We start from the raw sequence: 56042 nt of genomic DNA on the forward strand, positions 1-56042 counted from the left end.
AGACGCCGCAGGCCGTTGACGAGGACCTCCTGGGCACCACGCCAGCCGACATATCCCACGATCCCGCACACGGACCTCAGGGTAACGACGCGCGATCGGCGCCCTCCCGGCCCGCCATCGAGGGGCGGGTCACGACAGGCCCCGGCCGGTCACCTCCGCTAGGTTCCCGGGCCATGGCGAGCGTGATCGGCGGGAAGGCCCTCGCACCCAAGGCGATGGTCGGCGAGCTGTCGCGGCCCGGGCCCCACCCGGTGCTGCGCGGCGAGCTCGCGCTCGTGGGGCTGCCGGGGGTCGTGTTCACGCCCGCGTCGGGCACCGCGCTGCCCGCCGTCGCCTTCGGGCACGACTGGCTGCAGCCCGCCGCCCGCTACCTCGGCCTGCTGCGCCACCTCGCGTCGTGGGGGATCGTCGCCGCGGCGCCGGACACGCAGCGCGGCCCGGTCGGCTCGCACCGCGGCCTCGCCCAGGACCTGCGGACCGCCCTCGGCGTCGTCTCCGGCGTGCGTCTGGGCGGCACGGCCCGCGGCGCCGCGGTGAGCGTGGACCCGCACAAGCTCGGCGTCGCCGGCCACGGCATGGGCGCGGGCTCGGCCGTGCTGGCCGCCGCCGTCCCGGCCGCCGACACCCGCGTCCAGGAGGTCGGCGAGCCGTACTGGGAGGTCGGGCACGGCGTGGCCGTCCAGGCGGTCGCCACGATCGCGATCACCGACACCCGTCCCTCGGCCGTCGAGGCCGCCCGCGCCGTGCACCTGCCCGGCATGCACCTGGGGTTCGGCAAGGACCTCGTCTCGCCGCCCGCGGCCGGCGCGGAGCTGCTCGACGGGGCGTGGGCCGGCGAGTCCTCCCTGCGCACGGTGAAGAAGGCGACGCACCTCGGCCTGCTCGAGGGCCGGCACTGGAGCGACGTCCTGCTCGACGGCAAGGGCGAGCCCGCGACCCGCACCCTCGTGCGGGCGCTGCTGACGGGCTTCCTGCTGCACCGCCTCGGCGGCGACGAGCGCTACGCCGCGGCGTTCGACGCGGTGGTCAAGGGGACGGAGGCCGGCTCGGGCTGAGCGGGTCGCCCCCGCCCGCCGCGATCCGCTCGCGCACCCGGGCCCCCGCCTCGCGCCCGACCGCCCGGCTGCGCGCCGCCGCGGCGAGGAAGAGCCGCGTCCGCTCCTCGAGGTCGGCCGCCCACGCCCGCAGCGGCCCCTCGACCGCGGGGTCGCCGCGGACACCGGCGAGCAGCGCGTCGACCTGCGGGGGCAGCAGCCCGCCGACCGGGTCCGCCGGGCGAACCGCGGCCGCGCCGGCCGCCAGGTCGCGCACGGCGGCCGCGACGCGGGACGCGGCGACCTCGAAGACGTCGGCGGTGTCGCCGAGCTCGGTGACCAGGCCGTGGGCCGAGCGGGCGAGCGCCGAGACCCGCCTCTGCACCGCGTCGGCCGACGGTCCGGCCCAGGTGTCCCACAACGGCCCGAGGTCCTCGGCGGTGTCGACGTGCTGGCGGCGGACGAGCGTCGCCGCCTCCCGCAGCGCGTCGGCCTGCGCGGCGAGCGCGCCCGGGTCGGGCAGCTCGCGGGCCTCCGCGCCGGCCCGGCGGACGGTCGCGGGGTCGGTGTCGGGGCCCGCCGGGACGCCGCGCCAGCGCGGGGGCAGCGACGACCACCGCGCGAGGTGCGTGGTCAGCACGCCGACCGCGGCGTCGACGGCGACGAGCAGGGCGGCGCGTCCCGGACCGGAGAGGTCGACCGGGCCGGGCGCGGGCGCCAGCCGCAGCGGGCGGTCGGGGCGGTCCACCCGGGCGCTCAGCCGACGTGGCGCGGCCCGCCCCGCGACCCGTGCGCACGCGACCCGCCGGCGCCGTCGGGCGCGGGGTCGGCGTCGTCGGGTCGGGTGGCGTCCGCGCCGGTGGTGGCCGGGGCGGCGGGCGTCCCGGGATCGGCGGGGGCGGCTGCGGCGGGGTCGGCGGTGCCGTGCTCCCCGCCCGCGGCCTGGAGGTGCTCGGCGAGATCGCCGACGGCGCCCGCGTGGGCGCGGAGCAGGGCGACCGCGGACAGGGTCTCGTCGCCCTCGTCGACGCTGAGACGGTCGGCGAGGCGGTGCAGGTCGCGGGCGCGGCCGGAGACGGCCTCGACCACCTCGGGGAGGTCGGCCGCGGGCTCCTCGTCGTCGGTGGGCACGCCGGGCTCGTCGAGCGCTCCGTCGCCGAGACCGGCGAGGACCTGGTCGAGCGCATCGGGATGGTCGAGCGGGCGGGCCGGGCCGTGGGCGGGCGGGACCGAGTCCATCCGCGTCCTCCGCGTCCGGCCCGCGTCGCGCGCGGGGCTGTGCCGTCGTCCGCGTCCCGCACTCCCGGCCGCGGGACCACCGTCAGGTTAACGCCTGGGGACGCGGCGAGGGGCGGGAACCCGGTACCGCCACGACCGCGTACGTGCCCGCGTCGGTGTCCACGTCGGCGCTGCGCACCGCCCGTGTGCGCCCGGTCGCAGAGCGCAGCCGCGGGTGGCTACCGGACGGTGGAGACGAGCCCCGCGAGCCGGTCGGCGACCTCGCCGGCGACGACCTGCGTGGGCGCCTCGACCATCACGCGCACGAGCTGCTCGGTGCCCGACGGGCGCAGCAGCACCCGGCCCCGGCCCCCGAGCTCCGCCTCGGCGGCCGCCACGGCGTCGGCGACCTCGGGGGACGAGCCCACCGCCGACTTGTCCGCGACCGGGACGTTGACGAGCACCTGGGGCAGCCGGGTCATCACCGCGGCCAGGTCGGCCAGCGTGCGCCCGCTCTGCGCCATCCGCGCCATCAGCCGCAGCGCCGTGAGCAGCCCGTCGCCGGTGGTGGCGTGCGTCGGCAGCACCACGTGCCCCGACTGCTCGCCACCGAGGGAGAACCCGCCGGCCCGCAGCTCCTCGAGCACGTACCGGTCGCCCACCGCCGTGGTGCGCAGCGCGACACCGGCGTCGGCCATCGCGAGGTGCAGGCCGAGGTTGCTCATCACGGTCACGACCAGCGTCGCGTCGACGAGCTCCCCGCGCTCGAGCAGGTCGAGGGCGAGGACCGCGAGGATCTGGTCGCCGTCGACGACGCTGCCGTCGGCGGCCACCGCGAGGCAGCGGTCGGCGTCGCCGTCGTGCGCGATGCCCAGGTCGGCGCCCTCGGCCACGACCGCGCGGGCGAGCGCGTCGATGTGGGTCGAGCCCACGCCCTCGTTGATGTTCCAGCCGTCGGGCTCGGCGTGCAGGGCGGTCACCCGGGCGCCGGCCGCGGCGTAGGCGCGGGGGGCGGCGCCCGACGCGGCACCGTGGGCGCAGTCGACGACGACGTGCAGGCCGCCCAGCGGCGTCGGGGTGGCCGAGGCCAGGTGCGCGACGTAGCGGTCGAGCGCGTTCTCGAGGTCGCCGACCCGGCCGATGTCACGGCCCGTGGGACGCGACGCCGTCTCGCCGGCGCCCACCCGCGCCTCGATCTCGTCCTCGAGCGCGTCGGGGAGCTTGTGCCCGCCCGCGGCGAAGAGCTTGATGCCGTTGTCGGGCATCGGGTTGTGCGACGCCGAGATCATCACGCCGAGGTCGGCGTCCAGCTCGGCGGTCAGGTGCGCGACCGCCGGCGTCGGCAGCACGCCGACGCGCAGCACGTCCGCACCGGCGGCGGCGAGGCCCGCGGTGACCGCGGCCTCCAGCATCTCGCCGCTGGCCCGCGGGTCGCGGCCGACGACCGCGACCGGGCGGGTGGCCGTACCCCGCCGACCCCCGGCCCGGGCGTGCTCGGAGAGCACGCCCACGGCCGCCGCGGAGACCGCGGTCGCCAGCTCGGGCGAGAGGTCGGCGTTGGCCAGCCCTCGGACACCATCGGTGCCGAAGAGCCGCCCCATCAGCGCTTCGAGTACTGCGGAGCCTTCCGGGCCTTCTTGAGGCCGTACTTCTTGCGCTCCGTGGCCCGCGGGTCGCGGGTGAGGAAGCCGGCCTTCTTGAGGCCCGGACGGTCGTCGGGGTCGACCTCGGTGAGCGCACGGGCGAGGCCGAGGCGCAGGGCGCCCGCCTGGCCCGACGTGCCGCCGCCGTGCAGGGTGGCGTAGACGTCGAACTGCTCGGTGCGCTCGGTGACGACCAGGGGCTCGCGGATGAGCTGCTGGTGCACCTTGTTCGGGAAGTACTCCTCGAACGCCTTGCCGTTGCAGATGATGCGCCCGGTGCCGGAGACGAGGCGCACCCGGACGATGGCCTCCTTGCGGCGGCCGACCGTCTGCACGGGGCGGTCGATCCCGGCGAACACCGGAGCGGCGGTCTCGCCGAAGACGTCGGCCTCGTCGGCCACGTCCTGGTCGGTGTCCTCGTCGGCGTCGGAGCTCACGACGTCGGCGACGACCTCGTCGTCGGCGGGCTCGTCGGTCGCGGGCTCGTCGGTGGCGTCGACGGGCGTCCCGCCGACGGCGCCCTCGGGCAGGTCCGCCGCCTCGGCGAGCGTCTGCGCCGCGTCGTTGTCGGCGACCTCGGGCAGGTCGGTCGCGTCGTCAGGGGTGGTCACTGGCTCACCTGTCGGATCTCGTACGGCACCGGCTTCTGCGCGGCGTGGGGGTGCTCGGGGCCCGCGTAGACCTTGAGCTTGCTGCCCATCGCCCGGCCCAGCCGGTTCTTCGGGAGCATGCCCTTGATGGCCTTCTCGACCAGCCGCGCCGGGAAGCGCTCGAGCTCCTCGCCGACCGTGCGGGCCTTGAGCCCGCCCGGGTAGCCACTGTGGTGGTAGACGAAGCGGTCGTCGCGCTTGCCACCCGTGAGGGCGATCTTCTCCGCGTTCACGATGATCACGAAGTCACCGGTGTCGACGTGCGGCGCGTACGTGGGCTTGTGCTTGCCCCGCAGCAGCGTCGCGCTCTGGCTGGCCAGGCGGCCGAGCACGATGTCGGACGCGTCGATGACGTGCCAGGCGCGATCGATGTCGCCGGGCTTCGGACTGAACGTGCGCACGGAAGCTACCTCGTCACGGACGGCTGGGCGGGTCGGCACGGAGGCCGATGTGTGGTCGAGCGGGCGCGGGACGTACACCGCGCAACGATCCTCCAGAGTACGCGTCGCCTCGCGGCCGACACCGACCACCCCCTCGGTGCTCCGCCGGTCAGGCGCGGAACATCGCCCCGACGCCGGACTCGGTGTCGATGTACTGCTGGGTGGCCTGGTCGGTGCGCGCGCGGATCTGCGCGAGCAGCTCCTTCAGGTCGTTCCACGCGGCGTCGATCTGCTGCTGCTGCGCGCGGTAGAAGTCGGACGACGCGCCGTCCCACACGCCGAGCTGCCCGACCGCGGTGCGGACGTCCTGGAGCTGCTGCTCGATGCCGGCGTGGGCGCTGTTGATGTCCTGGCTGGCCTGCTGCAGGGCGCCGAAGCGGACCTTGATGTTGGGGCTGGTCATGGTGTCCTCGTCTCTGTTCCGGGGTTCTGTCCGTCGGTGCGCCGGTCAGCCGAGCGCGTTCGTGATGGCGCCACCGCCCGCCCCGGCCCCGCCGGCACCGCCCGTCGCCCCGCCGGCGTCGCCCAGGACGTTCAGCAGCCCGGCCGCGTCGGCCTCGCTCGCGTCGTAGCGGCCGGCACCGGCACGCACCCGCTCGGCGATGCCGAGCAGCGCGTCGTTGATGCGCTTGGCGTCGGTCTGCCAGCGGACCATCGTCCCCTGGAAGGCGTTGGAACCCTGGCCCTGCCAGTCGGCGACCAGGGGCTCGAGGCGGCCCTGCAGCGACCGGAGCTGCCCCTGCAGATCCCCGTTGATGGTCTCCAGCCGGTTGGCCACGTCGACCATGACGCCGGTCTGGGTGCCGAATCCCTGTGACACGACGTCCCTCCTCTCCTCGCGGGGCCGGGCCCCGGGTGCTCTCGACGGATCGAGCATGACGACCACGCGCGGGGCGTGGTGGCCGTTCGGGAGAAGTCGTGCGAACTCGTGCGCCGTGGGCTCCGGGGTGGGCGCACAGTGGGCTCGGCGCCCGGGTCAGCCCGCGGGCTCGAGGGTCTCGACGACCTGCGCGCAGGCGGCGAGCACGCGGCGCGCGTCGGCGTCGTCGGTGCCGTGGCGGCACCCGACGCTCACCATCGAGGGACCGGACAGGGCGACGAACCAGTCGACGCGGGCGCCCGGGGCGGGGTCCTGCCGGTAGCGGGCCACCTCACGCCCCCCGAAGTCGGCCCGCGCCTCGTAGCCCGACACCGGGTCCCCGGCCGCGCGGGCGGTCTCGTACTGGGCGGCGAGCTGGGCGCGGGCGCGTTCCGGGTCGGCGGCGGCGACGGGATCGAGCGGGTTCTCCTGGACGGCGACGAGGTCCGCGCCGCGCGGCGCGCCCGCGGGCCGCAGCAGCAGCCGCCGCGCCCCCGCGTCGCCGCCCGCGACGACCCAGCCGATCGGGGCGACGAAGGCCTGCCCGCCCACGACCGTCGGCGTGCCCGAGGGGCCCTGCAGCGCACGGACACCGAGCACGACCCCGGTGACCACCGCGACCACGGCCAGCAGGGCGACGATCACCGCCCCGACGCCGACCCGGCCGCGGGGCGGGGCCTGCGGTCGCGGCCGGCGGGCCGGCAGGCGGCCGGAGGCGCGCGCGGTGTCGCCGTCCTCCACGGCGTCGGTGACGTCGGTGACCTCGGCGTCGGTGACGTCGGTGGCGCCGCCGCCCCGGGTCGTGGCGACGACCGGCTCCGCGGGCGCGGTCGCGTCGTCCGGATCCACGCGCCGGACGGGCAGGAGCGTGTCCGACCGGCCAGGGGCGGTCGGGGTGAGCCACGCCGGGTCCTCGACCGGCTCCCCGAGGTCCTCGGTCGGCTCCGCCGTGTCTTCCGCCCGGGACGTCGGGGTGTCCCCGACCGGCGGGAGCGGAGCCGTGGGCGGGTCGAGCAGCGGGCCGTGCGCGCCGGACGCGCTCGGCGGCTCGTCGCGGGGCCACCCGGCCACCCCGGCCACCTCTGCCACTCCGGCCACCCCGGCCACCCCGGCCACCCCGGCCACCCCGGCCACCCCGGCGGCGCTCCCACCCCCGCGCCGCGGCGCGTCCTCCTCGCGCGCCACCACCAGCGCCCCGTGCGCCACGACCGTCCGCGGCTCGGTCGCGACGGTGGCCGGCACCCCCAGCTCGCGGTGCACGAGACCGGCGAGCAGCGGGATGCGCGCGCCGCCGCCCGTGAGCCACACCCCGTCGAGGTGCTCCGGACCGGTGCCGGCGTCGGCGAGCGTGTCGGCGAGCAGGTCGACGACGCCGCGCAGCGCCGGGCGCAGGACCTCGGTGAGCTCGCCGCGCGACAGCCAGGCGGCCGTCACCCGTCCCGGCAGCGGCACCGCGGCCTGCTCGGCGTCGGAGAGCTCCTCCTTCGCCGCGCGCACGTCGTCGAGCAGCACCTGGCGGTGCCGGCGGTCGGCCAGCGTCGTGCCGGCGACGACCTCCCGCACCCGGTCGGCCTCCGCACGCGCGTCCGGGTCGTCGACCGCCGGGTCGTCGTGCAGCGCGCCGAGCAGGTGACCGAGCAGCAGCTCGTCGGCGTCGTCGCCGCCGAACCCGGCGTCCTCGCGGTGCGCGAGCAGGCGCGCGCCGCCGCAGCGGCCGGGCACCGGCGCCAGCACGGCAGCACTCGCGCCGCGGGCCCCGAGGTCGAGGACGGCGAGCGGACGGGCGCGCGCCGCATCCCGCGGGCGCATCCACGCCGCGTGCGCGGCCGCGGCCACCGGCTCCTCGACGAGCGTGAGCGCCTCGGCGAGCCCCGACCCGGCGCGGCGCAGCACCTCGCGGCGCCCGGCGTCCCACCCCGCGGGGTGGGTGAGCACGAGGTGGCGGGGACGGCCGCCGCGCAGCAGCGGGCCCGCGCGGTCGAGCACGCCGGCGAGCACCGCGCCCCACGCCTCGGAGACCCCGACGACGCGGGTGCCGAGCAGCAGGTCGGGCTCGTCGACCCGCAGCCGCGGGGTCGGGTCGTAGCGCGACGGGTCGGTGGGCGCGAGGCGGCGGGCCGCGGCACCGACGGCCAGCGCGGTGCCGTCGGCGGGCGCGAACACCGCCGCGAGGTCGAGGGGGACGTCGGTGGGCTCGACGGACTCGACGGCGCCCGCCCCCGGCCCGGCGTCCACCGCCGCCGCGACCGTCGTCACCCCCAGGTCGATCGCGACCGCGGGCCCGTCGCTCACGCGTCCCCCGCGGGGTCCGGCAGGGCCGTGATCGGCGGGTCCGGTGCGCGCCAGCCCACCTGCACGAGGCGCTCGCCGTGGCGGCGGGACACGAGCCAGCCGCGGCCCGGGGGCTGCGGGCCCGGCCGCACGGTGCCGAGCAGCACGCCCTCGTCGCGGCTCCCGCTCATGACGATGCCCGGCGACGAGAGCTCGCGCAGGCGGGCGAGCACCGGCTCGTAGAGCGCCCGGGACGCACCGCCCGTGCGCCGAGCGACGACGAGGTGCAGCCCGACGTCGCGGGCCTGGGGCAGCAGGTCGAGCAGCGCGGCCAGCGGGTTGGTGGCCGACGAGGCGACGAGGTCGTAGTCGTCGACGAGGACGAACACGTCCGGCCCCGTCCACCAGGACCGGGCCCGCAGCTGCTCGGGGGTGACGTCGGGACCGGGCAGGCGGCGCTGCAGCGACCCGAGCAGCTCGGTCATCGCGTCGGTCAGCGCCGGCGCGGACGAGGTGTAGGAGATGAGGTGGTCGCTCGCCACCGCGCCCAGCAGCGAGCGCCGGTAGTCGACGATCATGAGCCGGGCCTGGTCGGGCCGGTAGCGGGTGACGATCTGGTGGGCCAGGCCGCGGAGCAGCGCCGTCTTCCCCGACTCCGCGTCGGCGTAGCAGACGAAGTGCGGGTCGGCGGCGACGTCGAGCACCACCGGCGCGAGGCGCTCCTCCTCGAGACCGAGCGGCAGCAGGTGCGGACGACCCTCGTCCGGGCCCGGCAGCGACTCGACGCCGACGCGTTCGGGCAGCAACCGGACCCGGGGGGCGCCCGCGCCGCCCCACGCGGCGACGACGCGGGCGACGAGCTCCCCGGTGGCGCGTCCGAGGTCCTCGGTGTCGGCGACGCCGTCGAGGCGCGGCAGCGCGGTGAGGACGTGCAGCTTCTCCCGGGACAGGCCGCGCCCGGGTCGTCCGGCGGGCACGACCGCCGCGACGCGGCGGTCGACCTCGGACTCCGAGGGGTCGCCCAGACGGAGCTCGAACCGGGTGCCGAGCAGGTCCTTGAGCGCCGGCCGCAGCTCGGCCCACCGGCTCGCCGTGATCACGACGTGCACGCCGTACGACAGCCCGGCGGTGGCCAGCGAGATCACCGTCTGCTCGAGCTGCTCGTGCTCGCTGCGGAACGCGTGCCACCCGTCGACGACGAGGAAGACGTCGCCGAGCATGTCGCTGCCGCCCGTCCCGGGGGCGAGCTCGCCGCGGCGGCGCCGGGCGCGCAGGTCGGCCATCGACTCGACCCCGGCCTCCCGGAACCAGCGCTCCCGCCCCGCGAGCAGCGCGGCGACCTCGGCGACGGTGCGCCGCACGAGGTCGGGCTCGCCACGGCCCGCGACGGTGCCGACGTGCGGCAGCCCGGCGAGTCCGGCGAGCGTGCCGCCGCCGAGATCGACCGCGTAGAACTGCACCTCGGCCGGGGTGTGGGTGAGCGCGGCGCCGGCGACGAGGGTCCGCAGCAGCGTCGACTTCCCCGACTGCGGCCCGCCGGCCACGACGACGTGCCCCGCGGCGCCGGCGAGCTCGGCCCACAGCACGTCGCGGCGCTGGTCGTAGGGACGGTCGACGATCCCGACGGGCACCGCGAGCGCGCCGTTGGCGGGGAACCCGGGCGCGGTCAGCCCGCGGTCCGCGGTCTCGGACAGGGGCGGGAGCAGCGCGTCGAGCGTCGCCGGGTCGGCCAGCGGCGGCAGCCACACCTCGTGGGCGGGCGGGCCCTGCCCGCGCAGGCGCTCGACGACGACGTCGAGCACCGACGGCGTCCCGCCGGGACCGGACGGCACCGACGGCCCGTGCGGGCCGATGACCGCGGGCGGCCCGGCCGCGCCGGCGTGCCCGTTGCCGTTGCCGTTGCTCCCCGGCGTGCTCTCCAGCACCGTCGGCGCGGCGGGCTCGACCCACTGCGACGAGAACGGGCGCGGGCGCATCTCGCGGGGCAGCGGCGACGCCTCGGGCACGACACGCTCCGCCGCGCGGTACGGCGCCGACACGTAGCCCGCCTTGAAGCGCGTCATCGTCGACGACTCGACCTTGAGGTAGCCGGACCCGGGCACCGCCGGCAGCTCCGCCGCGTCCGGGACCCCGAGGACGGCCCGGGAGTCCGACGCCGAGAACGTCTTGAGCCCGATCCGGTAGGACAGGTGCGAGTCGAGCCCGCGCAGGCGCCCCTCCTCGAGACGCTGCGAGGCGAGCAGCAGGTGCATCTGCAGCGAGCGACCCAGGCGCCCGATGGCGACGAACAGCTCGGCGAAGTCCGGCTTCTGGCTCAGCAGCTCGGAGAACTCGTCGACGACGACGAACAGCGTCGGCAACGGCTGGAGCGGGGCGCCGTTCTCCCGCGCGCGCTCGTACTCGGTGACGTTCGCCAGGTTGCCCGCCGCGCGCAGCAGCTCCTGGCGGCGCTGCATCTCGCCGGCGAGGGCGTCCTGCATGCGGTCGACGAGACTCAGGTCGTCGGCGAGGTTGGTGATCACCGCGGCGACGTGCGGCGCGGGCGCGAGCCCGGCGAACGTCGCGCCGCCCTTGAAGTCGACGAGCACGAGGTTGAGCGCCTCGGACGAGTGCGTCGTGATCAGCCCGAGGACCAGGGTGCGGAGCAGCTCCGACTTGCCGGAGCCGGTGGCGCCGACGCACAGCCCGTGGGGGCCCATGCCCTCCTGGGCCGCCTCCTTGATGTCGAGGTCGACCGGCTCGCCGTCGGAGGACACCCCGAACGGCACGCGCAGGCGGTCGCGCAGGGGGCGGGGACGCCAGGCGGCGGCGACGTCGAAGGTGTCCGGTTCGCCGTCGACCCCGAGCAGCTCGAGGATCCCGGGGCTCGTGAGCAGCGGCTCCTCCTCACCGCCCCCGACCACCGGCGGCCGGCACGGGGCGAGGCGGCGGGCGAGCGCCTCGGCCTCCGCGGCACCGAGGGCGTCGGGCCGGCCGAACCACTCCACGCCCTGACGCCCGACGGCACCGATGCGTCCCTCACCACCATCCTCGGCCTCCCCGGCCTCGAGGACGAGCCCGAGCCCGCGCCTGGAGGTGAGCGTGCCGAGCGAGTCGGAGAGGTCGATGAGCGTGACCGCGCCGAGGCCCTCCTCCAGCAGTATCTGCTCGGTGCCGAGGACCTCGGCGTCCTCGAGCACGACGACGACGTGCGCCGTGTCGGCCGCGGGCGCCGCACCGCGGGTGAACCGCCCCCGCCCCGCGAGCTCCGGCGCGAGCCACGACTCCACCGCGGCCAGCGACGTCGTCACCATCCGCGCCGGGCCCGCCCCGTCGGCCAGCCGCGGGTGCGCGACGTGGGGCAGCCACTTCACCCACTCCCAGGCCGCGCGCGCCGGACCCGTCGCGGCCACGGCGACGACGAGGTCGTCGGGGCTGTGGAACGTCACGAGCTGCGCGACGATCGCGCGCACGAGACCCCGCCGGGCCTCCGCGTCGGCGCCGGTGACCGCCACCGAGGCGAAGGCGCGCAGCGACACCGCCGTCGGCAGGTCCGGGACGATGGAGTGGGTGCGCACGAACCGGCGCAGCGCCACCGTCGACACCGGCTCGAGGTCGTCGACGGGGCCCGTCTGCGGCGGGACCAGCGCGGTCGCGAGCCGCTGGCTGCCACGGCCGACCCGGACGTGCGCGAAGTCGGGGTCCGACGGGCGGCGCTCCCACATGCGCGGGCCGCGCGCGAGCCCCACCAGCGACGACGGGTCGGGGTGCGTCCACTCGAGGCCCCGGCGCTGGTCGGCCGCGGTGTCGCGGGCCCGGCGGCGCATCTGCGCGAGGTAGCGCAGGTAGTCCTTGCGGTCCTCGTCGGCCTCGGCCCGCCGCTGCGCGCCGCCCCGCGTCGCGCCGCCCGCCACCATCCCCAGCGTCGAGAGCGCGAACATCCCGCCGAAGAGCCAGGACGTCGGGTTGTCGACGCCGATGACGACGATGAACCCGAGCGAGCCGACCACCATGAGCAGCGGCAACAGGCGCATCAACGGCGAGGTCGGCACCGCGCGGGGGATCTCCGGAGGGGCCTCGAGGTGGATCTCCCCCGACGGCACCTCGGGCGGCGCCAGGCGCGCGGCGCGTCGGAAGACCCGAGTGCCCACCGCGTCCCCCGTTCCTCCGATCGCACCACCCGCCCCCGTCGGTCCGGCCATACTAGGGAGCCGCGGGCCGCGCCGGGCCCGTCTCGGGAGAACGCAGGCCGACGCGGACGGAGACCGATGACTGGCACCGCCCGCACCGGTCGGGGCACGGCGCTGCCCGGCACGCGCAGCGACCAGGTCTCGCTGCCCGCGGGGTCGGGGGCGGTCGCCGCGGCCAGCCGGGTGTCGGTGCTCGCGCCGCGCACCCGCGTCGACGTCGCCCTCCCGCCCGACGTGCCGCTCGCCGACCTGTTGCCGGTGCTGCTGGACATGACCGGGGAGTCCGTCCGCGGCTCGGGGGCCGGGTGGACGCTGGCGCCGCTGGGCCAGGGCCCGGTCGACCCGTCGCGCACCCTCGCCTCGCTGGGCGTGCTCGACGGCGACCAGCTCGTGCTGCGCCGCCGCGCCGACGCCGCCCCGCCGCCGCTGTTCGACGACGTCGTCGACGCCGTCGCCGAGGCGACGCCCCGCAGCTACCGCGCGTGGGGCCCCGGCCCCGCCCGGGTCCTCGGGCTCTGCGGCCTCGCGCTCGGGCTGGCGGGCGCGGTCCTCGCGCTGGTCGTGGTCGGACGGGCGCCCGGCACGGCGGGCGGGCTCGGCACGGCGGTGGTCGCCGGCGTCGCCGCCCTCGTCACGCTGGCGCTGGCCGCGGTGTGCACGCGGGTGCTCGACGAGACCGGCGCCGGCTCCGTGCTCGCGGCCGGGGCGGTCGGCCTCGCCGCGGTGGCGGGTGTCGCGGCGGTGCCGTGGAGCGGGCCGGGCGCGCTGACCGTCACGGCGGGCGCCCCGCAGCTGCTGCTCGGCGCGGCCCTCGCCGCCGCCGTGGCCGCCGCGTGCCTGCTGACGCTGGGCAGCGCGGGGCGCACCGCGGTCGCCGCCCTGCTCGCGGCGCTCACGGCGGCGGTCCTGGTGGTGGTCGCCGCGGGCGTCGCCACCGTCGTCGACGCGGGCGACGCCGCCGGCATCGCGGCGGGTGCGGGCGCGCTGGCGCTCGTCGCCTCGGCGCTGCTCCCCCGCACCGGCATCGCGCTCGCCCGCCTGCCCCTGCCCCGCGTGCCCGGCTCGGCCGAGGAGCTCGCCGACGACCCCGGGGTCGCCGAGCACGCCGACATCGAGCGTCGCGCCGACCGCGCCCACGCCGCCCTCTCCGGGCTGGTCGTCGGGTGCGGCGTGGTGACGGCCGGGGCGGTGAGCGTGATGGCGCTCGCGCCCGCGACGGGCTGGCGCGGCGTCGCGGGGTGGGTTCTCGCCGGGCTGCTCACCGCCCTGCTCGCCCTGCGCTCGCGCACCTACGCCAACGGTGTGCAGGCCGTCGCGCTGCTCGTGTGCGCGCTGCTCGCCGGGACGGGCCTGCTCATCGGCTGGCTGCTCGTCGCCCCGCCCCTGGTCGCGCTGCTCGCCGTGCCGGCGGTGTCGCTCGCCGCCGGGGCCGCGGCGCTCGTGCTGGGCGTGGTCGTCCCGCGGCGCCGGTTCTCGCCGGTGGCGCGCCGGGCCGTCGACGTCGCCGAGGCGATCGGGATCGCGGCGGTGCTGCCCCTCGCGCTGGCGGTCATGGACCTCTACACGGCGATGCGGCTGCTGTGAGCCCGCGTGCCGGCGCTGCACTGCTGATGGCCGCCCTCACCGTGCTGCCCGCGGCGGCCGCACCGCCGGGCGGCCCGACCGTGCCCGCTCCCCCGGCCCCCGACGCGGCGGCGCTCGCCGCCCTCGACCCCGAGCCGGACGGCGTGCCCGGCGCCCGGCGGCTCGCCCCCTGCCCCGCGCCCGTCGCCCCGGCCGCGGCGGGCCTCGGCGTCGGCGACCTCCCGCCCGGCCCGGACCCCGCGGCCGCCTGGGTCGACGGCCGCGGCGAGGGCCAGACCGTCGCGGTGATCGACACCGGCGTCGCGCCGCACCCGCGTCTGCGCGGCCGGGTCGTCGACGGCGGTGACTTCGTGGCGGGCACCGGGGGCACCGACGACTGCGACGGGCACGGCACCGCGGTCGCCGGGGTGCTCGCCGCCGACGCCGCCCCCGCCGACCTCCTCGTCGGCGTCGCCCCCGCCGTCCGCGTCCTCGCCGTCCGGCAGACCAGCGCCTTCTACGGCGCCGACGGCCGGACGGGGGTCGGCGACGTCGCCACGCTGGCGCGGGCGGTGCGCCACGCCGCCGACACACCGGGCGTCGGGGTGCTCTCGCTGGCGCTGACCGCGTGCCGCACCCCGGAGCAGGTCGCCGACCCCGCGGACGCCCCGGCGCTCGGTGCGCTGCGCGCGGCGGTGCGCGACGCCGTCGACCGTGGCGTGGTCGTCGTCGCCGCGGCCGGCAACACGGGTCCCGGGTGCGCGTCCAACACCGCGGCCGGGGTCCGGAGCGTCCCGGTGCCCGCCTGGTTCGGCGACGACGTGCTCAGCGTCGGCGCGGTCGACGACGCCGGCGCGCCCGACCCGTCGTCGCTGGCCGGGCCGTGGGTCGACCTCGCCGCGCCGGGCCGCGCCCCCTCGTCGCTCGCCGCGCGGGGCGACGGGCTCACCACCGGGCTCACCGCCCCCGACGGCGCGACCGGCCCGCTGGTCGGCACGAGCTTCGCGGCCGCCCGGGTCGCCGGCGCCGCCGCCCTGCTCCGGGCACGCGCACCCGAGACGCCCGCACGCGAGATCGCGGCCGCGCTCGTCCGCAGCGCCGCGCCGACACCGGGGCTCGTGCCCGGGACACGCGACGACGCCGTCGGCTACGGCGTGCTCGACGTCGCCGCGGCCGTGCGCGGGGGCCCGCCGCGCACGGGGCCGGAGGTGCGGGCCGAGACCCCCGCGACCGCGCCCCGGGACGCCGCCCCGACGGGGTGGCTCGTGGCCGGCGGGGCGGTGGCGCTCGCCCTCGCGGGGGTGCTGGTGGCCCGGCGCAGGAGGGCGGCCCGGTGAGCGCCGAGCAGCTCACCTTCTCGCGCCGGCCGTCGGGCCCGTCGCTGGGGCCGGTCCCGCTCGCCGCGATCGTCGTTCTGGAGGTCGGCCTGGCGCTCGCCGTCGCGCTCGTCGCCGTCGACCGCCGGTTCCTGCCGCTGGCCGGGGTCGTCCTGTCGGCCGGCCTGCTCGTCGGCCTGCTGCGGGTGCGGCGGCGCTGGCTCGTGCAGTGGATCGGTCTGGCCCTGCGCTTCCGTGTCCGGGTCCGGGAGCGCGACGCGGAGCCGGGCGCCGACGACGTCGACCCGCGCCTGCGGACGCTGCGGCTGCTCACCGGCGACCTGACCGTCGCCCGCACCCGCGACCACGACGGCCGCGAGGTGGGCCTCCTCGGCCATGGCGGCGGCTGGAGCGCGGTGCTCGCGCTCGACCCGGCCGGCACCGACGTCGGCGCCGCACTCGTCCCGGGCGACGCGGAGGCCGGCGCCGCATCGTTCCCCCTGGCGGCGCTCGCGGGCTGCCTGGCCGACCGGGGCGTGGTGCTCGACGCGGTGAGCGCGGTGTGGCACTGCCGGCCCGTCGCCGACGACACCCCGGCGGGCGAGGCCTACCGCGAGGTCCTCGGGTCGCTGCCGGCACTGGCGCGGCGCGAGGCGTGGCTCGTCGTGCGCCTCGACCCGGCCCGCTGCCCGGACGCCGTCGCGGAGCGCGGCGGGGGCGTGATCGGCGCCCAGCGGGCCGTGGTGGGCGCCCTCGCCCGGATCGGGCGCGTGCTCGCCGACCACGGCACGCCGGTGCGGCCGCTCGCCGCCGACGAGGTGCTCGACGCGGCGGTCGAGGCCGCCGACGCGGAGGACGGCGTCGACACCGGGCGCCTCGTCGAGCACTGGCGCGCGGTGGTCGTCGGCGAGGTCGGGCACGCCGCCTACGCCGTGACGAGCTGGCCCACCGGGGGCGCACCGGAGCGCCTCACGGGTCTCACCGCCCTCCCGGCGCGCACGTGCACGCTGGCGCTGACCCTCGAGCCCGACGCCCGGTCGGGTCGCGACGCGGTCGGGCTGCGGGGCACCGTGCGCCTGACCGCCGACACCCCCGACGCGCTCGAGGAGTACGGCAGCGAGCTCGTGGCGCGCGGGCACGCGCTCGGGGTGGCGCTCGACGCGCTCGACGGCCAGCACGCCGCCGGGCTCGCGAGCACACTCCCGCTGGGGGCGCAGCCGTGACGCGCCCGGACACCTCGCCACCCGGCCCGGCGGGGCGCACCGCCCCCACCCGCGCGGACCCCGAGCTCGCGCCCACGTTCTCCGTCCCGCCGTCGCTCGTCGACGGGCTCGGTCCGCCGGTCCGGCCGGCCGGGGTGGTGCTCGGCGCCGACCCGGACGGCGAGCCGGTGGCGGTCAGCCTCGTGCGCGCGGCGCCGACGCGCGTCGTGCTGCTGGGCGGGCTCTACCTGGCCCGCCAGGTGACGCTGCGTGCGGTCGGTGCGGGCACCGGCGCGGTGGTCGTGACCGGGCGCCCCCCGGTGTGGGAGTCGGTGCGGGACGCGGGCGAGCCGTCGGTGCGTCTCGTGGGCGAGCCGCCGGCCGACCTCTCCGTGCCCGACGGGCCTCCCCTGCTCGTGGTGTACGACCGCGGGGCCACCGCGCGGAGTCCGGCGCCCGCCCGGCGGCCGCGGCAGACGACGCTCGTGGTGCTCCCGTCCCTCGTCCCGGCGGTCTCCGACCTCGCCGACGACGCCGACCTCGTCCTCATCCAGCGCCTGCCGCCCCACGAGGCGGAGCTCGCGGGCCGGCTGTGGCGCCTGTCGCCCGCGATGACCGAGACCCTGCGCACGCTGCCCGATCGCGGCGTCGTCCTGCTCGGGCGCAATCTGTGGCGGCGGGTCGACCTCGTCACCGGCCCGCGGGAGACCGCGATCCTGGGGCCGGTCCGGCGCGGCGACTAGCGCGCCCTTCCGCCCGCTTGACCTCGACCTTGCTCGAGGTCGGACCCTCGGACCCATGAGCATCGAGCTGAACCACACCATCGTCGAGTCGCCCGACCCGGACGCCGGCGCGGCGTTCCTCGCCGAGGTCCTCGGGCTGCCGGCGCCGTACCACTTCGGACCCTTCACGGTCGTGGAGGTCGCCCACGGCACGAGCCTCGACTTCATGACGGTCGCCGACCCGCACTCCCAGCACTACGCGTTCCTCGTGCCGGACGACGAGTTCGGGGTGATCGCGGACCGGTTACGGGAGCGCGGGGTCCCGACCTTCGCCGATCCGGGGCACCGCCGGCCGGGGCGCAACACCAACGACGGCGGTCAGGGCGCCTACTTCGACTCGCCCGAGGGCCACAACCTGGAGATCCTCACCCGGCCCTACGGCAGCGGCAGCTGAAGCGAGCGTGTGGCGATACGGACACCCAGTGTCTGCTGTGACCCACCGCTGACACGAGGGCTACGGCGTGTCTCGGCGCTGGCGTGTCGCGGCGGCCCGGGCGGCGAGGCCCGCGTCGTCGGGATAGTCCACGCCCGTGAGGCGCAGGCCCCGCGCCGCGGCGACGGTGACCTCGCTCGACCGCTCGCCGGCCGCGAGCAGCGCGGCGGGCCACTCCACCGAGCGGCGCCCCTCGCCGACGGCCAGCAGCGCGCCGACCACCGACCGGACCATCGAGTGGCAGAACGCGTCGGCCGACAGGCGGGCGACGAGCACGTCGGGCTCGCCGGGCTCGCGGGTCCACTCCAGGCGCTGGAGCTCGCGGATCGTCGTGGCGCCGGGGCGCGGGCGGCAGTAGGCGGCGAAGTCGTGCTCGCCGAGCAGACCGCGGCCGGCCTCGTTCATCGCGTCGAGGTCGAGGGGGCGTGGCCAGCGCAGGGTGTCGCGGGCCCGCAGCGGCTCCGGGCCCCACGGGGCGGTGCTGACCCGGTAGAGGTAGTGGCGGCGGAACGCCGAGAAGCGTGCGTCGAACCCCTCGGGCGCCGGCGCGACCGCCCGCACCCGGACGTCGGGCGGCAGCATCCGGGCGAGGCGGCCGACGAGCCCCGGGTGGATCGCGACGGAGTCGGGCAGGTCGACGTGGCAGACCTGCGCGTCGGCGTGGACTCCGGCGTCGGTGCGCCCGGCGACGGTCAGCGCGACCGGTACCCGCCAGATCGTCGCGAGGGTGTCCTCGAGGACCCCTTGCACCGTGCGCAGCCCGGGCTGACGGGCCCAGCCGGAGAAGTCGGTGCCGTCGTAGGCCAGGTCGACCCGGTACCGGGCCGGAGACACCGCGAGCCCGCCCCCGGTGTCGGGGGCGGGCTCGCGGGGTGACTGGTCGGTCAGGACTTCTTCTCGTCCGACTCGTCGTCGTCGGTCGAGTCCGAGGTGTCGAGACCGGCGGCGGCCGCCGAGTTCTCGGCCATCTCCTCGGGCACGGTGTCCTCATCCGAGCCGTCCGAGCCGTCCGAGGCGTCCGAGCTGTCCTCCGTGACCGTGTCCGCGGCGTCGGTCGGCTCAGCCGGCTCCGGCGAGGCGTCCTCCTCCGCGGCCGCGATCGTGGCCGCCGTGGCGGCCGCGCCGGTGGCGGTGCCACCGACCTCGGCGCCCGGCCCCGAGGAGGTCTGCGGTGCCGCGGCGGTGCGGGTGGCCTGCGAGGCCTCCGCCGACGCGGTCCGCTCGTTCACCAGCTCGATGACGGCCATCGGCGCGTTGTCGCCCTTGCGCGGCAGCGTCTTGATGATGCGCGTGTAGCCGCCGGGACGGTCGGCGAAGAACGGGCCGATCTCGGCGAGCAGGCGGTGGACGACGTCCTTGTCCCGGATCTGCTGCTGGATGAGGCGCCGACCGTGCAGGTCGCCCTTCTTCGCCTTCGTGATCAGCCGCTCCGCGTACGGGCGCAGGCGCTCGGCCTTGGCCCGCGTGGTGTGGATGCGGCCGTGCGTGAAGAGCGACGTGGCCAGGTTGGCCAGCATCAGCTTCTGGTGGTCCGGGGAACCCCCGAGCCGCGGGCCCTTGGTGGGCTGGGGCATGTCACTGCTCCTGTCTCGTGACGCCTTTCCTCCCCGGCCCGTGCACCGGGCCGGGGAGGGGGCAGCACGTCAGAGTTGCTGAAGAAACTGCTTAGAGCTGCTCGGTCTCGGCGTAGTCCTGGCCGTCGTCGTCCGAGACCCCGTAGCCGCCGAAGCCGCCGTCGGAGCCGTAGGACTCGAAGCCCTCCGACGGATAGTCGGCCGCCGCGGCGGACGGGTCGAACCCGGGCGGGCTGTCCTTGAGCGCGAGGCCCAGGCCGGCCAGCTTCATCTTGACCTCGTCGATGGACTTCGCACCGAAGTTGCGGATGTCCAGCAGGTCGGCCTCCGACCGGCCGACGAGCTCGCCGACCGTGTGGATGCCCTCCCGCTTGAGGCAGTTGTAGGACCGGACCGTGAGGTCGAGGTCCTCGATGGGCATCGCGAACGCGGCGATCGAGTCGGCCTCGGCGGGCGAGGGGCCGATCTCGATGCCCTCGGCGTCGACGTTGAGCTCCCGGGCCAGCCCGAAGAGCTCGACGAGCGTCCGACCGGCGGACGCGATCGCGTCGCGCGGGGTCATCGACGGCTTGGTCTCGACGTCGAGGATCAGCTTGTCGAAGTCGGTGCGCTGCTCGACGCGGGTCGCCTCGACCTTGTAGCTGACCTTGAGCACCGGCGAGTAGATCGAGTCGACCGGGATGCGGCCGATCTCGGCGCCGGAGGCCTTGTTCTGCGCGGCCGGGACGTACCCGCGGCCACGCTCGACGACCAGCTCGACCTCCAGGCGGCCCTGGTCGTTCAGGGTCGCGATGTGCAGGTCGGGGTTGTGCACGGTCACGCCGGCCGGCGGGACGATGTCACCCGCCGTCACCGTGCCCGGGCCCTGCTTGCGCAGGTACATCGTGGCCGGCTCGTCCTCCTCGGAGCTCACGACGAGCTCCTTGAGGTTCAGGATGATGTCGGTGACGTCCTCCTTCACCCCGGGAACGGTGGTGAACTCGTGGAGGACCCCGTCGACACGGATGCTGGTCACGGCCGCGCCCGGGATGGACGACAGGAGGGTGCGACGCAGCGAGTTGCCGAGGGTGTAGCCGAAGCCCGGCTCCAGCGGCTCGATGACGAACCGGGAACGGGTGTCGTCGATGGCGTCCTCGGAGAGAGCAGGACGCTGGGAGATCAGCACGTACGGTTTTCCTTCCGATGCGGCGTCCGCTATTTGACGCCGAACCCGACCCCGACCCCAGGGGACCCGGGGCCGGGGGGTTCACGGGGGGCGGAGCCCCCCGTGGGTGTTACTTCGAGTAGAACTCGACGATCAGCTGCTCCTGGACCGGCGTGTCGATCTGGGCCCGCTCCGGGAGGGAGTGGACGAAGATGCGCAGCGAGTCCGGGACCACCTGCAGCCACCCCGGGACGGGGCGGTCACCGAAGTTCTCCTTGGCCACCACGAGGGGCAGCATGTTTCGGGACTTCTCCCGGACGTCGATGATGTCGTACTGCGTCACCCGGTAGCTGGGGACGTCGACCTTCTGGCCGTTGACCAGGAAGTGGCCGTGCCCGACGAGCTGGCGGGCCTGACGACGGGTCTGCGCGAGCCCGGCGCGGTAGACGACCGAGTCGAGCCGCGACTCGAGGAGGCGGAGGAACTCGTCGCCGGTCTTGCCCTCGCGACGGTTCGCCTCCTCGTAGTAGGCGCGCATCTGCTTCTCGAGCAGGCCGTAGGTGAAGCGGGCCTTCTGCTTCTCCTGCAGCTGCAGCAGGTACTCGGACTCCTTGATGCGGATCCGGCCGTGCTGCCCCGGCGGGTACGGACGACGCTCGAACGACTTGTCGCCGCCGATCAGGTCGACCTTCAGACGGCGGGACTTGCGGGTGGCGGGGCCTGTGTAGCGAGCCATCTCGTTGTCTCCTCTCCGCCTAGACCCGGCGACGCTTCGGCGGGCGGCAGCCGTTGTGCGGCTGCGGCGTGACGTCGGCGATGGTGCCGACCTCGAGGCCCGCGGCCTGCAGCGAACGGATGGCGGTCTCACGGCCGGAGCCGGGGCCCTTGACGAAGACGTCGACCTTCTTCATCCCGTGCTCCGCGGCCTTGCGGGCGCAGTTCTCGGCAGCCATCTGCGCGGCGAACGGCGTCGACTTGCGCGAGCCCTTGAAGCCCACGTGGCCGGCCGAGGCCCAGCTGATGACGTTGCCGGTCGGGTCGGTGATGGAGACGATCGTGTTGTTGAACGTGCTCTTGATGTGCGCGTGGCCGTGGGAGACGTTCTTCTTCTCCCGGCGGCGGACCTTCTTGGCCCCGGCCGCGCCCTGGCGAGTCCTGGGTGGCATCTCTTCTCTTCCGTTCGGGGGTGGGGGGCGCGACTACTTGCGCGCGGCCTTCTTCTTGCCGGCAACCGTCTTCTTGGGGCCCTTGCGCGAGCGGGCGTTGGTCTTCGTCCGCTGCCCGTGCACCGGCAGGTTGCGGCGGTGCCGCAGCCCCTGGTAGCTGCCGATCTCGACCTTGCGCCGGATGTCCGCCTGGACCTCCCGGCGCAGGTCGCCCTCGACCCGGAAGTGGTTCTCGATGTACGCGCGCAGCGTGGCGGCGTCCGAGTCCGACAGGTCCTTCGACCGCAGGTCGAAGTCGATGCCGGTCTCGGTGAGGATCTCGCGGGCTCGGCTGCGGCCGATCCCGAAGATGTAGGTCAGCGCGATCTCCATCCGCTTCTCGCGGGGGAGATCGACGCCGGCGAGTCGTGCCATGGGGCGACGTGCTCCTCGTGTCGTCCGGGAGGTCTGGCTCCCCGCCCGTCCCGGAGCGCTCGCGCTCCGGGCTCCGGCCTCCCGTGCCGGGGGTGCTCCGCCGGGGCATCGATCGCTCGAGCCGGCGTAGGTGCGGGGAGGTATCTGGTGTGCGGCGCGGTGGCCGCGTCGGGCGCGTCGGCCCGGTGTGCCCGGTCGGGGCGCGTCAGCCCTGGCGCTGCTTGTGGCGCAGGTTGTCGCAGATGACCATGACCCGCCCGTGACGGCGGACCACCTGGCACTTCGCGCAGATGCGCTTGACGCTCGGCTGGACCTTCACGTCCTCTTCCTCGCTGCTGTCGGACTACTTGTAGCGGTAGACGATCCGGCCGCGCGACAGGTCGTACGGCGACAGCTCCACGACGACCTTGTCCTCGGGGAGGATCCGGATGTAGTGCTGACGCATCTTGCCGCTGATGTGCGCCAGGACCTTGTGCCCGTTCTCGAGCTCCACCCGGAACATCGCATTGGGCAGGGGCTCGATGACCCGGCCCTCGACCTCGATGGCGCCGTCCTTCTTCGCCATGTCCTCCGCATTCTTCTCGACGTACGCTGTCGTCCCGTGACCGCCGCCCGCGAGGGCGACCGATCAGTGGGACCGGGCCCGTGCCGATCTCCGGCCGCCCACCACGCCACTGCGCGCGGACACCGGCACGACACGCGCACCAGCCGTCAAGTGTACGCGCGGCGTGTCGAGAGCCTCGTCACCGGGGGGTTCACCGGCAACACCGACGTGACGTCAACGTCGTGCCGACACGCACCCGAACGGCATCGGCGGCGTCGGCAGCCCCACCCGGGCGGCGAGGGCGTGCATCGCGAGCACCGCGCCCCAGGGTCCGGCCACCCAGATCCACCACGGCGCCACGGGGTCGCCGGTGCCGACCGACACGGCCACCCAGATCACGAGGTTGATGACGGACACGGCGGCCCAGACGGCGACCGCGATCCGCAGCGGCGACGGACGGCGGGGGGTCGCCGGGCGGACCCCGGCCGGCGAGGGCGCGGGCGCGGGCTCCGTCGGCAGGTCGGCGGTCAGCGGGGTCAGGTCGGCGTGCACCACCGCGCCGTGCGCCGCACGGACCCGCTCGTCGTACTCGGCGAGGGTGAGGCGCCCGTCGCCGTGCGCCCGCCCGAGGACCGCCGCGACCCGCTCGCGCTCGGCGTCCGCCACCCGCATCTGATCCTGCTCGACCATGACGGCCACCCCGTTCCTCGACTGGGACCGAGCGTAGCGCAGGACGGATAGTCACGCTATCCGAAAGTTTGGAGTCGCTACCCTGCGGGCGCCGTGAGGACCCGGGGCCCGTCGTCGGTCACGGCCACCGAGTGCTCCCAGTGCACCGCGCGGCTGCCGTCGGCGGTGACCACCGTCCAGCCGTCCTCGAGCTCCTCGGTCTCGTCGGTGCCCGCGGTGAGCATCGGCTCGATGGCCAGCACCATGCCGGCGCGCAGGCGCATCCCCGTGCCGGGCCTGCCGAGGTTCGGGACGAACGGCTCCATGTGCATCGACGTTCCGATGCCGTGCCCGCCGTAGTCGGCGACGATCCCGTACTCGCGCCCGTCGGCGGCGGCGCACCGTCGCGCCTCCTCCTCGACGGCGTGCCCGACGTCGCCGAGCCGCCCCCCGGGGACGAGCCGGGCGATGCCGGCCTCCATCGCCGACCGGCAGGCCGCCGACAGGGCCTCGTCACCGGGCCGGGGCGTGCCGAGCAGCAGCGTGACGGCGGCGTCGCCGTGCCACCCGTCGAGGATCGCCCCGCAGTCGATCGAGACGAGGTCGCCGTCGCCCAGCACCTGCCCGGGCGACGGGATGCCGTGGACGACCTGCTCGTTGACCGACGAGCAGATCGACGCCGGGAACCCCTGGTAGCCGAGGAAGGACGGGACGGCGCCCGCCTCGCGGATGGTCGTCTCGGCGACCTCGTCGAGGTCCGCGGTGCTGGCGCCCGGCCGCGCGGCCTCGGTGACCGCGGCGAGCGCCAAGGCCACCACCAGGCCGGCCGCGCGCATCGCGTCGATCTGCCCGGGTGTCTTCATCTCCACGAGGCGCCCCCGCACGCGGTCGGCGAGTCCGCCGACCCCGGCGGAGACCGCCTCGGTGAGACCCGTCAGGCGGCGGCTCGGGTTGCCCACTCAGTCGTCGGGCTCGTCGGCGAGCGCGTCCATGGCGCGGTCGGTGATCTCGTCGACCGAGCCGACGGCGTCCACCCGGACCGCGATGTCCTGGTAGTGCGCGATCAGCGGCTCGGTCTCCGAGCGGTAGACCTCCTGGCGGTGCCGGATGGTCTCCTCGGTGTCGTCCGAGCGCCCGCGGGACATGAGGCGCTTGATGAGCTCCTCGTCGTCCACCTCGAAGACGAGCACCGCGTCGAGGCGCTGGCCGAGGTCGCCGAGGACCTTCTGGAGCTCGTCGGCCTGCGCCGTGTTGCGCGGGAACCCGTCGAGCAGGAAGCCCTCCTGCGCGTCGGGCTGCGCGAGACGGTCCTTGACCATCTTGACGGTGACCTCGTCGGGCACCAGGTCGCCGGCGTCGACGTAGCGCTGGGCCTCCTTGCCGAGCTCCGTCTCGTTCTTCATGTTCTCGCGGAAGATGTCGCCGGTGGAGATGTGGGGCGCGTCGAGGCGCTCGGCCAGGCGCGCCGCCTGGGTTCCCTTGCCCGCACCCGGCGGGCCCACCAGCACGATCCTCACGACAACACTCCCTCGCCTGACATCCCTGTGTACACCAGCACCCGCCGCCGACCGTCCCCGATCAGCGCAGGAAACCCTCGTAGTTGCGCTGCATCAGCTGGCTCTCGATCTGCTTCACCGTGTCCAGCCCGACGCCCACCATGATCAGAACAGCCGTGCCCCCGAAGGGGAAGTTCTGGTTCTGCCCTTGACCGGTCAGGCCCAGGAAGAAGTTCGGCAGGACGGCGATGATGCCGAGGTAGATGGATCCCGGCAATGTGATCCGCGACAGCACGTAGCTGAGGTACTCGGCCGTGGGACGGCCCGGCCGGATCCCGGGGATGAACCCCCCGAACTTCTTCATCTCGTCGGCACGTTCCTCGGTGTTGAACGTGATCGAGACGTAGAAGTACGTGAAGAAGATGATCAGCGCGAAGTACAGCAGGATGTGCAGCCAGTTCGACTGGTTGGCCAGGTAGGTCTGCACGAACCGGGAGAAGCCCGAGTTCTGGTTGCCCGTGATCCGCGAGAGCAGGTCGGGCAGGTACAGCAGCGACGACCCGAAGATCACCGGGATGACACCGGCCTGGTTGACCTTCAGCGGTAGGTAGGTCGACGTCCCGCCGTACATGCGGCGTCCGACCATGCGCTTGGCGTACTGCACGGGGATGCGCCGCTGGCCCTGCTCGACGAACACGACGCTCGCGATGATGACCAGGCCGAACGCGCAGACCACCGTGAACGCCAGCGGGCCGGCGTTCTGCAGGATCGTGTTGCCCTCGGCCGGGATGCGGGCGGCGATCGAGGTGAAGATCAGCAGCGACATGCCGTTGCCGACGCCGCGCTCGGTGACGAGCTCGCCGAACCACATGATCACCGCGGTGCCCGCCGTCATGACGATGACGATGACCGCGAGGTCGAAGATGTCGGCGTTGGGCAGGATCGGGAACTGCGAGGGGTCGCAGTCCTGGAAGAGCTGGTTGCGGTCGGCCAGGGCGACGATGCCGGTCGACTGCAGGACCGCGAGGGCGATGGTCAGGTAGCGCGTGTACTGCGTGAGCTTGCCCTGACCGCTCTGCCCCTCCTTCTTCAGCTGCTCGAAGCGGGGGATGACGACCGTCAGCAGCTGGACGATGATGCTCGCCGTGATGTACGGCATGATGCCGAGCGCGAAGATCGACAGCTGGAGCAGCGCTCCGCCGGAGAAGAGATTGATCAGCGAGTAGACGCTCGCGGCGTCACTGCCCTGGACCTGGCGCAGGCACTCCTGGACGTTCACGTAGGAGACGCCGGGCGCCGGGAGCGTCGCCCCGAGGCGGTACACGGCGACGATGCCCAGCGTGAACAGGATCTTCTTGCGCAGGTCCGGTGTGGTCAGGGCTGACCGCACGGCGCCGAGCACTCGGACCTCCAGATGTCGTTCGGCCGCACCGCGGGCTCGTCGGGGTATCGGAGCCGCTCGGGCCGGTGGTCGCCGACCGCGCACCGCACGAGCGGTGCGTCGAGGGTCGGGCCGGACCGGTCGAGCCGGCCCGGGGCGAGACTACACGGCGACACACCACCGGCCCCGGCCCGCTCCTCCGCACGAGCGGAGGGCGGTCACCGGGGCCGGTGGACGTGTCACGGACAGGCGGACTACTCGACGACGGTGGCGCTGCCGCCCGCGGCCGAGAGCTTCTCGCTCGCCGAGCCGGAGAACGCGTGCGCGCTCACGCGCAGCGCCACCGAGCCGACCTCGCCGGTCCCGAGCACCTTGATCGGGTGCCCGGCACGCACGGCGCCGGCGCCGACGAGCTCGGCCGGGCCGACCTCCCCGCCGTCGGGGAACAGGCGGGCCAGGTCGCCGACGTTGACGACCTGCGACACCACCTTGTTGCGGTTGCGGAAGCCCTTGAGCTTCGGCAGGCGCATCTGCAGGGGCATCTGGCCGCCCTCGAACGTCGCGGGGACGTTCTTGCGGGCGCCCGTGCCCTTGGTGCCGCGGCCTGCGGTCTTGCCCTTGGAGGCCTCACCGCGACCGACACGGGTCTTCGCGGTCCTGGCCCCGGGCGCCGGCCGCAGGTGGTGCAGCTTGATGGGGGACTCACCCATCGGTCACACCTCCTCGACCGTCACGAGGTGACGGACGGTGTTGATCAGGCCCCGGTTCTGGGGCGTGTCGGGACGGACGACCGTCGCGCCGATGCGCCGCAGGCCCAGCGTCCGCAGGGACTCGCGCTGGTTGCGCTTGCCGCCGATCTCGGAGCGGGTCTGGGTGACCTTGAGCTCGGCCATGTCAGGCCCCCTGCCCGGCGCGGGCGCGGAGCATCCGCGCCGGCGCCACGTCCTCGAGGGGCAGCCCGCGGCGGGCGGCGACGGCCTCGGGGACCTGCAGGCCCTTCAGCGCCGCCACCGTGGCGTGCACGATGTTGATCGCGTTCTGGCTGCCCAGGGACTTGGACAGCACGTCCGCGATCCCCGCGCACTCCAGCACCGCGCGCACCGGGCCACCGGCGATGACACCGGTACCGGGGCTGGCCGGGCGCAGCAGGACCACGCCCGCCGCCTCCTCGCCCTGCACGGGGTGGGTGATGGTGCCGCCGACCCGGGGGACGCGGAAGAAGTTCTTCTTCGCCTCCTCCACGCCCTTGGCGATCGCGGCCGGCACCTCCTTGGCCTTGCCGTAGCCGACACCGACCATGCCGTCGCCGTCGCCGACGACGACCAGGGCGGTGAAGCTGAAGCGGCGGCCGCCCTTGACGACCTTGGCCACGCGGTTGATGGCCACGACCCGCTCGAGGTGCGGGGTGCGGTCCTGCTGGCGGTCGCGGCCGCCCTGCTGGCGGTCGCGACCGGCGCTGCCGCCCTGACGCTCGCCGCCCTGCTGCCCGGAGCCGGCCGGGCCCTGCTGGCCGTCGCGCCGTGCACGTCCCGGCATCAGGAGTTCCTTCCGTTCGTGTTCGTCTCGGAGGTCCGCATCAGAACTGCAGACCCCCCTCGCGGGCCGCATCCGCGAGCTGCGCGATGCGGCCGTGGTAGCGGCGCCCGCCGCGGTCGAAGACGACCGCGTCGATGCCCTGCTCCTTGGCGCGGGAGGCGACGAGCTCCCCGACCTTGGCGGCCTGGGCCTTCTTGTCGCCCTCCAGCCCGCGCACGTCGGCCTCCAGGGTGGAGGCGTGGGCGAGCGTGTGGCCGGCGATGTCGTCGACCACCTGCGCCGTGATGTGCCGCGTGGAGCGGGTGACGACCAGGCGCGGGCGCGACGGCGTGCCGGCGATCTTCTTGCGCAGCCGGACGTGGCGCCGCACGCGACCCGTGCGCCGGGTCTCCGACACGTTGGTGCCCAGGTGGCCCCGGGCCTTGGTGGTGGTTCCGGTGGACTCAGCCATCACTTGCCCGTCTTCCCGACCTTGCGGCGGATCTGCTCGCCGGCGTAGCGGACGCCCTTGCCCTTGTAGGGGTCGGGACGGCGCAGCCACCGGATGTTGGCGGCCACCTGGCCGACCAGCTGCTTGTCGATGCCCTGGACCGAGAACCGGGTCGGGCTCTCGACCGCGAACGTGATGCCGTCCGGCGGGGTGATCTTCACCGGGTGGCTGAAGCCGAGCGCGAACTCGAGGTCCGAGCCGCGCAGCTGCACGCGGTAGCCGACGCCGTGGATCTCGAGCTTGCGCTCGTAGCCCTGCGAGACGCCCTGCACCAGGTTGTTGAGCAGCGAGCGGGACAGCCCGTGCAGCGCACGGCTCTCGCGCTCGTCGTCGGGCCGCTGCACCGAGAGCACACCGTCGTCGAGCGAGACCGTGATGGGCTCGTCGACCTGGTGGCTGAGGGTGCCCTTCGGACCCTTCACGGTGACGTTCCGGCCCTCGACGGTGACGTCGACGCCCGACGGCACGGTGATCGGGGCCTTGCCGATGCGTGACATGGTTCGGTTCCCCTTCCCGCTACCAGACGAAGGCGAGGACTTCCCCGCCCATCCGTCGCTGGTGGGCCTGCCGGTCGGTCAGGAGCCCGGAGGACGTCGAGATGATCGCGACGCCGAGCCCGCCGAGCACCCGGGGGAGCTCGTTGGACTTCGCGTAGATGCGCAGGCCGGGCTTCGAGACCCGCTTGATGCCGGCGATGCTGCGCTCGCGGTTCGGCCCGTACTTGAGATCGACCACGAGGGACTGGCCCACGGTCGCGGCCTCGGTGCGGTAGCCGGCGATGTAGCCCTGGTCCAGCAGGACCTGCGCGACGTGCGCCTTGAGCTTGCTGTGCGGCATGGTCGCGCTCTCGTGGAACGCCGAGTTGGCGTTGCGGATGCGCGTGAGCATGTCCGCGATCGGGTCGGTCATCGTCATGACCAGGTCACCTTCCTCGCCGTGGTTCCCCGGGTGGCGCGCGTGCGCGCGCTCCCGATGGCGGGCCTGCGGCGTGTGGAGCTGTCAGCGGTGGTACGGACGCGCGACTGCCCACGGCTCTGGGCCGTGCCGTCGAGCAGGTGCTCGCGGTGGGCGACGCGCTGGATGAGACGCAGGAGCTCGGGGGCGATGGCCCCGTCGACCGGCGCCTCGGGGGCCACGGGGCCCTCGGTGATGTCGGAGGTGTTCGTCGGGCTCACCAGGACGCCTTGCTCACGCCCGGGAGCTCGCCCCGGTGGGCCATCTCGCGCAGGCAGACCCGGCAGAGCCCGAACTTCCGCAGCACCGCACGGGCACGCCCGCAGCGGTTGCAGCGCGTGTAACCGCGCACCTTGAACTTCGGCGTCTTCGCGGCCTTGTTGACCAGTGCCTTCTTCGCCATCTCAGTTCTCCCTGAACGGGAAGCCGAGCTGACGGAGCAGCGCCCGGCCCTCCTCGTCGGTCGTCGCGGAGGTGACCACGGTGATGTCCATCCCCCGCGGCCGGTCGATCGAGTCCTGGTCGATCTCGTGGAACATCGTCTGGTCCGAGAGACCGAACGTGTAGTTGCCGGACCCGTCGAACTGCTTGGGCGACAGGCCGCGGAAGTCACGGATGCGCGGCAGACCGATGGTCAGCAGCCGGTCCAGGAACTCCCACATGCGCGCGCCACGCAGGGTGGCGCGGGCGCCGATCGGCATGCCCTCACGCAGCTTGAACTGCGCGATCGACTTGCGGGCCTTGCGGATCTCCGGCTTCTGGCCGGCGATGAGGGTGAGGTCGCGGACCGCGCCCTCCATCAGCTTCGAGTCGCGCGCGGCCTCGCCGACACCCATGTTGACGACGACCTTGACGACGCCGGGGACGAGCATCGGGTTCGCGTACCCGAACTGCTCCGTCAGCGCCGGCTTGATCGCGTCGTGGTAGCGCTGCTGCAGCCGGGGACGGGTCGTCTCGGGAGCTTCGGTACTGGTCACGAGAGGTCCTTCCCGCTGCGCCGCGAGATGCGCACGCGCTTCGGCTCGCCCTCGCCACCCTCACGGGTGCCGACGCGGGTCGGCTTGCCGTCGGCGTCGACGACCATCACGTTCGAGGCGTGGATGGGCGCCTCCTGCGTGACGATCCCGCCGCTCTGGGCACCGCGCTGGTTGGCGGACTGGGCGGTGTGCTTCTTGATCCGGTTGACGCCCTCGACGAGCACGCGCTCGCGGTCGGGGAAGGCCTTGATGACCTTGCCCTTGGCGCCCTTGTCCTTGCCGGCGATGACGACGACCGTGTCGCCCTTCTTGACCTTCATCTGCTACAGCACCTCCGGCGCGAGCGAGATGATCCGCATGAACCTCTTGTCGCGCAGCTCGCGGCCCACCGGGCCGAAGATGCGGGTCCCGCGGGGCTCACGGTCGTTCTTGATGATGACGGCGGCGTTCTCGTCGAACTTGATGTACGAGCCGTCCGGGCGGCGCTTCTCCTTGCGGGTGCGCACGACGACGGCCTTCACGACGTCACCGCGCTTGACCCCGGAGGCCGGGATGGCCTCCTTGACGGTCGCCACGATGACGTCGCCGATGCCCGCGTAGCGGCGTGAGGAACCACCGAGCACGCGGATGCACAGGATCTCCCTGGCTCCGGTGTTGTCGGCGACACGCAGCCGCGACTCCTGCTGGATCACTGCTTCTTCTCCTGACCTGCCCGCACGAGCGGACGGTTTCTAGGGCTCACTTGGCCTTCTCGAGGATCTCGACGAGGCGCCACCGCTTCGTGGCCGACAGCGGCCGCGTCTCCATGAGGAGCACGCGGTCACCCGGGCCGGCGGTGTTGTTCTCGTCGTGGGCCTTGACCTTCTTCGTGCGCCGGATGACCTTCGAGTAGCGCGGGTGCTTCACCCGGTCCTCGAGGCTGACGACGATGGTCTTGGCCATCTTGTCCGAGACGACCAGGCCCTCGCGGGTCTTGCGCAGGCCGCGGTCGTCGTTCCGGTCTCCCGGCTTCTGCTCGGCGGGGGCGTCGGCCTTGACCTCGGACGCCACCTGCTCGCTGTCGGCGGCGCTGGTCATGCCGCTCCCTCCTCATCCGGGGCCACGGACAGGCCCAGCTCGCGCTCGCGCATCACGGTGTAGATCCGCGCGATGTCGTGCCGGACGGTCCGCAGCCGGCGGTTGTTGTCCAGCTGTCCGGTCGCCATCTGGAAGCGCAGGTTGAACAGCTCGGCCTTGGCCTCGCGGGCGCGGGCCACGAGCTCCTCGCCCGTGAGCTCACGCAGTTCCGCGGCGGGGGTTCCGGCGGCCATCAGAAGGTCTCCTCACGGCTCACGATGCGGCAGCGCATCGGCAGCTTGTGCTGAGCGCGGCGCAGGGCCTCGCGGGCCGTGGCCTCGTTCGGGTAGCTCATCTCGAACATGACCCGGCCCGGCTTCACGTTCGCCACCCACTTCTCGGGCGAGCCCTTGCCGGAACCCATGCGGGTCTCGGCGGGCTTCTTGGTCAGCGGGCGGTCCGGGAAGATGTTGATCCACACCTTGCCGCCACGACGGATGTGCCGCGTGATGGCGATACGGGCGGACTCGATCTGCCGGTTGGTGACGTAGGCGTGCTCCAGGGCCTGGATGCCGTAGTCACCGAAGGACATCTGGGTGCCGCCCTTGGCGGCGCCCGTCCGGTCCGGACGGTGCTGCTTGCGGTACTTGACCTTGCGGGGGATCAGCATGGCTCAGGACTCCGTCTGCGTGGTCGCCTCGGGGGCCGCACCGGCCGGCGCGCCACCCGTGCTGGCACCGGCGGCCGCCTGCTCCGCCGCGGCACGCCCGGCCTCGGTGCTGGTGCCGGTGGTGCCCGAGGAGCCGGAACGACGGCCGCGCGGACGGTCGTTGCCACCGCCGCGGCCGCGGCCGCCACGGGGGTCACGGGTCGCGGCGTCGAGCGCGGCCTGGCGCTCCGACTCGCGCTTCCCGCCGACGACGTCGCCCTTGTAGATCCAGACCTTCACGCCGATGCGGCCGAAGTTGGTCCGGGCCTCGAACAGGCCGTAGTCGATCTCGGCGCGCAGCGTGTGCAGCGGCACGCGCCCCTCGCGGTAGAACTCCGAGCGCGACATCTCGGCACCGCCGAGCCGGCCGGAGCACTGGACCCGGATGCCCTTGACGCCCGGCGAGCGCATGGCCGACTGCATGGCCTTGCGCATCGCGCGGCGGAACGACACGCGGTTGGACAGCTGCTCGGCCACGCCCTGCGCGACGAGCTGCGCGTCCGCCTCGGCGCCCTTGACCTCGAGGATGTTGAGCTGGACCTGCTTGCCGGTCAGCTTCTCGAGGTTGCCGCGCAGGCGGTCGGCCTCGGCGCCGCGGCGGCCGATGACGATGCCGGGGCGGGCGGTGTGGATGTCGACGCGGACGCGGTCGCGGGTGCGCTCGATCTCCACCTTCGAGATCCCGGCGCGCTCCATGCCCTTGGAGAGCATGCGACGGATCTTGACGTCCTCGGCGACGTAGTCCGCGTACTGCTTGTCGGCGTACCAGCGCGACTTCCAGTCGGTGGTGATGCCGAGGCGGAAGCCGTGCGGGTTGATCTTCTGGCCCATCAGCGGCCACTCCTCTTCGCGCGCGGACGGCCGCCCTGCGCCTGGGCCACCTCGGTGACCTCGACGTAGATGTGGCTGGTCCGCTTCCGGATGCGGTACGCCCGGCCCTGCGCGCGGGGCTGGAACCGCTTCATGGTCGGACCCTCGTCGACCGTGATCGTGGAGATCACGAGGTTCGACGGGTCCAGGTCGACGTTGTTCTCGGCGTTGGCCACCGCGCTCGCGACGACCTTGGCCACGGGGCCGGCCGCCTTCTGCTGGGCGAACTCCAGCACCGAGGCGGCCTGGCCGACCGGCATGCCGCGGACCAGGTCGACCACGCGGCGGACCTTCATCGGCGACATGCGCACGTACCGCGCCCGCGCCACGGCGCCACGAGGGGCCGTGTCGGCTGGTGCAGACATCTCTGACGTTCCTTCCTGATTCCGGGCCATGGGGGTCCCGCGCTCCGGCGTCGCCTAGCGGCGACGGGAGCGGCGGTCCTCCTTGACGTGCCCGCGGAACGTGCGGGTCGGGGCGAACTCGCCGAGCTTGTGCCCGACCATGGACTCCGAGACGAACACCGGGACGTGCTTGCGCCCGTCGTGGACGGCCAGCGTGTGGCCGATCATGTCCGGGATGATCGTCGACCGCCGGGACCAGGTCCGGATGACGGTCTTGCGGTTGGCCTCGTTGAGCGCGTCCACCTTCTTGAGCAGGTGGTCGTCGACGAACGGGCCCTTCTTGAGACTGCGTGGCATCGCTTCGCTCCCTCCTGCTCCGTCAGCGCTTCTTCTTGCCCTTGCCGGTGCGGCGGCGACGCACGATCATGCGGTCGCTCTCCTTCCGGCCTCGGGTGCGGCCCTCCGGCGTACCGGCGGGGTTGACCGGGTGGCGCCCACCCGAGGTCTTGCCCTCGCCACCGCCGTGCGGGTGGTCGACCGGGTTCATGACGACACCGCGGACGGTGGGGCGCTTGCCTCGCCAGCGGTTGCGGCCCGCCTTGCCCCAGTTGATGTTCGAGTGCTCGGCGTTGCCGACCTCGCCGATGGTGGCGCGGCAGCGGACGTCGACGTTGCGGATCTCGCCCGAGGGCATCCGCAGCTGGGCGTACGGCCCGTCCTTGGCGACCAGCTGGACGCGGGCGCCGGCCGAGCGGGCGATCTTCGCGCCGCCGCCGGGGCGGAGCTCGATCGCGTGGATCACCGTGCCGGTGGGGATGTTGCGCATCGGCAGGTTGTTGCCCGGCTTGATGTCGGCCTTCGGGCCGTTCTCCACCGTGGCGCCCTGCACCAGACGCTCCGGCGCGATGATGTAGCGCTTCTCGCCGTCGGCGTAGTGCAGCAGGGCGATGCGGGCGCTGCGGTTCGGGTCGTACTCGATGTGCGCGACCTTGGCCGGCACGCCGTCCTTGTCGTGGCGACGGAAGTCGATGAGCCGGTACGCCCGCTTGTGGCCGCCGCCCTGGTGCCGGGTGGTGATGCGCCCGGTGACGTTGCGGCCGCCCTTGTTGTGCAGCGGACGGACCAGCGACTTCTCCGGGTGGTCGCGCGTGATCTCGGCGAAGTCCGAGACGCTCGCGCCGCGCCGCCCGGAGGTCGTCGGCTTGTACCTACGGATTCCCATTGGTCAGCTCCCTGCCCCGGGCGCGCCGAACACGTCGATGGTCCGGCTCTCGGGCGTCACCGTCACGACCGCGCGCTTGGTGTCCTTGCGCTTGCCGAAGCCGCGGCGGGAGCGCTTGCGCTTGCCCTCGCGGTTCAGCGTGTTCACGCTGGCGACCTGCACGTCGAAGATCTCCTGGACGGCGATCTTGATCTGCGTCTTGTTCGCGTCCGGGCGCACCAGGAACGTGTACTGGCGCTCCTCGAGGAGCCCGTAGCTCTTCTCGGAGATGACCGGCGCGATGATCACGTCTCGCGGGTCGGCGATCACTTCTCGACCTCCTGTCCACCCGCGGTGCGGGCGGCCACGAACGCCTCGAGCGCGGCGGTCGTGAAGACCACGTCGTCGGCCCGCAGGACGTCGTAGGTGTTCAGCTGGTCCTGCGTGAGCAGGTGGACCGACGGCAGGTTGGCCAGGCTGCGGCGGGCCGTCTCGTCGTCGCGGGCGATGACCGCGAGGACGTGGCGGTGCTCGCGGCCCGGCGTCACGACGCCCTCGAGCGCGGTGCGCGCGCCCTTGGTCGACGGGGTGTCGCCGTCGACCAGCGCCGAGAAGACGTGGATGCGCTCGTGGCGGGCGCGGTCCGACAGCGCGCCGCGCAGGGCCGCCGCCTTCATCTTCTTCGGGGTCCGCTGGTCGTAGTCGCGCGGCGTCGGGCCGTGGACGGTGCCGCCGCCGGTGAACTGCGGGGCGCGCACCGAACCCTGACGGGCGCGGCCGGTGCCCTTCTGGCGGTACGGCTTCTTGCCGCCGCCGCGGGTCTCGCCGCGGGTCTTGGTGTCGTGCGTGCCCTGGCGGGCCGCCGCGAGCTGCGCGGTGACGACCTGGTGCATCAGCGCCGTGCTGGCCGGGGCGTCGAACAGCTCGCCCGGGAGCTCCGCGGTGCCGTCGGTGCCGCCCGTGGGCGTGTGCACCGACACCGTGCGGCTCTCGCCGGCGGCCTGCGCGTGGGCGTCACGGCGCGCGAGGCGACGGGCCTCGCCGGCCGAGTAGCCGCTACGGCGCGCGGTCTGCGGGCGCGACGCCTGCAGTGTCGCCGTGGCGGCCGCCGTCGCCGACCCCGTGCCGGACGAGACCTGCTCGCCGCCGTCGGGGCCCTCGGTGTCGGTCACGCCGGGCGTGTGTCCGTCAGGGGTGGTCACTGGTCAGCACCGCCCTTCGCGGGGTCGACCTTCGCCGCCGTGGTCACGAGGACGAGGCCGCCGCGCGGGCCCGGAACGGCGCCGCGGATGAGCAGCAGGCCCGCGTCGGCGTCGACGCCGTGCACGGTCAGGTTCTGGGTGGTGGTCTTCACGTTGCCCATGCGGCCGGCCATGCGCGTGCCCTTGAAGACGCGCGCCGGGGTGGCGCAGCCGCCGATGGAGCCGGGCGAGCGGTGCTTGCGCTGCGTGCCGTGGCTGGCCCCGAGGCCGCCGAAGCCGTGGCGCTTCATGACGCCGGCGGTGCCCTTGCCCTTGCTCGTGCCGGAGACGTCGACGACGTTGCCGGCGGAGAAGGTCTCGGCGGTGACCTCCTGGCCGACCTCGTAGGAGCCCGCGTCACTGGTGCGGAGCTCGGCGAGGTGGCGGCGCGGCGTGACGCCGGCCTTGGAGAAGTGGCCCGTCTCGGGCTTGTTCACCTTGCGCGGGTCGATCGCGCCGTAGGCGATCTGCACGGCGTTGTAGCCGTCGACCGAGGGCGTCCGCACCTGCGTGACGACGCAGGGGCCGGCCTTGACGACGGTCACGGGGACGATGCGGTTGGCCTCGTCGAAGACCTGCGTCATCCCGACCTTGGTGCCGAGGACGCCGCTCATCTGCCGCTCCGGCTTGGCCGGGGAGTGTGCTGCAGTCATTCCCGACCTCACTGGATGTTGACGTCGACGCTCGCCGGCAGGTCGATGCGCATGAGCGCGTCCACCGTCTTCGGCGTCGGGTCGACGATGTCGATCAGCCGCTTGTGCGTGCGCATCTCGAAGTGCTCGCGCGAGTCCTTGTACTTGTGCGGCGAGCGGATGACGCAGTACACGTTCTTCTCGGTCGGCAGCGGCACCGGCCCGACCACGGAGGCGCCGGTGCGCGTCACGGTCTCGACGATCTTCCGAGCCGACGCGTCGATCGCTTCGTGGTCGTAGGCCTTGAGCCGGATGCGGATCTTCTGTCCCGCCATGGTGGCTTTGCCGTTCCTCTTCTCGTCCTGCCGGAGACGCGTGCCTCCGGCAGCTGGCCAGGTTCTCGAGACGCCCCGGTGCACATGCCTCCGCCCGCACCCCACCCGAGCGAGACCGTCTCCGGTCCACGCGGTCGGGTGTGTCGGGTCGGTCGGCAGGCTCCGCCACCGGCTCTCGCCCGTGTGCGGCCCCGCGGACCCCGCGCTGTTCAACGTGTGTCCGTCCCGCGCCCCTCACGAGGCGGCGGCACGGTGGACCGCCGGCCGGTGACCGTCGGTCCGGGCCCACCCTGTAGCTCTCGGACCCCCGCTCACGACAGGGCGGCCGACTCGATACCGCATGAGCCGACCGCCCTGTGCGAGCTAGGGGACCAGTGTCGCACGGGCGCTCGCGCGCCCGTGCACCGGGGCCCCGGGTACTGCTACTTGCTGATCTTCGTGACCTGACCGGCGCCGACCGTCCGGCCACCCTCACGGATGGCGAACTGGAGGCCCTCCTCCATGGCGATCGGCTGGATCAGCTGGACGGACATCTCGGTGTTGTCACCGGGCATGACCATCTCGGTGCCCTCCGGCAGCGTCACCACGCCGGTGACGTCGGTGGTCCGGAAGTAGAACTGCGGGCGGTAGTTGTTGAAGAACGGCGTGTGCCGTCCGCCCTCGTCCTTGCCCAGGATGTAGACCTGGCCCTCGAACTCGGTGTGCGGGGTGATCGAGCCAGGCTTGCCGATGACCATGCCGCGCTCGACGTCCTCGCGCTTGATGCCGCGCAGGAGCAGACCGACGTTGTCGCCGGCGCGCCCCTCGTCGAGGAGCTTGCGGAACATCTCGATGCCCGTGGTGGTGGTCTTCGTCGACTTCGCACGGATGCCGATGATCTCCACCTCCTCGTTCACCTTGACGATGCCGCGCTCCACGCGGCCGGTGACGACCGTGCCGCGACCGGTGATCGTGAAGACGTCCTCGACGGGCATGAGGAACGGCTTGTCGGTGTCACGCTCCGGCGACGGGATGCTGTCGTCGACGGCGTCCATCAGCGACATGATCGCGTCGCCCCACTCGGCGTCGCCCTCGAGCGCCTTGAGCGCCGAGACGCGGACCACGGGGAGGTCGTCACCGGGGAAGTCCTGCGAGGACAGGAGCTCGCGGACCTCCATCTCGACGAGCTCCATGATCTCCTCGTCGTCGACCATGTCCGCCTTGTTCAGCGCCACCACGATGTAGGGGACGCCGACCTGGCGGGCGAGCAGCACGTGCTCGCGGGTCTGCGGCATGGGGCCGTCGGTGGCGGCCACCACGAGGATGGCGCCGTCCATCTGGGCCGCGCCGGTGATCATGTTCTTGACGTAGTCGGCGTGCCCGGGGCAGTCGACGTGCGCGTAGTGGCGCTTCTCGGTCTGGTACTCGACGTGCGCGATCGAGATCGTGATGCCGCGCTGCCGCTCCTCGGGCGCCTTGTCGATCATGTCGAACGCCGACGCCTGGTTCAGCTGCGGGAACTTGTCGTGCAGCACCTTGGTGATCGCCGCGGTGAGCGTCGTCTTCCCGTGGTCGATGTGACCGATGGTGCCGATGTTGACGTGCGGCTTGGTCCGCTCGAACTTGGCCTTCGCCACTGCTCTCGTCCTCCTGGACTTCTGTTCTCCGGGCGCGTCCCTCGTGGTGGGACGAGCTCAGGTGGTGCTCGTCGGTGGGTCCTGCCGTGTCTCGGAGGACCGAGAGGGCCGTCACGAGGCTAGCGAAAGCCTCGTGACGTCCCGCGACGTGGTCCACCACCGGGGCTCGTCACCCCGGCGGCGGACCTCGTCACTCGCCGGTCGCCTTGGCGATGATCTCCTTGGCCACGTTGGCCGGGACCTCCGCGTAGCGCTCGAACTGCATGGAGTAGTTCGCCCGGCCCTGGGTCCGCGACCGCAGGTCGCCGACGTAGCCGAACATCTCCGACAGCGGGACGATCGCGCGCACGACGCGGCCGCCGGCCCGCTCCTCCATGGCCTGGATCTGGCCACGGCGGGAGTTGAGGTCGCCGATGACGTCGCCCATGTACTCCTCGGGCGTGTTCACCTCGACCGCCATCACCGGCTCGAGCAGCGCGGGGTCGGCCTTGCGGGCCGCCTCCTTGAGCGCCATCGACCCGGCCACCTTGAAGGCCATCTCCGAGGAGTCGACCTCGTGGTACTGCCCGTCGAGCAGCGTCAGCTTGAGCCCGACCATCGGGTAGCCGGCCACGATGCCGTACTGCATCGCGTCCTGCGCACCCTCGTCCACCGAGGGGATGTACTCCCGGGGGACGCGGCCACCGGTCACCTTGTTCGAGAACTCGTAGAGCGGGCCGTCGGCCGTCTTCTCGAGCGGCTCGAGCTTGATGATGACCCGGGCGAACTGCCCCGAGCCACCGGTCTGCTTCTTGTGCGTGTACTCGTACTTCTCGACCGTGCTGCGGATGGTCTCGCGGTAGGCCACCTGCGGCTTGCCGATGTTGGCCTCGACCTTGAAGTCGGACTTCATCCGGTTGACCAGCACCTCGAGGTGGAGCTCGCCCATGCCCGAGATGATCGTCTGGCCGGTCTCGTCGTCGAGGTTGACCCGGAAGGTCGGGTCCTCGTCGGCGAGACGCTGGATGGCCGTGGAGAGCTTCTCCTGGTCGGCCTTCGACTTCGGCTCGACCGCGACGGAGATGACCGGCTCCGGGAAGGTCATCGACTCGAGGATCACCGGGTTCTGCGGGTCGCAGAGGGTGTCGCCCGTGGTCGTGTCCTTGAGGCCCACCACCGCGTAGATGTGGCCGGCCCGTGCCTCGTCGACCGGGTTCTCCTTGTTGGAGTGCATCTGCAGCAGCTTGCCGATGCGCTCCTTCCGGTCCTTGGTCGAGTTGATGATCTGCGTGCCCTGGGCGAGCTTGCCCGAGTACACGCGGACGTAGGTCAGCTTCCCGTAGAACGGGTGCGCGGCGATCTTGAACGCGAGCGCGGCGAACGGCTCGTCGGTCGTCGCGTGGCGCTGCACGGCGGTCTCGCCGTCGAGCAGCGTGCCGTTGACGGCCGGGACGTCGGTCGGCGCCGGCAGGTACGCGATGACGGCGTCGAGCATGGGCTGCACGCCCTTGTTCTTGAACGCCGAGCCGCAGATGACCGGGTAGTAGTCGCCGGTGACCGTCACGGCGCGGATGCCGTGCTCGATCTCCTCGACCGTGAGCTCCTCGCCGGCGAAGTAGCGCTCCATGAGCGCCTCGTCGTTCTCGGCGATGGCCTCGAGGAGGGCCGTGCGGTACTCCTCGACCTCCTCGAGCCGGTCCTCCGGGATCTCCTCGACGGCGTAGTCCTCGCCCTTGGAGACCTCACCGCGCCAGGTCAGCGCGCGCTGGCGGACCAGGTCGATGACGCCGTAGAACTCCGACTCGCTGCCCATCGGGAGCTGCAGGACCAGCGGCTTGGCGCCGAGGCGGTCCTTGATGGTCTGCACGGTGAAGTAGAAGTCCGCACCGAGCTTGTCCATCTTGTTGACGAAGCAGATGCGCGGGACGTTGTACGTGTCGGCCTGCCGCCACACCGTCTCCGACTGGGGCTCGACACCCTCCTTGCCGTCGAAGACGGCGACCGCGCCGTCCAGGACGCGCAGCGAGCGCTCCACCTCGACCGTGAAGTCGACGTGGCCCGGCGTGTCGATGATGTTGATCTGGTGGTCTTTCCAGAAGCAGGTCGTCGCGGCGGACGTGATCGTGATGCCGCGCTTCTGCTCCTCCTCCATCCAGTCCATCGTGGCCGCGCCGTCGTGGACCTCACCGATCTTGTAGTTGATGCCGGTGTAGAACAGGACGCGTTCGGTCGTGGTGGTCTTGCCCGCGTCGATGTGGGCCATGATCCCGATGTTGCGGACCTTGCCCAGGTCGGTCAGCACGTCGCGTGCCACGAGATTTCCTCTTCCCGTCGGTTCGTCGCCGCGGGTCCCGCGGCGGGTGTCTCCGACCGTCCGTCCCGCCGGGTGGTTCGCACCCGGAGGACGTGACGGTCACCAGCGGTAGTGCGCGAACGCCTTGTTCGACTCCGCCATCTTGTGGGTGTCCTCGCGTCGCTTGACGCTCGCCCCGAGACCGTTCGAGGCGTCGAGCAGCTCGTTGGTGAGCCGGTCGATCATCGTCTTCTCCCGGCGCGCCCGGGAGTAGGTGATCAGCCAGCGCAGCCCGAGCGTGGTCGAGCGCCCGGCACGGACCTCGATCGGCACCTGGTAGGTCGCGCCACCGACACGGCGGCTGCGGACCTCGAGGGCCGGCTTCACGTTGTCCAGCGCCCGCTTGAGCGTGACCACCGGGTCGGCGCCGTTGCGCTCCCGGCAGCCCTCCATCGCCCCGTAGACGATGCGCTCGGCCAGCGAGCGCTTGCCGTCGACGAGCACCTTGTTCACCAGCTGCGTCACGAGCGGCGACCCGTACACCGGGTCGGCGACGAGCGGACGCTTCGGAGCGGGTCCCTTGCGCGGCATGTCAGCTCTTGTCCTTCTTCGTCCCGTAGCGGCTGCGGGCCTGCTTGCGGTTCTTGACCGCCTGCGTGTCCAGCGCACCGCGGATGATCTTGTAGCGAACGCCCGGCAGGTCCTTCACGCGACCGCCGCGCACGAGCACGATCGAGTGCTCCTGCAGGTTGTGGCCCTCACCGGGGATGTAGGCGGTGACCTCGATGCCGTTCGAGAGCCGGACGCGCGCGACCTTGCGCAGCGCGGAGTTCGGCTTCTTCGGCGTGGTGGTGTAGACGCGGGTGCAGACGCCGCGGCGCTGCGGGCTCCCCTTGAGGGCCGCGGTCTTGGTCTTCTCGACCTTGTCCTCGCGGCCCCGGCGGACCAACTGCTGGATGGTGGGCATCGACCGGCTGTTTCCGTTCCTCTGCTGCTGATCGGGCTGCGTGCTCCGCGTCCCGGTACGCCGGCGGCGGACCGTCCCGGCGTCGGGGGCGCCAGGGTCCTCGGGGTACTCGGACCGGCGCACCGCACATCCGGGGCACGCGGAGCGACCCGACCACGTCGGGCACTGGACACCAGGGTACGCGCGTGCGTCAGGGCATATCCCGGCGGGTCGGATCAGGGTGCCGGACGCCGCCTGCAGCGGCCCGGCGACGCCGTCGGTGTCCTGCGCCGCGGCCCCTCCGATGCCCTCGACCGCCGAGTGCCGTGGCGGCCATGCCGACGCGGGTGACTGCACCGCACCGACCGGGCTGGTGGCGAGGATACCCCGAGGCGCCCGCGCGGCAAGCTGCGCCCGGCCCCGTGTCCCGTGACGGGTGCAACGCCACGCGGGCGCCGGCGATTCCCGGGGCGCCGAGGCTAGCGAGGGACGCCCCGACTGCGCCGACGTGCGAGCGAGGGACTCCCTGACTGCGTGGCAGGCAGCCAGGGACGCCCTCGCTCCACGCCCCGGCGCCTCGGGGCGCCGACGCGCCGGTGCGGGGCCCGGTCACCCCGCGGCGTCGGCCCCTCCCCCGGGCGGAGATCAGCAGGCGGAAACGCACCTCGCGGGCCCCCGAGGAGGTGTCTTTCCGCCTGCTGATCTCCGTCCACCCCCGCACACACGACGAAGGGCGCCCCCGCCAGCAGCGGGGACGCCCTTCGGTGTCGCGAGCGACTTACAGGGTCAGCGGAACTGCCCGAAGTCGTAGTCGTCGAGCGGCACGGCCGCGCCGGTGCCGGAGCCGAAGACGTCCGGGGCGTAGTACCCGTCGTCGTAGCTCGGCAGGGCGTAGGCGGCCGCGCGGGCCTCCTCGGTCGGCTGGACCTGGATGTTCCGGTACCGGTTGATGCCGGTGCCGGCCGGGATCAGCTTTCCGATGATCACGTTCTCCTTCAGCCCCACGAGGCTGTCGGACTTCCCCTCGATGGCCGCGTTGGTCAGGATGCGCGTCGTCTCCTGGAAGGAGGCGGCGGACAGCCACGACTCGGTGGCCAGCGAGGCCTTCGTGATGCCCATGAGCACCGGGCGGGCCGCCGCCGGGTCGCCGCCCTCGGAGACCACCTTGCGGTTGGCCGCCTCGAACTCGGCGCGGTCGACGACACCACCGGGCAGGAACTCGGTGGCGCCCGAGTCGATGATCGTCACCCGGCGGAGCATCTGCCGGACGATGACCTCGATGTGCTTGTCGTGGATCGACACACCCTGCGACCGGTACACCTTCTGCACCTGGTCGACGAGGTGCAGCTGCACCTCGCGGGGGCCCATCACGCGCAGCACCTCGTGCGGGTCGGCCGTGCCCTCGAGCAGCTGCTGCCCGACGCCGACGTGGTCGCCGTCCTGCAGCGGGCGCTCGGATCCGTCGACCGGCAGCGTCGCGAGCCGCTGGCGCTTGGACAGCTTGTCGTAGACGACCTCCTCGCTCCCGTCGTCCGGGATGAGGGTGATCTTCCAGAACTTGTCGCCGTCCTCGAGCTGGATGCGGCCGTCCACGTCGGCGATGGGCGCCTTGCCCTTCGGGACGCGGGCCTCGAAGAGCTCCTGCACACGCGGCAGACCCGTGGTGATGTCCTCACCCGCGACGCCACCGGTGTGGAAGGTGCGCATCGTGAGCTGCGTGCCGGGCTCACCGATCGACTGCGCGGCGACGATGCCGACCGCCTCGCCGACGTCGACGAGCTGGCCGGTCGCCAGCGAGCGGCCGTAGCACATCGCGCAGACGCCCTGGGCCGAGTCGCAGGTCAGCACGCTGCGGACGCGGACCTTGCCGACGCCCGCCGCGAGAAGGGCGTCGATGGCCTGCTGGCCGATGTCGGCGCCGCGCCCGAGCAGCTCGTTGCCGGCGTCGTCGGTGACGGCCGAGGCCGCCGTCCGCGTGTAGACGCTGGTGTCGACGTGCACGTCGCGGACGAGCCCGTTCGGCCCCTCCTCACCGATCGGCATCGGGATGCCCCGCTCGGTGCCGCAGTCGACCTCGCGGACGATGACGTCCTGCGAGACGTCGACCAGGCGCCGGGTGAGGTAGCCCGAGTCGGCGGTACGCAGCGCGGTGTCGGCGAGACCCTTGCGCGTGCCGTGGGTCGAGATGAAGTACTCGACCACCGAGAAGCCCTCGCGGAAGTTGGACTTGATCGGCCGCGGGATGAACTCACCCTTCGGGTTCGCGACCAGGCCCTTCATGCCCGCGAGCTGGCGCACCTGGGTCATGTTGCCGGCCGCGCCGGAGGCGACGATCCGGGAGATGGAGTTGTCGGCGGGGAAGTTGTCCTCCATCGCCTTCGCCACCTCCTCGGTGGCCTGGCCCCAGATGCGCACCATCTCGTCGTTGCGCTCCTGGTAGGAGAGCGCACCGCGCTGGTAGCGCTTGTTGACCTGCTCCGCGCGCCCCTCGTACTCGTCGAGGATCTCCTGCTTGCGCGGGGGCACGACGACGTCGTCGATGGCGATCGTGACGCCCGAGCGCGTGGCCCAGTGGAAGCCGGCGTCCTTGAGCCGGTCCAGGGTCATCGCGACCTCGGTCATCGAGTACCGCTCGGCCAGGTCGTTGATGATCGCGGCCTGGCGCTTCTTCGGGAGCTGGTCGTTGACGAAGGGGTAGTCCTCCGGCAGCAGCTCGTTGAAGAGCACCCGGCCCAGTGTGGTGTCGGCGAGCCACGGCTTGCCGGGCTCGTACTCCCCGTTGGTCATCCCCGGACCGGGCACGACGGTGCCGTCGACGCGGATCCGGCACGGCGCCTGCAGGTCGAGCGACCCCAGGTCGTAGGCCATGATCGCCTCGGCCGCCGACGAGAACGCCTGGCCCTCGCCGGTGGTCCCCTCGCGGCGCTGGGTCAGGTAGTACAGACCCGTCACCATGTCGAGGCGGGGCATGGCCAGCGGCTTGCCCGACGCCGGCGAGAGGATGTTGTTCGCCGACAGCATGAGGATGCGGGCCTCGGCCTGCGCCTCGGCGGACAGCGGCAGGTGGACCGCCATCTGGTCACCGTCGAAGTCGGCGTTGAACGCCTCGCAGACCAGCGGGTGCAGCTGGATCGCCTTGCCCTCGACCAGCTGCGGCTCGAAGGCCTGGATGCCGAGGCGGTGCAGCGTGGGCGCCCGGTTCAGCATCACCGGGTGCTCGTTGATGACCTCCTCGAGCACGTCCCAGACCTGGCCGCGCTGACGCTCGACCATCCGCTTCGCGGACTTGATGTTCTGGGCGTGGTTGAGGTCGACCAGCCGCTTCATGACGAACGGCTTGAACAGCTCGAGCGCCATCTGCTTGGGCAGGCCGCACTGGTGCAGCTTGAGCTGCGGGCCGACGACGATGACCGAACGGCCCGAGTAGTCGACGCGCTTGCCGAGCAGGTTCTGGCGGAACCGGCCCTGCTTGCCCTTGAGCAGGTCGGACAGCGACTTGAGCGGACGGTTGCCCGGCCCGGTCACCGGCCGGCCACGGCGGCCGTTGTCGAACAGCGCGTCGACGGCCTCCTGCAGCATCCGCTTCTCGTTGTTGACGATGATCTCGGGCGCGCCGAGGTCGATCAGTCGCTTGAGGCGGTTGTTGCGGTTGATGACCCGGCGGTACAGGTCGTTGAGGTCCGACGTCGCGAAGCGGCCACCGTCGAGCTGCACCATCGGGCGCAGGTCCGGCGGGATGACCGGGACGCAGTCGAGCACCATGCCCGTGGGCCGGTTGCCGGTGGCCTGGAACGCCGCGACGACCTTGAGCCGCTTGAGCGCGCGCAGCTTGCGCTGCCCCTTGCCGCTGCGGATGGTCTCGCGGAGGTTCTCGGCCTCGGCCTCGATGTCGAAGGTCTCCAGGAGCTTCTGGATCGCCTCGGCACCCATGGCGCCGGTGAAGTAGTCGGCGTAGCGGTCGTAGAGCTCGCGGTAGAGCGTCTCGTCCGAGATGAGCTGACCACGGTCGAGCTTGGTGAAGGTCGTCCAGACCTCGTCGAGGCGGTCGATCTCGCGCTGCGCACGGTCGCGCAGCTGGCGCATCTCGCGCTCGCCGCCCTCCTTGACCTTGCGCCGGACGTCCGACTTGGCGCCCTCGGACTCGAGCTCGGCGATGTCGCTCTCGAGCTTCTGGGCGCGCGCCTCGAGGTCGTTGTCGCGCTGCGTCTCGAGACGCTTGCGCTCGCCCGAGATCTCGTTCTCGAGCGTCGACTGGTCGTTGTGGCGCTGGTCGGTGTTGACGTCCGTGATCACGTACGCCGCGAAGTAGATGATCTTCTCGAGGTCCTTGGGCGCCAGGTCGAGCAGGTAGCCCAGGCGCGAGGGGACGCCCTTGAAGTACCAGATGTGCGTGACCGGCGCGGCCAGCTCGATGTGGCCCATGCGCTCGCGGCGCACCTTGGCCCGGGTCACCTCGACGCCGCAGCGCTCACAGATGATGCCCTTGAAGCGGACGCGCTTGTACTTGCCGCAGTAGCACTCCCAGTCCCGGGTGGGGCCGAAGATCTTCTCGCAGAAGAGTCCGTCCTTCTCGGGCTTGAGCGTGCGGTAGTTGATGGTCTCGGGCTTCTTGACCTCGCCGAAGGACCACTGGCGGATGTCGTCGGCGGTGGCCAGACCGATCCGCAGCTCGTCGAAGAAGTTGACGTCGAGCAAAGGTTCTCCCCTGGATGGGTGAGCTGTTTTCTAGAGGGTCCGCAGGCCGGCCCCGGTGATGCCCGGGGCCGGCGAGCGAGGTCAGTTCACGACGTCGTCGACCGACGGCGACTCGTTGCGGGACAGGTTGATCCCGAGGTTCGCGGCCGCGCGCTCGAGGTCCTCGTCGTCGCCGTCGCGCATCTCGATGGCGGCGCCGTCCGAGGACAGCACCTCCACGTTGAGGCACAGCGACTGGAGCTCCTTGAGCAGCACCTTGAACGACTCGGGGATGCCCGGCTCGGGGATGTTCTCGCCCTTGACGATGGCCTCGTAGACCTTCACGCGGCCGAGCACGTCGTCGGACTTGATGGTCAGCAGCTCCTGCAGCGTGTAGGCCGCGCCGTAGGCCTGCATGGCCCAGCACTCCATCTCGCCGAAGCGCTGACCGCCGAACTGCGCCTTCCCGCCCAGCGGCTGCTGGGTGATCATCGAGTACGGGCCCGTCGAGCGGGCGTGGATCTTGTCGTCCACCAGGTGCAGCAGCTTGAGGATGTACATGTAGCCCACCGCGATCTGGTGCGGGTAGGGCTCGCCGGTACGTCCGTCGAAGATCTGCGCCTTGCCGTCCTCGCCGACCAGCCGGACGCCGTCCCGGTTGGGCAGCGTCGAGCCGAGCAGCCCGCCGATCTCGGCCTGGCGGGCACCGTCGAACACCGGCGTCGCGGTGTTCGTGTCGGGCTCCACGCGGCGCATGTCGTCGGGCATGTTCACGGCCCACTCGGCGGTGTTGTCCGGGTCGACCTCCCAGCCGCTCTTCGCGATCCACCCGAGGTGGGTCTCGAGCACCTGGCCGATGTTCATCCGTCGCGGCACACCGTGGGTGTTGAGGACGATGTCGACCGGCGTCCCGTCGGCGAGGAACGGCATGTCCTCGACCGGCAGGATCTTGCCGATGACGCCCTTGTTGCCGTGGCGGCCGGCAAGCTTGTCGCCCTCGGAGATCTTGCGCTTCTGGGCCACGTAGACGCGGACCAGCTCGTTGACCCCGGGCGGCAGCTCGTCGTCGTCGTCGCGGGAGAACACCCGGATGCCGATGACCTTGCCGGTCTCGCCGTGCGGGACCTTCAGCGAGGTGTCGCGCACCTCGCGCGCCTTCTCACCGAAGATCGCGCGCAGCAGGCGCTCCTCCGGGGTCAGCTCGGTCTCGCCCTTCGGCGTCACCTTGCCGACGAGGATGTCGCCGTCCGCGACCTCGGCGCCGATGCGGATGATGCCGCGCTCGTCGAGGTCGGCCAGGACCTCCTCGGAGACGTTCGGGATGTCCCGGGTGATCTCTTCGGCGCCCAGCTTGGTGTCGCGGGCGTCGATCTCGTGCTCCTCGATGTGGATCGAGGTCAGGACGTCGTCCTGCACGAGGCGCTGCGACAGGATGATCGCGTCCTCGTAGTTGTGGCCCTCCCACGGCATGATCGCCACGAGGAGGTTCTTCCCGAGGGCCATCTCGCCGTCCTCGGTGCACGGCCCGTCGGCGAGGACCTGGCGGGCCTCGACGCGGTCGCCCTCGGAGACGATCGGCTTCTGGTTGATGCAGGTGCCCTGGTTGGACCGCGTGAACTTGTGGAGACGGTGGGTGGTGCGCTGCCCCTCGTCGTCCATGATCGTGATGTAGTCCGCGCAGAGCTCCTCGACCACGCCGGCGCGGTCGGTGGCGATGACGTCACCGGCGTCGACGGCGGCCCGCAGCTCCATGCCCGTGCCGACCAGCGGCGACTCCGAGCGCAGCAGCGGCACCGACTGGCGCTGCATGTTGGCGCCCATCAGCGCGCGGTTGGCGTCGTCGTGCTCGAGGAACGGGATCATGGCCGTCGCGACCGACACCATCTGGCGCGGCGAGACGTCCATGTAGTCGACGCGGGTCGGCGCGATGAGGTCGACGTCGCCGCCCTTGCGCCGGACCAGCACGCGGTCCTCGGTGAAGTGGCCGTCGTCGTCGAGCGGCGCGTTGGCCTGCGCGACGACGAAGCGGTCCTCCTCGTCGGCCGTCAGGTAGTCGATCTGGTCGGTGACGACACCCTCGACGACCTTGCGGTACGGCGTCTCGATGAAGCCGAACGGGTTGACCCGCGCGAAGCTCGACAGCGAGCCGATGAGGCCGATGTTCGGGCCTTCCGGCGTCTCGATCGGGCACATGCGGCCGTAGTGCGACGGGTGGACGTCGCGGACCTCCATGCCCGCGCGCTCACGCGACAGACCGCCCGGACCCAGCGCCGAGAGCCGGCGCTTGTGGGTCAGGCCCGCGAGCGGGTTGGTCTGGTCCATGAACTGCGAGAGCTGCGAGGTGCCGAAGAACTCCTTGATCGCGGCCACGACGGGCCGGATGTTGATCAGGGTCTGCGGCGTGATGGCCTCGACGTCCTGGGTCGTCATGCGCTCGCGCACGACGCGCTCCATGCGGGACAGGCCCACCCGGATCTGGTTCTGGATGAGCTCGCCGACGGTGCGCAGGCGGCGGTTGCCGAAGTGGTCGATGTCGTCGGTCTCGACCGGGATCGGCCCCGAGCCGTCGGGCGCCTCGGACTCGGTCTCCCCCGCGTGCAGGCGCACGAGGTAGGAGATCGTGTTGATGATGTCGTCCTCGGTGAGTGTGCCCGTGGACGGCTCGACGTCCGACCCGAGCTTCTTGTTCACCTTGTAGCGGCCGACCTTCGCCAGGTCGTAGCGCTTGTCCTTGAAGAAGAGGTTCTCCAGGAGCGTCTGGGCGCTCTCGCGCGTGGGCGGCTCGCCCGGACGCAGCTTGCGGTAGATGTCGAGCAGGGCCTCGTCCTGCCCGGCGGTGGAGTCCTTCTCCAGGGTGGCCAGCAGCGTCTCGGAGAAGTTGAACTTCTCCTGGATCTGCTCGGTGGTCCAGCCGAGGGCCTTCAGCAGCACGGTGACCGGCTGGCGGCGCTTGCGGTCGATGCGCACACCGACGGTGTCGCGCTTGTCGACGTCGAACTCCAGCCACGCACCGCGGCTGGGGATGATCTTGACGCTGAACACGTCCTTGTCGGTGGTCTTGTCGACCGTGCGGTCGAAGTAGACACCGGGGGAACGGACGAGCTGCGACACGACGACGCGCTCGGTGCCGTTGATGATGAACGTGCCCTTGTCGGTCATCACGGGGAAGTCGCCCATGAAGACCGTCTGGCTCTTGATCTCGCCAGTGGTGTTGTTGGTGAACTCGGCCGTGACGAACAGCGGCGCCGAGTACGTCATGTCCTTGTCCTTGCACTCCTCGACGGAGGCCTTGACCTCGTCGAAGCGCGGGTCGGAGAAGGACAGGCTCATGGAGCCGGAGAAGTCCTCGATGGGGGAGATCTCGGAGAGGACCTCCTCCAGGCCACCGACGGGGAGCTCCTCACCCGCCTCCACGCGACGCTCGAACCACTCCTCGCTGCCGACCAGCCACTCGAACGACTGGGTCTGCAGGGAGAGCAGGTCGGGAACCTCGAGGGGCTGGTCCAGCTTGGCGAAGGAGACCCGGGTGGGCGCCCCGGGGAACGACGCGTGGTGGTTCGAGACCTTGGTGGCGCGGGTAACTGCCAAGATGCGTCCTTCCGGAACAACGCTGTCTGAACGCTGTCAGTAGCTTCACCGTCCGGTACGCAGCGCAGCGCCCGGGCGGCGTGGACGCGGCCCGGGCGTCGGCACACGGGTGAGATGACAGACGTAGGGCAGCGCGATCCGACAGTCTAGCCACGCATGGCGGCACCTGTCGAACGGCCCCCCTCGTGACACGCCGGGAGGGGGCTCCGCACGAAACGGATTCGACCTCCGGGGTCGGACGCAGGGGTGCCGCGCTGCGAACAGAGTGACCGCCCGTGCCCCCGGAGTCAAGTGGGGCGCGCCCGGTGTCGCCCGCCCAGCAAGACGGACCCGGTGCAGGTCAGACCACACACGAACGCGCCGGGCGCGCCACGGTGGTGTCGTGGCGCGCCCGGCGCGTCTCGGTGTGGATCAGCGGTCGGCGGTCAGCGGGGTCAGCTCGGCGAGCTTCCAGCGCCCGTCGACGCGTTCCATGTCGAGACGCAGTAGCCCGGGGGCATTCGTCGACTGGCCGGTCGTGGTGCGCTGAGCGGAGAACTGGGTGAGCGCCATGACCGTCGCCCGGTCGCCGTCCATCTGCGTCACGCCGATGTTCACGACCGTCGCCGTCTGCCGCAGCTGCTGCTGCTGGGCGGGCTGGCGGATCGTCTGGTCGAACACCGACAGGTAGCGCTCGGTGAACTGCCCGGTCGACATCGTCCGCGCGGCGTCGGCCGAGTCGTCGAGGCGGGAGAAGTCGTACGAGAAGATCTTCTCGATCGACTCCCGGCTCTGCCCGACGAGCTCGGCGGTGCCGCCGACGTCGACGACGGCCTGGTTGCTCACCGGCCCGCCGGTCCAGGCCTGTCGGCCCTTCCAGAACGCCAGCCCGCCGAGCACGAGGCAGACGACGATCACCGCGACCAGCGTGATCGGCAGGGCGCGCGAGTCGCCGAAGCGGCGCAGGGCGGCGCGCTGGCGCTCGAACCGGCGCGGGGCCGCCTCGACGGTCCGGCGTGCCGGCTTCGTCGTCGCCCGGGTCGGCGCCGCGGTCTCGACGTCCTCGGCGGGCAGCGCGCGCGGGGTCATCCGCGTGCCCCGCTTCGCCTTGTTGGTGCGCGGCGACGTCACCGTGGTCGCGATCGCGGTCTTCGCGCCGCCCGCGTCCGTCGCGTGGTCGCCGGTCGTCTCGCCGGCCGTCACGGCGGTCTGCGCCGGGGCCTCCTCGTCGACCTCCTCGTCCACCCCGCCGGCGGGCGCCGGCAGCGCGGCCGTCTCGGCCTTGGCGGTCGCCGCGTCGGGCTCGGCGGCGACGGTGTCGTCCGTGTCGCCCGTGGCATCCGTGGTGGGTGCGACGGTGGCGGCCGGCGTCGGTGTCTCCGTCCGGGTCTCGGTCGACGCCTCGACGGGCGCCTCGGCCGGCGCCTGCGCCGGTGCGTCGAGGCGGTCCTCGACGTCCGGCGCGTCGACGTCGTCGACCGGGGGCGCACCGGCGCCGGCGTGCGCGTGCTGGCGCAGCCCGGCGACCTTGGGACGGCGGTTCGTGGGGCCGGGCTTGGTACGGGAGCGGGGTGGCACGGTCACTCCCCCTTTCTGGTCGTCGGCAGCAGCTACTGCTGTCCGGTCGAGGGGGTCGCCTTCGCGGCCTTCCAGCCGTCGGGCGTCCGGATCATCTCGACCAGGAACAGCTGCTGCTTGGACTGGGGCTGCGCCGTGGCGCTGCGGGCGTTGACGTCGATCGCGACGATCGCCGAGGCCGTCGGGGGCTCGTGGGCGGGATCGAAGGCGGTCAGGGCCGCGGAGACCGGGGTCGCGATGACCTCGGCCTGCGACTGGCGCAGGTTCTCGGCGAACTGCTGCCGGACCCGCTGGTACTCGCCGAGCATCGGCTCGGTCAGCGACGACTGCGCGGCCTCGAGGTCCGCGTCCAGCGTCGACGGCCGCACCGTGTTGATGTTGACCACGATCTGCTCGGCGGCGTCGGTCGCCTCGTCGCGCATCGCGGCGGCGCTCGCGTCGTCGCCCTGCGTGCCGGTGTACCAGTACACGCCGCTCGCGACCGCGGCCGCGAGGGCCAGGACCGTCAGGACGGCCAGCACGGTCACCAGTCGCCGGCGGCGCTGCTCGGGGGTCGCCGCCTTCTTCTCGGTGGCCTCACCGGTGTCGGGGGCCTTCTGGGCCGTCGTCGGGGACGTGGCGCTCAGCTCCTCAGGTCGTCCGCCGGATGCGGGGAGCGTCGGCGGTCGTGCGTGGGGGTCAGTCGGTGCCGAGCCCCGGGATGATCACCGGGGGCGCGCCGCGCTGGCTGCCCTCCAGGACACCGCCCGGCGGCAGCGAGGCCAGCGAGAGTGTGTCCTGCTGCTCATTCTGCGACGCGCCGGATCCGGCGGCCTCGGCGGGTCGCCCGGGGTTCTCGGAGTCGTACGGCGGCGGGAGGTTCTGGGCACCCCGCACGTTCACCGGCGGCGCCTCGTCACAGCGGACGCTGGTGTCCATGGGGATGAAGTCCTTCGCCGTCGCCGGCCGCCAGCCCGCATCGGGCTGGAGGTAGCCGTTGCGGCAGTAGGGCGGGTCGGCGACGTTCAGCACCAGGCCGAAGTGCACCCGCCCGTCCGGACCGGAGTCCTCGGCGTCCTGGAGCACCGAGGGCGCCGCCGCCGAGAGCGCCGGGTAGGTGACCAGCACCTGCTGGATCGCCGCCTGGCGTGGCTCGAGGATGCGGGACACCGTCAGCAGGTTCGCGATGACACGGCTCAGGTCCGGCCCGACGTCACGGATCAGGCCCTCGAGCTGCTGCGCTGCCGGGGGCGCGGACTGCACGAGGCGCCGTAGGTTCGGGTCGTCGGCCTTGAGCTGGGCGGTGAACAGCTGCAGGTCCCGGCTGAACGAGATGATCTGCGGGCCCAGCGAGGCCTGGGTGTTGAGCACGATCCGGCCGTCGCGCAGCAGCTGGCGGAACGTCGGGAGGTTCGCGATGGCGGCGGGCACGAGGGCGTTCGTGCCGTCGAGCAGGCGCTGCAGATCGGGCCCCGCCCGGTCGAAGGCGTTGTACAGCTCGTCGACGGTGGTGCGTAGCTCCGGCAGCGGCACCGACGTCGCCAGCGCGTTCACGTTCTTGAGGAGCTCGTCGACGGGCACCGGCGTGCGCGTGCGCTCGACCGGGATCACCGAGCCCTCGTCGAGATAGGGCCCGTTGTTGTCCGGCGGCCGCAGGTCGACGTACTGCTCACCGACCGCGGAGCGGTTGGCGATCACCGCTTCGGTCGACGCCGGGATCTGCGGCGAGTCCTGCTCGATCTCCAGGTCGACCTCGAGGCCCTGCGGGGTGACCCGCATGTCGCCCACCTTGCCGATCTCGACGCCGCGGTAGCTCACCGACGCGTCCGGGAAGATGCCGCCGGAGTCGGCGAGCTGCACCTTCACGGTGTACGGACCGAGGCCGATCAGGGCGTCGGCGCCGACGTAGCGCAGGCCGACGTAGACGATCCCGATGATCGAGATAACGGCGAACAGCGCCACCAGTCGCAGCGTCTTCGTCCCGATCATCGACCGTTCCCTCCGCCGAGGCCGGGCAGCTGGGGCACCAGCCCGGCGGTGTTCTGGGAGCCCCGCTGACCCGCTCCACCTCCGGCGGCGTCACCCGCCGTCGGGGTCGTGCCCGGTTGCTGCAGCAGCTCGAAGATGGCGTCGACGCCCGGGACCTGGTTGCTGTTCAGGAGCGTGGTCAACAGGCTCTGGAGGTTGATCTGGACGCTGACGTCGATGTTCGCGAAGTCGCCCTTGATGACGTTGAGCGAGTTGTCGGCGAACGGGATCGTCAGCAGGATCTGCAGCGACCCGGGCAGGGCGTCCCCCGCCTCGACGAGGTTCCCCAGGATCGGCTGCAGCGCCCGCAGGTCGGCCAGGGTGTTGGCCTGGCTGCGCCTGATCACGTCGACGCCGACGTCGGAGAGCCGCTTGAGCGACTGCAGCGTCTCGACGAGCAGCCCGCGCTGCTGGTTGAGCACGTCCAGGCCGGGGCCGAGGTTGTCGATGACGTTGGCGATCCGGGCTCGCTGGTCGACGAGGGTCCGCGTGAGGCGATCGAGCGAGTCGATGGCCCGCACGATGTCGCCCTTCTGCCGGTCGAGCGTGCCGACCAGGGTGTCCAGGTTGCCGAGCAGCGCCCGCAGCTGCTCCTCGTTGCCCGAGGTCGCGGCGTTGATCTCGCGGGCGATCGTCTGGATCTTCTCGACGCCACCCCCGTTGAGCAGCAGCGACAGCGCGCCGAGGACCTCCTCGACCTGCGCGCCGACGTCGGTCTGGTCCACCGGGATCACGGCGCCCGAGGCCAGCCGGCCCCGCGGCGGCGCCATCGGCGAGGGCAGCAGCTCGACGAACTTCTCCCCGAGAAGGCTGGTCTGTCGCAGGCGCGCCGTGGCGTTCTCCGGCAGGTTCACGGCTCCGTTGACCTCGACCACGACCTGCGCGGTCCAGCCGTCGGGAGCGAGCGAGACCTCGCGCACCACGCCGACCGGCACGTCGTTGACGCGCACGCTGTTGTTCGGCACGAGGTCGACGACGTTGGTGAACTGCGCCGTCACCGTGTAGGGGTTCGGCCCGAGGGCCGCCCCGCCGGGGAGCGCGACGTCCTGGATCGACTGGACGCCGCACCCGGTGAGGGCGAAGATCGCCACCACGAGCATCGTCGCCAGCCGGGCGGGGCGCGGCAGTGCCCTCACGGTCGTCCGTGGTGCGCTCATCGGTCGCCTCCGACCGTCTCGAAGCCGAGGATGCCGCTGCCGGGCTGGACCGGCGTGGCGTCGTCGCCACCTGCCGCGCCACCGGCGCCACCACCCTCTCCCGTGGTCGGCGCGTCCGCACCGCCGCCAGCACCCGCGGGCGGACCGCCGGCGAGGGCCGTGACGGGCACCAGCGCACTGAGGTCGGGCTGCTGGGAGAGGACTCCCAGCAGGTCGAGGATCGGGGCGAGGGAGAGCCCGAGCGCCGAGTCCGGACGCACCGTGCCGTTCTCGTCGACCCCGCCCAGGAGCGCGCCGCACACCACCGACGCACGGGCGACGTCCGTGAGGAGCGGGTCGAGCGGGGCCTGGAGGGCGTTCGGCAGTCCGGGCTGGTTGACCAGGAGGCTGCACAGCAGAGCTCGCGGGTCGAGACCGGCGCCGAGGAGCTCCGGGGCGAGCACGGGACGCACGTCGAGCGTTCCGGAGGTCGCGTTGTACGAGTTCGTCAGGTTGCCCAGCGCGAGCGGGGCGACGTTCGTGAACTCGGTGACGGCGCGCCGCTGCCGCACGAGGATGTCGGTGATGTTCGCCAGCCTGCGGACGTCGGTGCGCAGGATGTCGCGGTTGTCCCGGATGAACCGAGCGACGTCGTCGAGCGCCGGCGGGAGGGTCCGCAGCACCGTCGAGAGGTCGCCGCGCTCCGAGGCCAGGAACCCGGAGATGTCGGCGAGCTGGTTGTTGAGCGTCCGCACCGCGCCGTCGTTGCGGGCCAGCATGTTCGTGAACTGGCCGAGGTTGTCGACCGTCGCGAACAGGTTGTCGCGGTTGTCGGCCAGCGTGCCGACCGCGCCGCCCAGCTCGGTGATCGTGCTCTTGAGCAGCTCACCGTTGCCCCCGAGGGCCCCCGCGGAGGAGCGCAGGAGCTCGTTGAGCGCACCCGCCTGGTTCGCGCCGTTCGGTCCGAGCGATCGCGCGATCTGGTCGAGGCTCTGGTAGACGCGGTCGAGCTCGACCGGCGTGCTGGTGCGCTCGACCGTGATCATCGCGCCGTCCGCGAGCTGCGGGCCGCCGTCGTAGGTCGGGCCGAGCTGCACGTAGCGGTCGCTCACCAGCGTCGGCGCGACGATGACGGCCTGGGCGTCGGCCCGGACCGGGGCGTCGTTGTCGACCTTGAGGACGACCCGCACGATGTCGCCCTGCGGGACGATCGCGTCGACCGAGCCGACCGGGATGCCCTGGATCGTCACCTCGTTGTCGACGTAGAGGCCGACGGTGTTGTCGAAGTACGCCGTGACGGTGCGCTGGCTGCCGCGCTGCAGGGCGTACCAGAGCCCCGCGGTCGCCAGCAGCGCCAGGACCAGCGCCACCGACAGCGTGCGCGCGGCGCTCTCGAAGAACGTGACGAGACGGTTGGACATCAGTTGCCTCCGCCTTCCCCGTCGCCGGCGGGAGCACCATCGGCTGGTGCGGCACCCGCGCCGGGGAGGAGCCTGGCGCCGCCCTCGGCCGGTGTGAGCGCCTGGAGCAGCGCAGGCACGTTCGGCACTCCGTTCGGGAAGAGAATCTGCAGCTGTTCGGCGCTGAGCCCGCCGCCGGTCAGCAATCCCTGCAGCGTCGTGAGGTCCTCCGGGCTGAGGCCCTGGATGACCTGGACCAGCTGGGCCGGGTCGGACGTCGGACCGAGCAGCTCGGGCAGCGTGACGCCCGCGAGCTGCGCCAGCGCGTTGCCGAGGATCTGCTGGAGCAGCGCCGGGTTGAACAGCCCGGCCAGGTCGGTCGGATCCAGGCCCGAGCCCGGGTCACAGGTCTGGTCGCCCGGCGGGTCCAAGTTGCAGATGTAGGCGTCGAACCACCGGCCGTTGCCGACGACGTTCGCGAACACCCGCACGAACGGTGCCAGCAGGCGCAGCCCGTTCTCGAGGTTCGCCGA

The 56042-nt window shown here is 73.0% G+C and carries 62 protein-coding genes (2 of these 62 running past the window's edge); 6 read left to right on the forward strand and 56 right to left on the reverse strand.

The genetic code is table 11. The features are described 5' to 3' along the window. A protein-coding gene (gene glmS / locus WCD41_RS17300; RefSeq protein ID WP_337714706.1) for a glutamine--fructose-6-phosphate transaminase (isomerizing) crosses the window boundary here: on the reverse strand, positions 1–71 show its beginning. The gene continues 1783 nt to the left of window position 1, outside the view; the window shows 71 of its 1854 coding nt (coding positions 1–71); it begins with the start codon at positions 69–71; its stop codon lies off the left edge, out of view. Positions 72–173: 102 nt separating this feature from the next. Here glmS and WCD41_RS17305 point away from each other — a divergent pair, with 102 nt between their 5' ends. After that, positions 174–1055 (forward strand): dienelactone hydrolase family protein, encoded by an 882-nt coding sequence (locus tag WCD41_RS17305; protein ID WP_337714707.1) that lies wholly within the window; start codon positions 174–176, stop codon positions 1053–1055. On the opposite strand, the gene WCD41_RS17310 is transcribed toward WCD41_RS17305, so the two are convergent. The 9 genes from WCD41_RS17310 to eccCa all read right to left on the reverse strand — a co-directional run bounded on the left by WCD41_RS17310 (position 1027) and on the right by eccCa (position 12245). Next, positions 1027–1782, reverse strand: coding sequence for a hypothetical protein (locus tag WCD41_RS17310; protein WP_337714708.1), 756 nt, complete (start codon positions 1780–1782; stop codon positions 1027–1029). The two genes, WCD41_RS17305 and WCD41_RS17310, sit on opposite strands and share 29 nt — an antisense overlap. An 8-nt stretch (positions 1783–1790) precedes the next feature. Next, the gene (locus tag WCD41_RS17315) at positions 1791–2273 is read right to left on the reverse strand and encodes a hypothetical protein (protein ID WP_337714709.1); all 483 of its coding nucleotides are present in this window, start codon (positions 2271–2273) and stop codon (positions 1791–1793) included. A 218-nt stretch (positions 2274–2491) separates the two neighbouring features. Beyond that, positions 2492–3853, reverse strand: coding sequence for a phosphoglucosamine mutase (gene glmM / locus WCD41_RS17320; protein WP_337714710.1), 1362 nt, complete (start codon positions 3851–3853; stop codon positions 2492–2494). Continuing rightward, positions 3853–4506, reverse strand: coding sequence for a 30S ribosomal protein S9 (gene rpsI / locus WCD41_RS17325; protein ID WP_337714711.1), 654 nt, complete (start codon positions 4504–4506; stop codon positions 3853–3855). Before rpsI ends, glmM begins: the two co-directional genes overlap by 1 nt. Continuing rightward, a complete protein-coding gene (gene rplM, locus WCD41_RS17330; protein WP_337714712.1) occupies positions 4503–4946 on the reverse strand; it encodes a 50S ribosomal protein L13 in 444 nt (147 codons plus the stop codon). Before rplM ends, rpsI begins: the two co-directional genes overlap by 4 nt. Before the next feature lie 148 nt (positions 4947–5094). Continuing rightward, the gene (locus WCD41_RS17335) at positions 5095–5388 is read right to left on the reverse strand and encodes a WXG100 family type VII secretion target (protein ID WP_337714713.1); all 294 of its coding nucleotides are present in this window, start codon (positions 5386–5388) and stop codon (positions 5095–5097) included. A 45-nt stretch (positions 5389–5433) separates the two neighbouring features. Beyond that, positions 5434–5805: a WXG100 family type VII secretion target gene (locus WCD41_RS17340; protein WP_337714714.1), complete on the reverse strand. Its 372-nt coding sequence runs from the start codon at positions 5803–5805 to the stop codon at positions 5434–5436. 156 nt (positions 5806–5961) lie between these two features. Continuing rightward, positions 5962–8136, reverse strand: a complete 2175-nt coding sequence (locus tag WCD41_RS17345) for a type VII secretion-associated protein (RefSeq protein ID WP_337714715.1) — start codon at positions 8134–8136, stop codon at positions 5962–5964. Beyond that, a complete protein-coding gene (eccCa, locus tag WCD41_RS17350) occupies positions 8133–12245 on the reverse strand; it encodes a type VII secretion protein EccCa (protein WP_337714716.1) in 4113 nt (1370 codons plus the stop codon). The genes WCD41_RS17345 and eccCa overlap by 4 nt, the downstream gene beginning before the upstream one ends. A 117-nt stretch (positions 12246–12362) precedes the next feature. On the opposite strand from eccCa, the gene eccD reads away from it, so the two are divergent. Genes eccD through WCD41_RS17375 form a run of 5 tightly spaced genes read left to right on the forward strand, consistent with a single transcriptional unit; the run spans position 12363 to position 17541 of the window. Beyond that, positions 12363–13868 carry a type VII secretion integral membrane protein EccD gene (gene eccD / locus WCD41_RS17355; protein ID WP_337714717.1) on the forward strand — a complete coding sequence of 502 codons (1506 nt, stop codon included), beginning with the start codon at positions 12363–12365 and terminating at the stop codon, positions 13866–13868. Between the two features lie 26 nt (positions 13869–13894). Further along, positions 13895–15184: a S8 family serine peptidase gene (locus WCD41_RS17360; protein WP_337714718.1), complete on the forward strand. Its 1290-nt coding sequence runs from the start codon at positions 13895–13897 to the stop codon at positions 15182–15184. Then, a complete protein-coding gene (gene eccE / locus WCD41_RS17365) occupies positions 15181–16386 on the forward strand; it encodes a type VII secretion protein EccE (protein WP_337714719.1) in 1206 nt (401 codons plus the stop codon). The genes WCD41_RS17360 and eccE overlap by 4 nt, the downstream gene beginning before the upstream one ends. Then, entirely contained in the window at positions 16383–17108 is a 726-nt protein-coding gene (locus tag WCD41_RS17370; protein ID WP_337714720.1) for a hypothetical protein, read from the forward strand. Before eccE ends, WCD41_RS17370 begins: the two co-directional genes overlap by 4 nt. A 55-nt stretch (positions 17109–17163) precedes the next feature. Beyond that, positions 17164–17541 carry a VOC family protein gene (locus WCD41_RS17375; RefSeq protein ID WP_337714721.1) on the forward strand — a complete coding sequence of 126 codons (378 nt, stop codon included), beginning with the start codon at positions 17164–17166 and terminating at the stop codon, positions 17539–17541. A 60-nt stretch (positions 17542–17601) separates the two neighbouring features. Here WCD41_RS17375 and truA read toward each other — a convergent pair whose 3' ends face one another. The 46 genes from truA to WCD41_RS17605 form a co-directional block, all read right to left on the reverse strand. After that, the gene (gene truA, locus WCD41_RS17380) at positions 17602–18414 is read right to left on the reverse strand and encodes a tRNA pseudouridine(38-40) synthase TruA (protein WP_337714722.1); all 813 of its coding nucleotides are present in this window, start codon (positions 18412–18414) and stop codon (positions 17602–17604) included. A 50-nt stretch (positions 18415–18464) separates the two neighbouring features. After that, complete coding sequence (gene rplQ / locus WCD41_RS17385) at positions 18465–19154, reverse strand: 50S ribosomal protein L17 (protein ID WP_337714723.1); 690 nt, start codon at positions 19152–19154, stop codon at positions 18465–18467. 91 nt (positions 19155–19245) lie between these two features. Next, positions 19246–20319: a DNA-directed RNA polymerase subunit alpha gene (locus WCD41_RS17390; RefSeq protein ID WP_274200589.1), complete on the reverse strand. Its 1074-nt coding sequence runs from the start codon at positions 20317–20319 to the stop codon at positions 19246–19248. Between the two features lie 109 nt (positions 20320–20428). After that, a complete protein-coding gene (rpsD, locus tag WCD41_RS17395) occupies positions 20429–21034 on the reverse strand; it encodes a 30S ribosomal protein S4 (RefSeq protein ID WP_337714724.1) in 606 nt (201 codons plus the stop codon). A gap of 19 nt (positions 21035–21053) precedes the next feature. Beyond that, complete coding sequence (gene rpsK, locus WCD41_RS17400) at positions 21054–21464, reverse strand: 30S ribosomal protein S11 (protein ID WP_337707390.1); 411 nt, start codon at positions 21462–21464, stop codon at positions 21054–21056. Between the two features lie 33 nt (positions 21465–21497). After that, positions 21498–21878 (reverse strand): 30S ribosomal protein S13, encoded by a 381-nt coding sequence (rpsM, locus tag WCD41_RS17405; protein ID WP_274280613.1) that lies wholly within the window; start codon positions 21876–21878, stop codon positions 21498–21500. 205 nt (positions 21879–22083) lie between these two features. Next, positions 22084–22197: a 50S ribosomal protein L36 gene (gene rpmJ, locus WCD41_RS17410; protein WP_018330934.1), complete on the reverse strand. Its 114-nt coding sequence runs from the start codon at positions 22195–22197 to the stop codon at positions 22084–22086. 24 nt (positions 22198–22221) lie between these two features. Beyond that, positions 22222–22443: a translation initiation factor IF-1 gene (gene infA / locus WCD41_RS17415; protein ID WP_030532868.1), complete on the reverse strand. Its 222-nt coding sequence runs from the start codon at positions 22441–22443 to the stop codon at positions 22222–22224. A gap of 213 nt (positions 22444–22656) precedes the next feature. After that, the gene (locus tag WCD41_RS17420; protein WP_337714725.1) at positions 22657–23112 is read right to left on the reverse strand and encodes a DUF1707 SHOCT-like domain-containing protein; all 456 of its coding nucleotides are present in this window, start codon (positions 23110–23112) and stop codon (positions 22657–22659) included. Between the two features lie 77 nt (positions 23113–23189). Beyond that, entirely contained in the window at positions 23190–23954 is a 765-nt protein-coding gene (map, locus tag WCD41_RS17425; protein ID WP_337714881.1) for a type I methionyl aminopeptidase, read from the reverse strand. 96 nt (positions 23955–24050) lie between these two features. Further along, positions 24051–24608, reverse strand: a complete 558-nt coding sequence (locus tag WCD41_RS17430) for an adenylate kinase (RefSeq protein ID WP_337714726.1) — start codon at positions 24606–24608, stop codon at positions 24051–24053. Between the two features lie 61 nt (positions 24609–24669). Further along, entirely contained in the window at positions 24670–25989 is a 1320-nt protein-coding gene (gene secY / locus WCD41_RS17435) for a preprotein translocase subunit SecY (RefSeq protein ID WP_337714727.1), read from the reverse strand. 233 nt (positions 25990–26222) lie between these two features. After that, positions 26223–26678 (reverse strand): 50S ribosomal protein L15, encoded by a 456-nt coding sequence (gene rplO / locus WCD41_RS17440; protein WP_337714728.1) that lies wholly within the window; start codon positions 26676–26678, stop codon positions 26223–26225. A 3-nt stretch (positions 26679–26681) separates the two neighbouring features. Continuing rightward, on the reverse strand, positions 26682–26861 hold the full coding sequence (gene rpmD, locus WCD41_RS17445; RefSeq protein ID WP_337714729.1) for a 50S ribosomal protein L30: 180 nt from the start codon (positions 26859–26861) through the stop codon (positions 26682–26684). Position 26862: 1 nt separating this feature from the next. Beyond that, positions 26863–27504 (reverse strand): 30S ribosomal protein S5, encoded by a 642-nt coding sequence (gene rpsE, locus WCD41_RS17450; protein ID WP_337714730.1) that lies wholly within the window; start codon positions 27502–27504, stop codon positions 26863–26865. Positions 27505–27544: 40 nt separating this feature from the next. After that, positions 27545–27955, reverse strand: a complete 411-nt coding sequence (rplR, locus tag WCD41_RS17455; protein ID WP_337714731.1) for a 50S ribosomal protein L18 — start codon at positions 27953–27955, stop codon at positions 27545–27547. Further along, a complete protein-coding gene (rplF, locus tag WCD41_RS17460; RefSeq protein ID WP_337714732.1) occupies positions 27955–28491 on the reverse strand; it encodes a 50S ribosomal protein L6 in 537 nt (178 codons plus the stop codon). The genes rplR and rplF overlap by 1 nt, the downstream gene beginning before the upstream one ends. Positions 28492–28510: 19 nt before the next feature. Further along, entirely contained in the window at positions 28511–28909 is a 399-nt protein-coding gene (gene rpsH, locus WCD41_RS17465) for a 30S ribosomal protein S8 (protein ID WP_337714733.1), read from the reverse strand. Then, positions 28906–29169 carry a hypothetical protein gene (locus WCD41_RS17470; protein ID WP_337714734.1) on the reverse strand — a complete coding sequence of 88 codons (264 nt, stop codon included), beginning with the start codon at positions 29167–29169 and terminating at the stop codon, positions 28906–28908. Before WCD41_RS17470 ends, rpsH begins: the two co-directional genes overlap by 4 nt. Next, positions 29166–29351 carry a type Z 30S ribosomal protein S14 gene (locus tag WCD41_RS17475; protein ID WP_133829609.1) on the reverse strand — a complete coding sequence of 62 codons (186 nt, stop codon included), beginning with the start codon at positions 29349–29351 and terminating at the stop codon, positions 29166–29168. The genes WCD41_RS17470 and WCD41_RS17475 overlap by 4 nt, the downstream gene beginning before the upstream one ends. Before the next feature lies 1 nt (position 29352). Then, positions 29353–29925 carry a 50S ribosomal protein L5 gene (gene rplE / locus WCD41_RS17480; RefSeq protein ID WP_337714735.1) on the reverse strand — a complete coding sequence of 191 codons (573 nt, stop codon included), beginning with the start codon at positions 29923–29925 and terminating at the stop codon, positions 29353–29355. Continuing rightward, on the reverse strand, positions 29922–30245 hold the full coding sequence (rplX, locus tag WCD41_RS17485) for a 50S ribosomal protein L24 (protein ID WP_337714736.1): 324 nt from the start codon (positions 30243–30245) through the stop codon (positions 29922–29924). Before rplX ends, rplE begins: the two co-directional genes overlap by 4 nt. 3 nt (positions 30246–30248) lie before the next feature. Continuing rightward, positions 30249–30617: a 50S ribosomal protein L14 gene (gene rplN, locus WCD41_RS17490; protein ID WP_116708470.1), complete on the reverse strand. Its 369-nt coding sequence runs from the start codon at positions 30615–30617 to the stop codon at positions 30249–30251. A 46-nt stretch (positions 30618–30663) separates the two neighbouring features. Continuing rightward, positions 30664–31002, reverse strand: a complete 339-nt coding sequence (gene rpsQ, locus WCD41_RS17495) for a 30S ribosomal protein S17 (RefSeq protein WP_279536776.1) — start codon at positions 31000–31002, stop codon at positions 30664–30666. Continuing rightward, complete coding sequence (gene rpmC, locus WCD41_RS17500) at positions 30999–31235, reverse strand: 50S ribosomal protein L29 (RefSeq protein ID WP_337714737.1); 237 nt, start codon at positions 31233–31235, stop codon at positions 30999–31001. Before rpmC ends, rpsQ begins: the two co-directional genes overlap by 4 nt. Continuing rightward, positions 31235–31651, reverse strand: a complete 417-nt coding sequence (gene rplP / locus WCD41_RS17505; protein WP_133829614.1) for a 50S ribosomal protein L16 — start codon at positions 31649–31651, stop codon at positions 31235–31237. The genes rpmC and rplP overlap by 1 nt, the downstream gene beginning before the upstream one ends. A 3-nt stretch (positions 31652–31654) precedes the next feature. Continuing rightward, on the reverse strand, positions 31655–32521 hold the full coding sequence (gene rpsC, locus WCD41_RS17510) for a 30S ribosomal protein S3 (RefSeq protein ID WP_133829615.1): 867 nt from the start codon (positions 32519–32521) through the stop codon (positions 31655–31657). After that, a complete protein-coding gene (rplV, locus tag WCD41_RS17515) occupies positions 32521–32925 on the reverse strand; it encodes a 50S ribosomal protein L22 (RefSeq protein WP_337714738.1) in 405 nt (134 codons plus the stop codon). The genes rpsC and rplV overlap by 1 nt, the downstream gene beginning before the upstream one ends. A 54-nt stretch (positions 32926–32979) precedes the next feature. Beyond that, positions 32980–33261: a 30S ribosomal protein S19 gene (rpsS, locus tag WCD41_RS17520; protein WP_116708465.1), complete on the reverse strand. Its 282-nt coding sequence runs from the start codon at positions 33259–33261 to the stop codon at positions 32980–32982. A gap of 22 nt (positions 33262–33283) precedes the next feature. Then, the gene (gene rplB, locus WCD41_RS17525) at positions 33284–34126 is read right to left on the reverse strand and encodes a 50S ribosomal protein L2 (RefSeq protein ID WP_337714739.1); all 843 of its coding nucleotides are present in this window, start codon (positions 34124–34126) and stop codon (positions 33284–33286) included. Positions 34127–34129: 3 nt separating this feature from the next. Next, positions 34130–34435, reverse strand: a complete 306-nt coding sequence (rplW, locus tag WCD41_RS17530; protein ID WP_274200572.1) for a 50S ribosomal protein L23 — start codon at positions 34433–34435, stop codon at positions 34130–34132. Beyond that, on the reverse strand, positions 34432–35079 hold the full coding sequence (rplD, locus tag WCD41_RS17535; protein WP_337714883.1) for a 50S ribosomal protein L4: 648 nt from the start codon (positions 35077–35079) through the stop codon (positions 34432–34434). The genes rplW and rplD overlap by 4 nt, the downstream gene beginning before the upstream one ends. Positions 35080–35303: 224 nt before the next feature. After that, positions 35304–35999, reverse strand: a complete 696-nt coding sequence (rplC, locus tag WCD41_RS17540) for a 50S ribosomal protein L3 (protein ID WP_337714740.1) — start codon at positions 35997–35999, stop codon at positions 35304–35306. Positions 36000–36007: 8 nt separating this feature from the next. Continuing rightward, entirely contained in the window at positions 36008–36313 is a 306-nt protein-coding gene (gene rpsJ / locus WCD41_RS17545) for a 30S ribosomal protein S10 (RefSeq protein ID WP_018177839.1), read from the reverse strand. Between the two features lie 422 nt (positions 36314–36735). Beyond that, positions 36736–37929 (reverse strand): elongation factor Tu, encoded by a 1194-nt coding sequence (gene tuf, locus WCD41_RS17550; protein WP_133829621.1) that lies wholly within the window; start codon positions 37927–37929, stop codon positions 36736–36738. Between the two features lie 190 nt (positions 37930–38119). Then, positions 38120–40222, reverse strand: coding sequence for an elongation factor G (fusA, locus tag WCD41_RS17555; RefSeq protein ID WP_337714741.1), 2103 nt, complete (start codon positions 40220–40222; stop codon positions 38120–38122). Between the two features lie 99 nt (positions 40223–40321). Further along, positions 40322–40792: a 30S ribosomal protein S7 gene (gene rpsG, locus WCD41_RS17560; protein ID WP_337714742.1), complete on the reverse strand. Its 471-nt coding sequence runs from the start codon at positions 40790–40792 to the stop codon at positions 40322–40324. Between the two features lies 1 nt (position 40793). After that, on the reverse strand, positions 40794–41168 hold the full coding sequence (rpsL, locus tag WCD41_RS17565; protein ID WP_116708457.1) for a 30S ribosomal protein S12: 375 nt from the start codon (positions 41166–41168) through the stop codon (positions 40794–40796). Positions 41169–41933: 765 nt separating this feature from the next. Continuing rightward, positions 41934–45842 carry a DNA-directed RNA polymerase subunit beta' gene (locus WCD41_RS17570; RefSeq protein WP_337714743.1) on the reverse strand — a complete coding sequence of 1303 codons (3909 nt, stop codon included), beginning with the start codon at positions 45840–45842 and terminating at the stop codon, positions 41934–41936. A gap of 81 nt (positions 45843–45923) precedes the next feature. Then, positions 45924–49409, reverse strand: a complete 3486-nt coding sequence (rpoB, locus tag WCD41_RS17575; protein WP_337714744.1) for a DNA-directed RNA polymerase subunit beta — start codon at positions 49407–49409, stop codon at positions 45924–45926. A 411-nt stretch (positions 49410–49820) separates the two neighbouring features. Continuing rightward, complete coding sequence (locus tag WCD41_RS17580; protein WP_337714745.1) at positions 49821–50966, reverse strand: hypothetical protein; 1146 nt, start codon at positions 50964–50966, stop codon at positions 49821–49823. 32 nt (positions 50967–50998) lie between these two features. Next, the gene (locus WCD41_RS17585; protein WP_337714746.1) at positions 50999–51493 is read right to left on the reverse strand and encodes a hypothetical protein; all 495 of its coding nucleotides are present in this window, start codon (positions 51491–51493) and stop codon (positions 50999–51001) included. Between the two features lie 151 nt (positions 51494–51644). Continuing rightward, entirely contained in the window at positions 51645–52934 is a 1290-nt protein-coding gene (locus WCD41_RS17590; RefSeq protein WP_337714747.1) for an MCE family protein, read from the reverse strand. After that, a complete protein-coding gene (locus WCD41_RS17595) occupies positions 52931–54109 on the reverse strand; it encodes an MCE family protein (RefSeq protein WP_337714748.1) in 1179 nt (392 codons plus the stop codon). Before WCD41_RS17595 ends, WCD41_RS17590 begins: the two co-directional genes overlap by 4 nt. A gap of 17 nt (positions 54110–54126) precedes the next feature. Then, positions 54127–55530, reverse strand: a complete 1404-nt coding sequence (locus WCD41_RS17600) for an MCE family protein (protein ID WP_337714749.1) — start codon at positions 55528–55530, stop codon at positions 54127–54129. Further along, a protein-coding gene (locus WCD41_RS17605; protein ID WP_337714750.1) for an MCE family protein crosses the window boundary here: on the reverse strand, positions 55530–56042 show its end. The gene runs 831 nt beyond the window's last position; the window shows 513 of its 1344 coding nt (coding positions 832–1344); the start codon falls outside the window, past its right edge; its stop codon occupies positions 55530–55532. Before WCD41_RS17605 ends, WCD41_RS17600 begins: the two co-directional genes overlap by 1 nt.

It is taken from the genome of Actinomycetospora aeridis (assembly GCF_037400275.1).
Lineage (GTDB): Bacteria > Actinomycetota > Actinomycetes > Mycobacteriales > Pseudonocardiaceae > Actinomycetospora > Actinomycetospora aeridis.

Bases quoted from the DNA above. Each gene is read 5' to 3' on its own strand.
- WCD41_RS17305 (WP_337714707.1), top strand. From the start codon at position 174: ATGGCGAGCGTGATCGGCGGGAAGGCCCTCGCACCCAAGGCGATGGTC.
- WCD41_RS17315 (WP_337714709.1), bottom strand. From the start codon at position 2,273: ATGGACTCGGTCCCGCCCGCCCACGGCCCGGCCCGCCCGCTCGACCAT.
- glmM (WP_337714710.1), bottom strand. From the start codon at position 3,853: ATGGGGCGGCTCTTCGGCACCGATGGTGTCCGAGGGCTGGCCAACGCC.
- WCD41_RS17335 (WP_337714713.1), bottom strand. From the start codon at position 5,388: ATGACCAGCCCCAACATCAAGGTCCGCTTCGGCGCCCTGCAGCAGGCC.
- eccD (WP_337714717.1), top strand. From the start codon at position 12,363: ATGACTGGCACCGCCCGCACCGGTCGGGGCACGGCGCTGCCCGGCACG.
- WCD41_RS17360 (WP_337714718.1), top strand. From the start codon at position 13,895: ATGGCCGCCCTCACCGTGCTGCCCGCGGCGGCCGCACCGCCGGGCGGC.
- WCD41_RS17375 (WP_337714721.1), top strand. From the start codon at position 17,164: ATGAGCATCGAGCTGAACCACACCATCGTCGAGTCGCCCGACCCGGAC.
- rplQ (WP_337714723.1), bottom strand. From the start codon at position 19,154: ATGCCCCAGCCCACCAAGGGCCCGCGGCTCGGGGGTTCCCCGGACCAC.
- rpsD (WP_337714724.1), bottom strand. From the start codon at position 21,034: ATGGCTCGCTACACAGGCCCCGCCACCCGCAAGTCCCGCCGTCTGAAG.
- rpsK (WP_337707390.1), bottom strand. From the start codon at position 21,464: ATGCCACCCAGGACTCGCCAGGGCGCGGCCGGGGCCAAGAAGGTCCGC.
- rpsM (WP_274280613.1), bottom strand. From the start codon at position 21,878: ATGGCACGACTCGCCGGCGTCGATCTCCCCCGCGAGAAGCGGATGGAG.
- infA (WP_030532868.1), bottom strand. From the start codon at position 22,443: ATGGCGAAGAAGGACGGCGCCATCGAGGTCGAGGGCCGGGTCATCGAG.
- WCD41_RS17420 (WP_337714725.1), bottom strand. From the start codon at position 23,112: ATGGTCGAGCAGGATCAGATGCGGGTGGCGGACGCCGAGCGCGAGCGG.
- map (WP_337714881.1), bottom strand. From the start codon at position 23,954: ATGAAGACACCCGGGCAGATCGACGCGATGCGCGCGGCCGGCCTGGTG.
- rplO (WP_337714728.1), bottom strand. From the start codon at position 26,678: ATGGGTGAGTCCCCCATCAAGCTGCACCACCTGCGGCCGGCGCCCGGG.
- rpmD (WP_337714729.1), bottom strand. From the start codon at position 26,861: ATGGCCGAGCTCAAGGTCACCCAGACCCGCTCCGAGATCGGCGGCAAG.
- rpsE (WP_337714730.1), bottom strand. From the start codon at position 27,504: ATGCCGGGACGTGCACGGCGCGACGGCCAGCAGGGCCCGGCCGGCTCC.
- rplR (WP_337714731.1), bottom strand. From the start codon at position 27,955: ATGGCTGAGTCCACCGGAACCACCACCAAGGCCCGGGGCCACCTGGGC.
- rplF (WP_337714732.1), bottom strand. From the start codon at position 28,491: ATGTCACGCATCGGCAAGGCCCCGATCACCGTGCCGTCGGGCGTCGAC.
- rpsH (WP_337714733.1), bottom strand. From the start codon at position 28,909: ATGACGATGACCGACCCGATCGCGGACATGCTCACGCGCATCCGCAAC.
- WCD41_RS17475 (WP_133829609.1), bottom strand. From the start codon at position 29,351: ATGGCGAAGAAGGCACTGGTCAACAAGGCCGCGAAGACGCCGAAGTTC.
- rplX (WP_337714736.1), bottom strand. From the start codon at position 30,245: ATGAAGGTCAAGAAGGGCGACACGGTCGTCGTCATCGCCGGCAAGGAC.
- rpsQ (WP_279536776.1), bottom strand. From the start codon at position 31,002: ATGACCAGCGCCGCCGACAGCGAGCAGGTGGCGTCCGAGGTCAAGGCC.
- rpmC (WP_337714737.1), bottom strand. From the start codon at position 31,235: ATGGCCGCCGGAACCCCCGCCGCGGAACTGCGTGAGCTCACGGGCGAG.
- rplP (WP_133829614.1), bottom strand. From the start codon at position 31,651: ATGCTGATCCCCCGCAAGGTCAAGTACCGCAAGCAGCACCGTCCGGAC.
- rpsC (WP_133829615.1), bottom strand. From the start codon at position 32,521: ATGGGCCAGAAGATCAACCCGCACGGCTTCCGCCTCGGCATCACCACC.
- rplV (WP_337714738.1), bottom strand. From the start codon at position 32,925: ATGTCTGCACCAGCCGACACGGCCCCTCGTGGCGCCGTGGCGCGGGCG.
- rpsS (WP_116708465.1), bottom strand. From the start codon at position 33,261: ATGCCACGCAGTCTCAAGAAGGGCCCGTTCGTCGACGACCACCTGCTC.
- rplB (WP_337714739.1), bottom strand. From the start codon at position 34,126: ATGGGAATCCGTAGGTACAAGCCGACGACCTCCGGGCGGCGCGGCGCG.
- rplC (WP_337714740.1), bottom strand. From the start codon at position 35,999: ATGACTGCAGCACACTCCCCGGCCAAGCCGGAGCGGCAGATGAGCGGC.
- rpsJ (WP_018177839.1), bottom strand. From the start codon at position 36,313: ATGGCGGGACAGAAGATCCGCATCCGGCTCAAGGCCTACGACCACGAA.
- rpsG (WP_337714742.1), bottom strand. From the start codon at position 40,792: ATGCCGCGCAAGGGACCCGCTCCGAAGCGTCCGCTCGTCGCCGACCCG.
- rpsL (WP_116708457.1), bottom strand. From the start codon at position 41,168: ATGCCCACCATCCAGCAGTTGGTCCGCCGGGGCCGCGAGGACAAGGTC.
- WCD41_RS17590 (WP_337714747.1), bottom strand. From the start codon at position 52,934: ATGATCGGGACGAAGACGCTGCGACTGGTGGCGCTGTTCGCCGTTATC.
- WCD41_RS17600 (WP_337714749.1), bottom strand. From the start codon at position 55,530: ATGTCCAACCGTCTCGTCACGTTCTTCGAGAGCGCCGCGCGCACGCTG.